This window comes from Pseudobacter ginsenosidimutans (assembly GCF_007970185.1).
Classification (GTDB): domain Bacteria; phylum Bacteroidota; class Bacteroidia; order Chitinophagales; family Chitinophagaceae; genus Pseudobacter; species Pseudobacter ginsenosidimutans.
In genome coordinates, this window is record NZ_CP042431.1 from 7,727,979 (window position 1) to 7,785,649 (window position 57,671).

A 57,671-nucleotide genomic window follows, 5' to 3' on the forward strand; every position below is an offset into this window, starting at 1 on the left:
TGCTTTTCATTGCTATCGCTGGTAATGATAATCTACCACAATACCATCGATGCTTAGTTTATTGCCGTCAACCGTTTGCTTCCTTCCTGATGGAACGCAGATGATCACTGCTGATTGCGTTGCAGGAATTTTTATAGATGCAGAACCTGAAACATTCCGTTTGATAAAGCTGGCCGTTACTGTATTGTACAGATCGAAGCTTTTTCCTTTTTCCAATGGTATCGTTACTGTTTTACTTTCTCCATACGGATTGTAATAGAGATAAGAAGGATAAGCATCGGCCCTGTAGAAATCAGTGGCCAGTAAATTCAATTGCAGTATGCCATCCACATCGGTCTTACGGATGATACTGCCGAAGATGCCCACATGTGCACTGCCATATACGCTGAACTGCGATACATCGGGATTCTTTCCCGGCACCCAGTTGGGGCCATCGCCCTGCGCCACCGGCGCCTTGATGCTGGCATACTGATCAAAAGTGCTGCGTTGCACGATCCCTTCATAACCGATCACGCCTTTGGTGATCTCCCTCCTGTTGTACAAGGTCTGGTGTTCAGCAGGCATATGATCAGGGTAGAAGAGTTTTGCGGCATTGGCGGCATGCAGCATCCATTTGCCGATGGCATTGGCCCGGCTCTGATCATAACGAACCATGGGCACCAGCGGCCAGGCGGCATCGTAGGTGTTCATCAGGAACCCATAACCTCCATGGTCAACCGTACTTCCCATGATGCCTGAAATGTCCATGCCATTCCAGGTACCCACCAGTATGCCCCAGCCTTCACGGCATTTGGGCGTGCCATCGAAACTCCAGCGGATCATTTTTTCCAGATCGAATTGTTCTCCCATCTCTGCATTCATACGTGCCGCCATATAAGCCCCGAAAGGCATCAGCACTTCATAAGTGGGATTGGCAGGTTGTGATTGCAGCGCCTTCAGTGCACTTTTTGCTGCTTTCAGATATTTCTCATCCCCGAATTTTTTCCAGGCGGCATACAGAACGTATGCATGACCTGCCGCCGCATCGGGTTGCGGACAGATATGCGATGTAACGGGTTTCAATTTCGCATAATCGAAAAAAGAATAATTGTAGTTTCCATTGAGTACAGAGTCTGCCTGGTAAAATTTATCGGCAATGCTGCGCGCAAGGGTATCAAAACCCGGCGCATGCGGATATTTTTCGTTGATGGCATAGAACAATACATTCGGGTATACATCATACCACCAGTCGCGGCCATAGCCGCCGCCCAGCATCGCTACTTCCGGACAGGTATTGTTCATCATGATATTCCAGCCGGTTTCCCGGTTGAAATAATTCCTGAGCATGCCCACATAATCCAGATTGTCCTGGTTGGCTTTGTTGATACCAACCAAAGTGCCGCCCAGTACGCCTCCCATGGTGGCGAGCGCTTCATGGAACATGCCTTTGTTATTGTTCCTTCCCTGGCGGGCATCCCCCATGGCAGTATACAATCCAACTACATCCTGTGCAAAATTCTTCCTGCTGCTGTCGATCCATACCAATGGCCAGAACTCGCCCTGGGCATTGAAATCATACACAGTGCTATCAAATTGAAGTGCCAGTTGTTCATAATCGATAATGTTCAGCGGCTGCGGAATGGCGGACATGGAATCCACTCTTGCAATATTTTTCTGTTCCACCGGTTTGCCGCCATTATCCGAGCAACCGCTTATGTATAAACCTGCCAATAAGAACCAAAGAGAATGTTTCATACTTACCAGAAATTGTACGGATTAAATTTATAAAGTATGCACCGGATCCAATACAGGTGCGGTGATTTTGTCTTCTTCATGTCCATCGTTCAGTGCCTTGCTTTCTTTGATGATGCGTTTGGACACCCAGATGGAACTCAATTGCAGCACGGCAATGATGATGATGGCGTAACGCAGCGCCACTTCCGTTGAATACCCATAAGCCAGCAGCAGGAAAGTGCCTGCTCCCAGGAACCGGCCAACATACAGTCCTGCTTCATGATTGAGGATATACGCAAACTCGCTTCTCTTCTCGATCCTCGACAAAACATCTATCACATTGAACTGGATGGGGAAATAAGCAAGGTCCATCAACGGCTTCGCCAGCAACAGGAACATCATGAAGATGATCACGCCGGTGGCATTGAAAAGTATGCCATTGGCCAGAGCAGCCAGAGCAAAGAATATCAATCCTGCTGCAAAAATCTTCACGCGATGCTGCGGCCCCGTCATTCTGCCGATCACGTACATCATCACTGCAGCAATAACAGCGCCGATGGATTGCGCGGTGCCCAGTGCCCCCTCCTTACCGAGCAGTCGCATGATCAGCATGGCAGGAGCTGTTACCAGAAAACCCTGTGCCAGTCCTTTCAGCAAAGCCAGGAAAAGCAGTCTGTACCAGAGCGGATGGAATTTGAAATAGATGAATTTCTTCTGCACGGGATTGGTGAAGTTTCCCCGGAAGCAGACGATGGACGCGATCACCGTGATCACAAATACGAATCCGGTAATGATCAGGTATGCGCGTTGCACTTTTTCGGCCGCGCCCTGTGATTCAATGAACCAGCCAATGGCTACGGGAATGATCACCGCAATGATGGTATAGAAAAAAGTCTCCACACCATAATAATAGTTGCGGTTACCGTCGTTGGTGATGGCCAGTGCCAGGTAATCACGATTGGCCCAGTAGAATCCGAAACTCATGCCCATAATGATTCCCGCCACGCCGATGCCGGTGAGATCGAGCTCTTTGAGGCTCATCATCACCACCATGCTCACGGCACTCAACATCATTCCGATGGAATAGAGTTTACGGATATTGAAATATTTCAGCAGGTAACCATTCAGTAAGAAAGTGAGCGGAATACCTGTGTAGATGGTCAACTGGTAGATCACCACTTTGGTGGGATCATTGGAATTGCGCATCACATAAGCCGCTACAAAGATATCGATCACGGGCAGCACGATCGCATACACCAGGTTGGTAAGGATCAGTATCCTGAAATTGTGCGGCTGACTATTGAAATGCGCTATTTCGTTTTTCAGTTTATTGAGCATGCACTTACTTTAATAGTGATACAATCTCATGTATTGAAAAGTCGGCCGCACAAACGAATTCGTCTGCTGCGCCGTAGTAGACCGTAATGGTATCGCCATCATCCTTCACCAGATGGCCGTTGGTGAATACAACATGACCGAAGAATCCGCTTAACTCATAAGAAGCAGTGGGAACCATAATTGGTTCTTCTGTACGCGCGATCACACGCGTGGGATCTTCAAGGTCCAGTAAGAATGCGCCCAAACAATACTGATGCTTTTCATTGGCGCCATGATAGATCTCCAGCCAGCCCTTTTCTGTTTTGATGGGAGCCGCTCCTGCCCCCACTCTTGCGCTGTCCCACATACCTGGCCGCGCTTTCACGATACAGCGGTGATCGCCCCAGTGAAGGCCATCGGGAGAAGAAGCGATCCAGATATAATTGCCGCCAATATCCACGCTGCTCGGACGATGCAGCATGTAGAACTTACCGTTGATCCGCTCTTCAAAAATGGCAACGTCTTTGTTATGCGGTGGCAGGATCATGCCATGCGATTTGAAATGCTTCCAGTCGGTAGTGGTGCGGAGACCAACTCCAACCCCGTTCTCACTCACAGCAGTAAACGTCAGGTAGTATCTTCCATCGAGCATGGTTACCCGGCAATCTTCGATCCCGAATGCCTGTAAGATGCCTTCACCGATCAGTTTGGGGTAATGCTCAGGCTCGTAAAAATTGATACCATCTTCACTGCACACCAGTCTCAGGTGACTGAGTGTAGTAAGATAATCGGTCCCTTTGTAGTTGATCACGCGGGCATCGGAAGCATCCAGCTCAGGATCATTTTTAGGAATTTCCATAATGCGAATGCCCGTTTCCGTTAGAATAGGAAAAGAGATGATCCCTTCCTGCTGCTGCGGCCTTTCTGCCACGCGCACGATCAGCCAGGTTTTGTTATTGTATTTGAACACGCCCGGATTCAGCAGGCAGGCCACTTCCAGGCCAGGATGACTGGGCGGGATATCGCCGGGTACCAATAATGGATTCTGAGGGAAACGTTTTGCCAGATCTTTCATACACTTGGGTTGTTCCGGCAGTTGCGGGAAGCAACTGCCGGACATTGGTTACTGATCGACTGATTAATAATCATTTTGGGTGATGGTGCCGCCTGCCCTGTCTATCTCACTCTGCGGAATGGGATACAGATAATGTTTGTCCTGAAAATTCCTGCCCATTGCGTTGAGTACATCTTTGGCAATTTTCCATCTTTTCAGATCATTGAAACGCTGGTTCTCAAATCCAAGCTCCACGCGTCTTTCATGACGCAACCAGGTATTGATCTGTGCTTTATCCGTAACAGCTTCGCTGCGTGCAGGCAATGTTCCTGCGGGAATAACAGAACCATCAGCGGTAACAGTGGTTCTTGCGCGTTCGCGTATCCTGTTGATGATCTTGATCGCTTCGAGCGGATTAGTGCTCTCGTTATAAGCTTCCGCTTTCCATAGCAATACATCTGCAAACCTGATATATAACTTGTTATTAGGCGCATCTTCATTGCCCTTATTGGTATTATCCAAAGTGCCTAATAATTTGTAGGGAGCTTGTTGGGCTACATTCACTGTGTATAGTTTGCGGGGATCGTTCGCTTCAAATTCATTCAGGAAATTGGTAGTTGGAGCAATGAATCCCCATCCGATAAGTGCTGTAAAGCCATTACCATTCCTGGGTAATTGTCCTGTTTTGTGATCGAATGCAAAGATCACTTCCTTATCTGCATACTCTTTGGTTTGATCGAAACTGTCGAAATAATTATCGTTCAGATCATAGAAACCAAGTGTTTCCAGGTCATTCACCAGTGTAATTACATCGCTCCATTTTTGATTGTACAGCGCTACTTTAGCCTGCAGAGCAATTACTGCACCTTTGGATACGCGCCATTTATCATTATTGTCGGAGAATTTGGTTGCAGGCAAATAGTCTCTTGCTTCTGTAAGGTCTGTACTGATTTGCTTCCACACTTCTTCTACCGGCGCTCTCTTAGCCAGTTCATAGGCTTGTTCAAAATTCTCCAGGGGTTGGGTAAGGAGAGGCACAGCTCCATAATTATTCACCAGGTCAAAATAATAAAAGGCGCGCAGGAAGAGCACTTCAGCCAGCCAGCGTTTGCGTGTAACTTCGTCCAGTCCTACTTTTCCGGGAATCTCGGGATCTTTGAGATAGGCAATGGCCTGGTTGACGCGTGCAATGCCTTCATAGTTGATCAGCCATTGACCGATAAAGGCCGGCCCCTCAGGCGTAAAACTAAAATTGGCCACTTCATCCATCCAGGCCTGGTCTCCATCCAGGTTGTATTTCCGCTGCATATCGCCGGCAGCAATATCCTGTAATATGAAATCGTTGCGCACTACCAGTCCCCTGTTCCAGGCCCAGTTACCGATCACGTTCAATCGAGTGCTGAGCAGCTGGTAACTGAAATTCACCGCAGAGCTGAGTGTACCGATCTTTGGATCGAAATCAACCTGCTCTGGCGTGATCCTTCCCACAGGATCTTCATACAAATATTTCTTACAACCGATACTGCCGGTGAGTAACAAAGAAGCAGCGATAATATGAATAGGTTTCATGATGTTCGATTTTAGCACTGATTAGAAATTGATGTTTACACCAAAGAGAATGGCCCTTGAAAGCGGATAGGTTCCCATGTCCAGCATATCTGTGGATTCAGGATCGAGGCCGGTGTAATCGGTGATGGTAAATACATTCTGAGCAGAAACATACACTCTCAGGTTCTGGATCCCGGGCGCCATTCTTTTCAAAACATTTTTGAATGAATAGCCCAGTTCGATGTTCTTGAGACGCAGGTAGGAGGCATCTTCCACGAAAATGCTGCTGACCCTGCTGCTGCCATTGTCCTTTGTGGTAGCAATAGGAATGGAATTGCTGGTTCCCTCTCCATGCCATGAACCCAGTGTGCGGGTACTATGGTTGAATGGACGTGTATCGTAATCAGTGATCTTCTTAAGGTCATTGTATTTATCTACATCCTGAACGCCCTGGAAGAGAATGTTCAGATCGAAGCCTTTGTAGCTACCGGTAAGGGTCAGGCCATAAGTATATTTCGGATTCGGATTGCCGATGAAAGTTCGGTCGGAGCTATTGATCACGCCATCATTGTTCCTGTCCTCAAATTTGATATAACCCGGAAGCGGTTTGATATTACCAGGTGTATTGGGAAGATGTTTATCGATCTCCGCCTGGTTCTGATAGATACCGATCATATTGTAACCGTAGAAAGCACCAAGAGGCTGGCCGACGGTAGTTCTGTAAACATCACCCGCAATGATCGGCATGTTGGCATGCAGATGGTCTACATTGTTTTTGATGGTGGCAAAGTTGGCATTGATGCCGTATTTGAATTCGCCGGTAGTGTTCCTGTAACCGAGCGCAATTTCAAAACCTTTATTGCTTACATCGCCTGCATTCACACTGGTAGCTTCCAATGTACCATAGATCTCCGGCAGGGAAAGCGGCAGCAGGATATCGGAAGTTTTCTTCACGAAATAGTCTATACTCAATGTCAGCTTGTTCCTCAGTAAAGCGAGGTCTGCACCGATATTGGTTTGCGTGGTGGTTTCCCATTTAAGATCGGGATTACCCATCCTGATCAGCCTGTACCGGCCTTCCTGTAATGTGAACAAGGTCTTATACACATAGTAAGGAAGTTCCTGATTACCCAATGATCCAACGCTGGCGCGTAAGCGCAGATCATCCAGCCAGCTGATATCACGCATGAAATTCTCTTCGCTGATGCGCCAACCAACCGACATGGAAGGGAAATATCCCCATCTTTTGTTTTCACCAAAATTGGAGGAAGCATCTGCCCTGAAATTGGCCGTCAGCATATATTTGGAGTCGTAGGTATACGTGGCCGTTCCGAAGAAAGAGAAGAGGCCGAGATCACTTCCGGAACCGCCGTTCCAAACATCAGTTTGTGCATTTCCGTAATCCAGGTACTGGAAATTAGGCGTTTCATAATCGAACCTGTTCCTGGAACCACCGGTATTGGCCGTTTTCCAGGTGATATACTCAGTACCAGCAAGTGCACTGATCTGGTGCTTGTTGATCCGTTTTGAATAATTGAGAGTATTGGTCCAGGTGAAATTCATTTCCTCCCCCCTGTCGTCAGTCAGGGCATTAGGGCGATTCTTCCTACCCATACCCGGGAAGTTTGCATTGTTCTCATCATCGCCAAAATTCGGATAGAAGGCTTTGTTATGGGTATAGTTAATGTCAACACCCAGGTTGGTGCGGAACTTCAATTCTTTTTCACGGAGGAAAGCGTACTCTCCATAAATATTTCCGAAGGTCTTGAACCGGGTCCTTACATCATTGGTAAAATAAGCGAGGGCAACAGGGTTGCTGGTCCACTCATACTTATTGGCCTGAAAATCTGTTGGGCTTTTGTAGAAGGGAAGATCAGTGAATGGATCTTCTTTAGACCAGGTTGGATCGGAAGGATCTTTGTAAACCGGGATCACTGGCGGACGCAGCATTGCATGGCGGATGATGCCCGGAGCATCTCCTTTTGAAGAGAGCTTATCCTGGGTGGAATGCATCAGTTGCAGGTTGGTGCCTACCGCCAGCCTGTCGGTAACATTCACATTGAGATTGGAGCGTACGCTGATCCTTTTGTACTGATCACGATCATACACTACAATACCATCCTGTTTGTAATAAGCGCCACTTAGAAGGTACTGTACTTTATCTGTACCTCCGCTCAATGTCAACTGAAGATTCTGGGATTTCCCGGTTTCGAAAGTTTCTTTCAGCCAGTCAGTGTTAGCGAGGTCCGTCCTGTTCTTATCAGCAGTATAGGGATTGTTTCCGCCTGCATTATCAGGATTATTGTTCCAGGTTTCTTCCAGCTTATCCATGTACTGCTGTGTATTCAGCATTTTGGGAAGATTGGCAGCCTGCTGTATGCCGGTGAAATAATTAACATCCACCACTGTTTTTCCTTTTCTTCCGCTCTTGGTGGTGATGAGCACCACGCCGGCAGATCCGCGCGAACCATACATGGCCGCTGCAGACGCATCTTTCAGCACTGTCATGCTCTGAATGTCGGCCGGATTGAGGAAAGTGATATCACGGGAAGGAACGCCATCCACTACAAAAAGCGGGTTATTGTTACCGATAGTTCCTTCTCCGCGGATGCGGATACTGATCTCATCACCAGGAGCGCCCGTACTCTGGGTCACCTGCACACCGGCTACTTGTCCCTGCAGCACCTGTGCTACATCGGGTACACGTCTGGCTTCAGCATCGGCCATATTCACAGTGGCCACGGCGCCGGTTACTGTTTTCCTGCGTTGTGTATTATAGCCAACAACAATCACTTCTCCCAGGCCATCTTCAGATGATTGCAGGGAAATGAGCAATACAGTTTGTCCGTTGATGGCCATTTCCTGTTTTTTGTAACCAACATAAGTGATCTCCAATATTCCATTGGATGGGGCGGTAATAGAAAAACTCCCCAGAGAATCTGTGCTGGTGGAAGCTGTTCCACCTTTTACGCTCACCGTGGCGCCCTCCAGGGGAACACCAGCGGCGGATTGCACTTTTCCGGAAATTCTGGTAGGAGTCTGAGCCATGCCTGTAAGAACACAGGCCATGAGAAAGAGAAGTGTAAAAAGCGATTTCATTCCTTTATTAATAAGGTGAAACCGGGAACTGCCTGTTCGCATTAGATTTTTTTTCATATAGCAGTGGGTTACTGTTTGCAAAAACAAATCGTTAGCATTTGTGATGCTAAAAGTAGTTCAGCCATCCCGCAAACCTGTGTACTATAGTCTCAAATCCCTGTACTATAGTAACAATTCACAGGCGATAATGCAGTACCAGCCTGCATTATGGTTGTGCAGACTGCTGAAGCCTGTATTCATTGGGCGCACATTGGTAACGCTTCCTGAACTCCCTGTAGAAATAGGATTGATTGTTGAAACCGGTCCGGTAAAAGATTTCGGACACGGTAAGTTGGGTGGAAACCAGCATATGGGCAGCATGTTTCAGCCGGATATGTTTGATGAACTCCGCCGGCGTCATATTGGTCATGGTCTTCAATTTCCGGTAGAGCTGCATTTTACTCATGGCAAGTTCTTTTTCCAGCACGGAGGCATTGAGCTCTACATCGTCCAGGTGATTCTCGATGATGCCCACCAGCGAACTGATGAATTCCTTATCGGCATCCGGCAGATCGGATTTGCTCAGATCGATCTGGCTATTGCTGTTGAAAATCTCGTTGAGTTTCTCGCGGTACTCCAGGAGTTTCCGGATGCGCACCTGCAGGTATTTTACATGAAAAGGTTTTGCAATGTATTCATCGGCCCCGGACTCATATCCTTCAATACTATGATCGATGCTGCCGCGGGCAGACAACATCACGAAAGGGATCTGGCAGGTGGCAGGCGCATTCTTCACCCGGTTGCAGAGCTCCAGCCCGTCCATATCAGGCATCATCACATCACTGATGATACAATCGGGAGTCACCTGCTGCATCAGGTCAAGCGCTTCACGGCCATTGCCGGCTTCATAGATAACATACTGGTCTTTTAAGATATCATTCAGGAGGTAGCGGATGCCGGGCTCATCTTCCACTACTAATATGGAGTATCTTTTTTCATCTTTGATCTCTTCGATGATCGCGCGCTTGTTGATCTCTTCGGTATTCACCTGGTTGATGTCTTCATTCCATTTGGTAACGGAACGATAGAGATAGGATGGCTTTTCGGAAGTACTGCGCTCCTGGTCGCCTGCAGGCTCCGTCATCAGCAATGGCAACTGCACATGGAAGATGATACGGTCTCCATCCAGGCGGGCATCGATGCTGCCATTCAGCATGGTCACCAGTTGTTTGGTGAAGGCCAGCCCGATGCCGGTGCCGAATTTTTCCACGCGCGATCCACCGGGCGCCACATAGAACTGGTTGAAGAGCTTATCCAGCTGGTCAGCTTCGATCACACAGCCGGTATTGGACACTTCGATATTCAGCAGGTCTGTATGGGTTTCCCGCGATGCGCGTACCAGGATGGTAGTACCGCGTGCCGAATGTTTGAATGCATTGGAGAGAAGATTGAAGATGATCTTCTCGAGTTTGTCTTTATCAACCCATGCCGTGATCCCATCTTCAATCTCGCGAACATACTGTTTGCCCTCCTGTTCACTGAGCGGAAGAAAAGGATCGGTGAGATACATGAGCAGTTCCCGGAGGTCCAGGAAGCTGAACTGGTTATTGCTGAAACCGGCTTCCGCCTTGCGGAAATCCAGCAACTGTTGCACCAGGTAGGTGAGCCGCGAAGCCTGTTGGTGGATCAGCGGTGTATAATGTGGATTGTTTTCCTGTTGTATCCTTTCGGCCGATCCCATGATGAGTGTGAGCGGGGTCTGCAATTCATGTGCGATATTGGTGAAGAAACCAAGTTGCTGCTGGTGCAGTTCTTCTTCCTTCACACGCATCAGGTGCTCCACTGCCAGCTGGTTGCGGATCTCCTGCCGGTTCCTTCGATAGCGGTAGATCATGTATCCGATGAACGAAAGCAAAATGGCATAGGCCAGCAAGGCAGGCCAGCGCAGCCAGAAATATTGCTGAACGGTGAGCTGGAACAATAAGGTCTCTGTAGTCCAGGTCCCTTCCCCGTTCGACCATTTTATTTTCAATGTATAATCGCCAGGCAGGATATTGCTGTACACGATCTTGCCATTAGTGCCGGAAGTATGCCAGGCTTTATCGTATCCTTCCAGGAACCAGGCGTATTCGCATTTTTCGGCGTTGAGAAAACTGAGCGCCTTCACATTGAACTCAAAAAAACCATCCTTCCTTTCCAGCGTATAGGCCGTTGCGTTAGTCTCGCCGGGTTTCAGCACGCGGAAAGCGCCTGCTGCAATATTATCGCCGCCCATGATCCTGCCGGAAAGCAGGAGCTCCGGCAACCAATCCGTATTGCGGATGCGCGAAGGCAGGAAATAATTGAACCCATAAATGCCGCCCATGAAAATATAGCCGGCAGGATCTTTCCAGATGGCGCCATCACTGAATTCATTGCTCTGTAATCCATCCATCTGCTGATAATAGGAAACAGAAGAAGTGGCAGCATCTACCCGCGCAAGGCCCTTGTTGGTGCTCACCCAGATCTGTCCGCCTGCATCTTCACCGATGGCATGGATGGTATTATTCGGCAATCCGTTCGCAGTGGTGAATTTATGGAAAACAGGATTCTCGTTTTTCACGTCTGAAGCATTCATCCAGTTGAGTCCATAGCTGGTGCCCACCCAGATGCGATCCTTACTATCATAGTACACGGCAATCACATCGTTATTGGATAAGCTTCCATCATAGGTGAATGCTTTGAAGGTTTTGAACTTACCGGTATGTTTATCCAGTACACTCAGTCCACCATACCTGCAGGCGATCCAGATATACTGATCATTGCCGGCGGCTAGTGAATAGATGATATCGTTCGCCGGACCTGCATTGCTGTTGGTGAAAATGAATTTCTCCAGGAAGCTCAGTTGCAGCCTGCCTTCAGGGCTTTGCTGAATTTTACAATGCACGATGCCATAGCTGCTGGTGCCCAGCCAGAGTGAACTGTCTTTGTCCGGAAGGATCGCATATACGGACCCGAATTCAGGGTAACGGTCGTGTCCTTCGATCTCCTGCCAGTGATAGAATTTTTTCCTGACGGGGTCATATACGCCGATGCCTTTTCCGTCTGTTCCGATATACACCAGGTGATCAGGGCCGCGCCTGATCGCAAACACGGCATTGTTATCGAGCTGGGCCGGGGCACTGAAATAAGTTCTTTGTTCATTGGCGCCATTCGATAACCAGAAATTATCGAAAGAGATGATACCACTTCCCTTTGTGCCCACCCAGAGATCACCATTCACTTCGGAGAATGCACGCACGGGCCTGTTGCTGGCCATGCGCTCATTGGAAGTGGCGATGTTTCCAAAGGGTTTTGTTTGCGGAAAGATCTTCATGATACCATTGCCATCGGTACCTGCCCATAGGATCTCTTCTGTGCCGGGCTTCCAGGCTGTTACCCGCAACTGCTGCAAGCGGCTGACCTGGTCCGTCAGGAAATCTGAAGGACGGAAACCTTGATCATAAACACCCACACCCCTGGAGGTCCAGGCAACGAGATAGTGTTGCTGATAAAATGTGATGGCCGCAATACCTGCCGGCAGATCGGCAACAGGACTGGCTTTGCCGTTGTTAGTATCGAGCTCGCGCAGCAGGTTCAGCGTATTGGTGAAGAAGAAACGATTGCCGCTGATGAAAAAGTTATTGATTGCCGTTATATCCTGTATCGTCTGCTGGTGCACGAAAGCACTTTCTTTTTTTATGTACACTTCCAGCGACCCTGTATTATTAAGGATACAAAGACGGTTATGAGGATCGAAAGCGATCTTCTGCACGCGCGATGGGTGACGCGGCACGGGACAAACGAAAAAACTGTCTGCTGCTGCATCGTATCGGGTAAGGCCGGATTTCTGCGTCAAACAATAAACATTACCCGCCGTATCCACAGCAAGTTCAAACTCCTGCTCGCTGATCCGGCTTCGGTGGTTCTGCCCGTAAAAATAATTGGTGAACCTGCCGGAATTCTTATCGTACCTGGACACACCTTCGATGGTACTGATCCAGATATTCTTCTCCCTGTCTTCCGCAATATGCTTTATCACATTGTTGCCAATGCTTCGCGGATCATTTTCCTTACTATAATTGAACACATGGAAGGCGCTGCCATCGTACATGTTCAAACCATCCCAGGTAGCGATCCAGAGCAGGTTATCGCTGTCTTTGAATACATCATTGATGGCGCTGTTGGAAAGACCGCTGCGATTGTCGAGATACTGCAGGAAGAATTGCCCGGGTGCCTGTGCTGAAACGGTCTGTACAAAACATAGCAGTCCTGTCAAGAACAATGCCTGGGCTTTGAATGAGGATCTTATGGCGCGCAATACATTCAGCATAGCAGGGCTGGATGGGGTGAAGAATCCGGATTGCTACAGCGAATGTAATTTTTTTAACCCAAAGGCGCCTTATGCACCCAGGAATTTACCGGTAAGAGAATGCTCTGCATGCACAATATCCTTCGGTCTTCCTTCAAACACCACTTCACCTCCCCTTCTTCCTCCTTCCGGCCCCAAATCGATGATCCAGTCTGCATTCCGGATCACATCCACATTGTGTTCGATCACAATCACCGTATTGCCGCCATCCACCAGGCTATCGATGATGCGGAGCAAATGCCCCACATCAGACATATGCAATCCGGTGGTTGGCTCATCCAGCACATACACACTGCCCTGCTTATGCAACTCACCAGCCAGTTTGATACGTTGACATTCACCACCCGACAGCGTACTCAAGGGCTGACCCAGGGTAAGATAATCAAGCCCCACATCATGAATGGCCTTTAGTCTTTTCTTCAATTCCTTTTTTTCAAAAAAATGGAGAGCCTGGTAAACGGTCATTTCCAGCACATCGGTAATGGAGCTGCCGTTGAGTTTGTAGTTCAGTACTTCTGTACTGAAACGTTTGCCGCTACAGGTTTCGCAGGGAGAACGTATTGCTTCCATGAATGCGAGGTCTGTATAGATGAATCCAAGACCGCTGCAATCCGGACAGGCGCCTTTGGAATTGTAGCTGAACAAAGATGGACTTACATTATTCGCTTTGGCAAACAATCTCCTGATCTCATCCATGATCCCTGTGTAAGTTGCGGGGTTCGACCTGATATTGGTGCTCACGGCAGACTGATCAATGCTGATGGCTTCCGGCAACCTCTCCAGCAATTCACCATTGATGAGCGAGCTCTTACCCGAGCCCGCCACACCGGTGATCACAGTGAAAATGCCTGTTGGAATTTGTACAGTTATATTCTTCAGATTATGACGATTGGCATTCTGCAGGGTAATATGCCCATTCGCTTCGCGATACTTCATTTTCAGTGGCAGGTTACGGTTCATGTATTTGGCGGTGAGTGTACCGGATTGAAGCAACCCTTCAAAATTTCCTTCGTATACTATTTCACCGCCGCGTGTTCCTGCATGCGGGCCCACGTCTATGATATGATCAGCAGTTCTGATCACTTCAGGATCATGCTCCACTACAATCAGGGTATTGCCTTTATCGCAGAGCTTGCGCAGCATTTCATTCAAACGGTGTACATCGCGCGGATGCAGACCAATACTGGGCTCATCGAAAATGTAAATGGTTTCAGTAAGACTGCTTCCCAGATGACGCACCATCTTGATCCGCTGCGATTCTCCTCCGCTCAGCGAGGAAGTTTCGCGGTTGAGGCTGAGGTATTCCAATCCTATATCGATCATATGCTGTAACCTGTCTGCAATGGCAGGGACCAGCGTTGCAGCCGTGGGATCATCGATGGCCCGGATATTTTCAATAAGCTCACTGATCTCCATCGCTGCCAGCTCTGCAATGTTCCTTCCATTGATGCGGCAGTTCAATGCCGCCTGGTTCAAACGCGTACCATTACAGGCATCGCAGTGCGCATAGTTCATGTATTGTTCGAGGCTGGAGATGGTGGACTCTGCCAGGGAACTGGTATCTCTCTTTATGTACAATCGATTGAACTTCTCAATCACACCTTCAGGTTCCTTTCCGAATAATAGCAGCTCCCATTCTTTCTCTGTATAGTTTTCCAGTTTTTTATCCAGATCGAATAAACCCGATTGCGCCCAGGATTTCCAGTACCAGCTGTCCACCGCAAATGCAGGGAATGTAATGCCGCCTTCATTCAACGATAAAGATCTGTTGAACAGTTTCTCCCTGTTGGCTTCCACTTTTCTTCCCAGTCCATTGCAGACCGGGCACATGCCTGCCGGATCGTTGAAGGAAAACGCATTTGAATAACCTGCATGTGGCTTACCAACCCTTGAATACAGCAAGCGGATCAATGAATAGATATCGGTGATGGTGCCTACGGTAGAACGTGAATTCCCTCCCAGCCTTTGCTGATTGATGATGATAGCTGTTGAGATATTCTCGATGGCATCGGCTTCCGGTTTTTTTGCACGCGGAAGGAAATTCTGTACAAATGTGGTGAAGGTTTCATTCAACTGCCTTTGGGCTTCTGCGCCAATGGTCTCGAAGGCAATACTTGATTTGCCGGAGCCTGATACACCTGTAAGAACGGTAATACAATTTCGCGGGATGCGCAGGGAAACGTTTTTAAGATTGTTTTCCCTTGCACCCCGGATCTCGATGAACGGGTATTGCATAAGTATATTTTTTATGAAAGGACGGAGCAGGCAAATTGCTGCTCATGGAAAATGGCAATCACTTTTTCTGATACATCCGCTGTTGATACAATGCGAAAGATCCTGTCGCAGTCATCCAGGTCGAAATTGAGAACGCAGTCGGGGAAAGCCGCGCGCAGCAACAGTTCCATCTTTCTTGCATCTGTATGATGCATCACGTTTGTTTTGAATACTTCCACCATGTTCAGGATTTTTACAAATTTGCGCCCATCACAAAAAATCGAAGCTTCAACATCGGATTTTTGACCCGCAGAAAAGGATTTTTAACGATTGCTTTGATACCGTCCGCGTATTTTGTGGTACCTTGTTCGCCCATTTCCCGATAACAGTTATGAGCAACAGCAATCTGAACACATGGTTGTTTCCACCGAACAATCAGGAATGTTTCTTTGTGGATGAACACGGCCATTCCAGCCGTGTAATGTTGTATGAAGAAGCCCTTCCCGGATCCACCATCTTCTTTGCCCAGGCTGAACAGAAAGCGCCTGTACGAATGAAAGAGTTGCAGGAGAAACCACAACTCAGCATCTACTTCTCACTGGAAGGCGACACCGGCGCAGAATCTGCCAATGATCTGTTTATGTTGAAAGGACAACAACACCTGATCGGCTACAAACCACATTTTGATGGTTACTATTTATTGAACAGCCCGGTGGTAAAGAATTTCGGCGTGATCATGGAAGAATCTTTTTTCGACCGGCTTTACATCGATGACCTGGATGTATTGAAAAGATTCTGGGAAAAAGTGCATGCAGGACAGGATGCGGAGATCATGCCATCGGGAATGCCGCTTACGCCAAGGCAATTGTCGTTGATCCATGAAATAGCGAATTGTCCGTTTACCGGTCAGATGCGGCAGGTATACCTGGAGTCCAAGATCATCGAGCTGTTTCTCTTCCAGGCATCGCAGGCAGAAAGCCTGAGGGGTAATAAGACAGAAGGATTTTCGAAACAGGATATCGACAAACTGCATGCCGCCAAAGCATTCATCCGGCAACATATGTTTGAACCGCTGAGCATGCAACAGATCTCGCGGGTAAGCGGGTTGAATGAATTCAAATTGAAGAAAGGATTCAGGGAATTATTCGGCACCACCACTTTCGGTTACCTGAACGAATTGAAAATGACCTATGCCCGCCAACTGATCCTCAACAGTCAGTGCAGTATCCTGGAAGCCGCTTACAGTGTGGGTTATGGTGAACCCTATAGTTTCACCAGGGCCTTTCGCAAATATTTCGGTTACCTGCCCAGCGAACTGAAGAAATAATATTATCCATTCGTTAAATTCCTGCCGCTGTTCATTTAATTGAAGCAGGCTGTTATCTTTAGTTTCAATTATCAATCGAAACAATATGGATACCAGGAGGGAATTTCTGAAGAATGCCGGACTGATTGCAGGCGGCACCGGCTTATTGCAATTCATGCCAGCTTCCATTGCCCGCGCACTCGCCATCGACCCCGCACCCGGCAGCACTTACCTCGATGCAGAACATATCGTATTCCTGATGCAGGAGAATCGTTCCTTCGATCATGCATACGGTACACTGCAGGGTGTACGCGGATTCAATGATCCCCGCGCCATTCAATTGCCCAACCAAAACCTGGTTTGGTTGCAGACAGATAAAAATGGAAAAACATACTGTCCGTTTCACCTCGATATAAAAGATACCAAAGCCACCTGGATGAGCGCACTGCCACATTCCTGGTCAAACCAGGTGGATGTGCGCAATGATGGCATGTATGATAGATGGCTTCACGCCAAACCCAGTGGCAGAAGGGAATACAGGGATATGCCCCTCACACTCGGCTATCATACACGCGAAGATCTTCCCTTCTATTACGCCATGGCAGATGCATTCACCGTCTGCGATCATAATTTCTGTTCATCGCTTACCGGCACTACCCCCAACCGCCTCTATTTCTGGAGCGGCACCATCCGGGAAAAAGCAGATCCCAATGTGATCGCAAGGGTTTGGAATGGCGATGCGGATTATGGGAACGAAGTAAGCTGGAAAACATTTCCTGAGCGGCTGGAAGAAAACGATATCAGCTGGAGAGTTTACCAGAATGAGCTCAGCGTCTATGTTGGCCTCCAGGGAGAAGAAGAATCATGGCTCGCTAATTTCACAGATAACTCACTTGAATTTTTCACGCAGTACAATGTATGGTATCATCCACCTTATATCGATAGCCTGCCAGAAGCCATCAAAAGAACAGCCGACAGTATTCAACAACTGGAGCAGAAGATCGCTGCCATGCCTGCTAACAGTGAAGATACCACGAAAACAAAAAGAACACTTGCCAGGCAGCAGCGGTACCTCCAACAATGCGAAGAACACAGGGGAAAATATATAAAAGCCGGATTCGACAAACTAACACCATTCGAAAAAAACATACACTTCAAGGCATTCACCACCAATAGCGGGGATCCCGACTATCACTCACTTTCCGATCTTACTTATCAGGACGGAGATACAACACGCACGATGAAAGCGCCCAAGGGCGACGTTCTGCACCAGTTCAGAAAAGATGTGGAAGATGGTAAGCTGCCAACCGTTTCCTGGTTAGTGGCGCCTGAAAATTTTTCCGATCACCCCGGCGCCGCCTGGTTCGGTGTTTGGTATATCAGCGAAGTGCTGGACATACTCACCAAAAATCCTGAAGTGTGGAAGAAGACCATCTTTGTACTTACCTACGATGAGAACGATGGCTATTTCGATCACCTGCCACCGTTCGTAGCGCCGCATCCTGCCAAAAAAGATTCAGGCAAAGTTTCTGAGGGTATCGATACTGCTGTGGAATATGTTGCCAATAAAGAACAGCAATCCTCAGATGCTGATGATATGCGCGAAAGCCCTATCGGCCTTGGTTACAGGGTTCCGATGGTGATTGCTTCACCCTGGAGCCGCGGCGGTTACGTGAATTCTGAAGTATTCGACCATACATCATCGTTACAATTCCTTGAACATTTCCTCAGTCATAAAACGAAAAAGGAGATCAGGGAAACCAATATCACCGAATGGAGAAGAGTGGTTTGCGGAAATCTTACCTCTGCCTTCAGACCCTGGAAAGGAGAAAAAATTGAATTGCCAAAATTCATTGAACGCGATCCCTTCATCGAAGGCATCCACAAGGCACAGTTCAAAAAACTTCCCGATAATTTCAAAGCGCTGACAGAAGAAGAGATCAATGCTATCAATAGGGATCCCTTCAAAGCCGCATATATGGCAAGACAGGAGCCTGGTACCCGTTCTGCCTGCAGCCTGCCTTACTTTATGACCACCACTGCCATTTCGGATAAGGATAGCAATACGCTTCTCCTGATGCTGCACACCGCACACCTGGGATCACGCCCCTATGGCGGCACTCCTTTTACCGTGTATGCCTGGAACCTGAAGAACAGGGAAGTGAAATGCCGCTCCTATGCAGTGAAAGCAGGCGAGGCAATCAAAGATACCTGGAACCTGGATGAATTTGAAAACGGACAATACCATCTCCGTGTGTATGGCCCGAATGGTTTCTACCGCGAACACAAGGGCAGTGCAAAAGATCCTTCATTACAGATCGATATGGGTTATGAAAGATCGGGAAAAAAACATACACCCACCGGGAATATCAATCTGACATTCGAGAATTTCGCTACGGAAAAAATGGAATTGCTGATCACAGACAATGTTTACAGGTCAGCGCCACAAACCATCATCCTCAAACCCGGAAAGCATATCGTAACGATCGATACACAAAAGAATTTCCATTGGTACGATCTCTCCATAACAGTAATAAATGCACCGGATTTTTCGCTTAGACTTGCTGGTCATGCCGAGTCGGAAAAGCCTACCAAAACCGATCCTTTCATGGGGCAGGTTGTATAAAACTTACTTAGAGGGTGGTCAGCAACTGACCACCCTACGATAATCGTCATCATAATCCTTCCCTTATCGCCATCTCTACAGGCGAATATTCATATCCGTTATCTTCAGCTTCCAGCACCAATCCCTTTCGCAACAACAAAGGCGGTTGCGCCATAAACCTCGGCACAGTGCCATGATGCGGCTGCGCGGCATGTACCAAAAACGGATGGCACAAATACACCGTACCCGTCATCCCTGTAGCCAGGGCCTCTTTCCGCTGCGGCAGCTGCGGGATCTTAGCGGCCAGTTCCATAAAAGACAATCCAGCTTCTCCATAAGGTTGTAACACCCCAGCAACATCCTTATGAGAACCCACTCGGATACGTGTAGGCGCATCCTGCTCACCCACATCCGAAAAAAGAAATAACATCAGCAATCCTCTTCCCTTCGAAAACATATTGATCCGCCAGCTCAGAATATTATTGGGATCTCCCTCGCCAGCAAAGCTGGCATCCACATGCCATCCCGTATCATTTGGCATTTCACGGGAAGGAAACCGCAACACCATCGATCCCATATTCCTGCACGGAATCCAGTTGCCGGCGCCCAACAACTGATCGAATGCTTTCAACAACAAAGGGGTATTGGCCGCCTCTACAAAAGGCTCCAGCGTATAATAGCCCAGCCGCACCACAGGCTGTTTCCAACTTGTGGGATCATCGGGATCCATTCCTGTTTCCTTCCAGAGAATATCCCGCACATCAGTGGCAAGCGAAGCGGGAAATGCGTTATCGATACAAATGAAACCTTCTTTGATAAAATCATTTATCTGTTCAGGAGATAATTGCTGCTCCATAAAAAAAGTATTTGGTAAGAAAATGAGAATACATGCGCTTGCAGATCAGGCGCTCAATCAGTGGAGTAAACGAAGATTATAACATGGGAGTCATTCTCATTACACGAATATAAGCACAAAAGATGGAAATCCGGCTGGCAACGAAATTGCAATCATTCAGGAAAAAATAGACTATGAAAAAATATACATACCTCGCGGTACTGTTCTTACTGGCTATATCTTTTTCCTCCTGCGAAGTGATCGGTGGTATTTTCAAAGCCGGTGTATGGACAGGCATTATCGCCGTTGTACTGGTAGTTGCATTGATCATCTGGCTGATCAGCAGGGCCACCAAAAAATAAGAACAAAAGAGGCTTTCACACCGGGAAAGCCTCTTTTGTGCAAACATTGCCGCAAATCATATCTTGAAAAAGATCTTCTTCTTATACAACCACCAGCAAAGCCACCAGTATCCAAAGAGCGTTACCAGCGCTGTAAGCAACTGCGCCCACTGTTCTGGTAATACCAAACCAAACAAAGGCATCGTAAATACGGCTACGGCCTTATTGATCCAGGTATAACCCATGATCTCGAAAAGTATATAAATGAACAATGAATTCATGCCCACTACCACTGCAATCCAGGCGTACTTATTCCATCCCCCGATATCGGTGATACGATAACAAACAGCCGTCATCAGTATCACCAGACCGCCCGATGCCAGTACAAAGGAAGAAGTACAGATCCTTTTGATGATGGGAGAAATACCGGTCAGGTCCAGCCCGAATCCGATAGCCGTAGCAAGCGCTCCCGCCAGCAGCAGCCATTTCATTTTTTCATTTTCCGTTTTATTGCTGATCAGCAGTTTGCCGGTGCAGCAACCCCAGATGGTATGCGCCGCTGTTGGAATGAAATTGATGGCTACCCACCCATCGGAATTGGTCTTTCCCATCAATACCAGGTCCATCCAGGTGCCAAAGTTCCGGTGTTCGGTGAAAGGCTGATCATATCCGGGGATATTACTGTACCTGTAAGCAAGTTCAGTAATTATAAGCAGTATAACGGATACCAGTACCTGAAATTTAGCTGAACGCTGAATGATCAGGTAGGCGATCAGTGTGGTGACGGATAATTGCGCCAGCACATTCCAGAGTTCCCATACAGGTTTCTCCGACAGTACGGAATAGATGGCCAGGGCCCAGAACAGCAGCCAGACACAACGTTTGAGGATATGCGGCCATTGCTGTTTCCAGCTTTGCCCTTTTTCTTTTTTCCTTGAAAATGCAATGTACATCGCCGCTCCGGCCATGAACATGAAGGCAGGCTGCACCAGATCCCAGAACCGGAGGCCGTGCCAGGGATGATGGAAAAACTGTTGGGTGATGGCATCCATTGCGGAGCCATCGGTGATCGTATGTAAGCTGGTGTATACCGCGGCGCTTTCCGCGGCCAGCAATATCATGATGATGCCGCGCATCACATCCAGGCTAAGCAATCTTCCGTTCAAAGTATTCAGGGCTTTTGGTTATTCAGACATATCCAGGAAAAATGAAGGGGAACCGGTATCAGGCATTGTACCTACAGGTCCGCTCCAGTCGCTCTTGGTGAGCACCGCGCCGATCTTTACTCCTTTATTCATGAGTCCTTTGATCTTGGAACGGACAAGCCTTCCTTCCACTTTCAGCAGCCCGCCACTTTCCTGCACAAATCCCACTTTGTAAAATTCAGTAATGGACTGTTGATCGAAAGTGAATGAGTTCTGTGCGCCCTTGTGATAAAATACATCGAACCAGTCGATCATCGGAATTCCTTCTATCAAAACATCATTTCCTGCTCCGGCAAATAGCCAGGTGATGAGACCGGTGCCGGAATTATTATCGGAATCAAGATAAAAGTCCCAGATATCACCGGCAGCGATAGTGGTGGCCATTTCAAAATAGAAATAGATATAGTTGCCATCGTAATCGTATTTACCTTTCCTGAATACACCTCCAGCGGGACCGGAGGTGATGGAATTCACAGCAACAGTATCCCAGTCGCTGAACGAATTATCATCCAGTTTCACCGCAGAGCTTTTTGAAATACGCAATACAGTGGATGCTTCATAAGTACCGCCATTCTGCATGGTCACATACAAAGTAGGAACATATTTGCCTTTGCCTGCGTAAGTATGAGTGGGATTCTCTTCTGTGGAGCTGGCGCCATCGCCGAATTCCCACTTGAAACTTTTAACTCCTTCGGTTTTATTGGTGAACTCCACGGTGTAAGCATCTATGTTGATCTCGAACACCACATCAGGTGCAGGATCGCTGTCCTTGCTGCAGGCGCCCAGCCCTAACAGGAGCGTTGCTGCCAGCAGGAAATTTTTTATATCGAATTTAGCATTGTTCATGACTGATGATTTGGGATGATTGAATGAATCGCATATCCGTCAACCTTAAGGGTTCTGTTCACAAAGTTTGTTGCTCTGGATCTCATCGATAGGAATATAGTAAATGATCCTGTTGCTGTTCCAGTTTGTGACCAGGTTATTGTAACCTGCCGGTTGTGTGGCCAGGTTGATATCGGTTTCTTTCAACCCGCGCAGGTGGTAGCCCCAGTAAGTGCGGTTGAGGTTCCGCTTGTTGCGGTACACATCATATACACGATGTCCCTCAAATGCCAGTTCGATCCTTCGTTCTTTTAACACTACATCCAATGCAGTTCTGCCGGCGGGCAGCGTTCTGTTGTAGAGCGAAGCCTGCAGGCCACGGTTCTTGCGGATCTCATCCACATCATCCAGCGCATCGTTGTTGAGGTTCTTTTTGGCCTTCGCTTCTGCGCGGTTCAGGTACACTTCAGACAATCTGAACATGATAGGCGAACTAAGGGTTGGGCTTCCACCCTGTCCGCTGAACTTGCTGATATAGTAGGTCTCGATACCATTCTTCAGAGCAACACCTCCACTGCCATTGTCGAGTTTCACGATGTATTTCCAGCGTACATCTTCAGGATGTTCAGACATGGTATCGCGCAGCGCTTTTGAAGCAAACTCTTCGCCCCAGCCGGAGTTGCCATCGGAAAAGATCATACTGGCGATCGATCCGAATTTCAATTTATCGTCCACCTGTGTATGTGCGATGCAGAAAATGGTTTCAGAACCACCCATTGCATTGGCGAACAGGGTTTGAAAAGTAGTGGCATTGGTGAGCGTGAATCGGGGAGAATTGATCACCATATCGGCATATTCGATGGTCTTATCTTCATCATCCATATACAGGTAAGCCCTGGAGAGCAGCGCCCATGCTGCTTCGCGGGAAGCGTACTGTACGCCGCGCGATTGCCCCATCAGATCAGCCGCTTTCTTTGCATCATCTATGATACTCGCATATACTTCTGCAACAGTGGCTCTTGCTTTCTGAGCCGGGTCTCCAACCGAAGTACGGAGAATGATGCCCGGAGCGGAAGGATCATGTGAAAAAGGTTTTGCATACAATCGCACGAGGTTGAAATGGCAAAATGCACGCAGAAAATAACATTCGCCGATCAATTGCTGTGTAGCGGCATCAGGACTGGCCATTTTCGATGCAGCTTCGATCACCGTATTGGAATTGTTGATGATCTTATAATTGATATACCAGAAATAGCGCGTATTGGTCTGCGTGGGTGTATGATCACCGGTAAAACTGAGCAGCAGCGGATCGGTGGTTACCTGTCCGCATACGATATCATCGCTGGCAAAATCGGAGAGATGATAGAACTGGCGGAGGTACATCAGTCCATCATCCGGCACTCCATTGAATTCCACATTGTCCTTGAACAATGAATAAGCTCCGTTCACGGCGTTCAGCACGCCATCGGGATTATCGGTGAGGTTTCCGGTAGTGATGGCATCCCCGGGCGTTACTTCTTTCAGGCAGCCCGTGAAAGCGATCAGGGAAACCGATACTATTATGTTGAGTAATGCTTTCATGTGATGATGATTTAGAACCTGAAATTGATGTTGAACAGGAATTGCCTGTTATTGGGATACTTGAAATCCGATACACCAGGCGTTGCAAAGGAAGCAGGCGTGATGGTGGTTTGCGGATCCTGACCCACAAAATCCGTGAACGTATGCAGGTTATCCGCACTCAGCGAAACGGTGATGCCTTCCATCTTCAGTTTGCGCACATAGCTGTCCGGTATACTATAGGAAAGCGTTACGTTGCGGATCTGAAGAAAACTGCCATCCATCAGGAAGCGGCTGCTCGTTTCAGTAGAATTGGCCGAATTCTGCGGACTTGGGTTCGTGGCCTTATCGCCGGGCTTCGTCCAGACGCTGTATCCTGAAGGCAGCACTATCTGATTCAGGTAAGGTTCGGAACCATCATTCATCACAAAGCGAAGATTATTGCTGAACACTTTGTTGCCGTAGAGATAGTAAGCGTTCACACTAAGTGAAAGATTTTTGTAGCGGAAAGTATTGGTGATACCGCCCTGGAACTTCGGCAGCGCGGAGCCCACTTCCTGGAATGAAGCCAGCGCATAATCAGAAGTCAGTTCTTTTCCGGTAACATTGCCATCAGCGTCTTTGATCACGCGCTCCCATTGCGGTGCACCGGTCTGTTCATTCACACCCATCCATTTGGGCATGTAGAACTCATAGAGGTTACCGCCATTGCGATAGATCTGGGAGATGGCCCAGGAGCCGGTCTTGATGATCTCGGCAGGCAGTGCTCTCAGTTTATTGCTGTTGAAGTTGATATTGAAATCAGTATTCCATTCGAAGTTCCTCGTTTTGATATTGGTGCTGTTGATGCCGATCTCGATTCCCTTGTTCACGATCTCGCCCACATTCTCCCATCGCTGCTCAAAGCCCACTGAAAGTGGCTGCGACACCTGCAGCAACAGATCTTTGGTAACGTTATGATAAGCGTCTACCGTGAGGTTCACCCTGTTGAAGAGACTGATATCCGCACCTACATTGATCTGGTGCTTGCTTTCCCAGGTGAGGTTCGGGCTGGGCAGTTGCAGCGGAACTGCGCCCACAGCTGAATTATACTGTGCACTCAGAGAATACAAACCGAGGTAACGGGCAGCACCGATATCCTGTGTGCCGGTAACGCCATAGCTTGCACGAAGTTTCAGGTAATTCACCACATTTTTGATGTTGAAGAAATCTTCATTGCTGGCGATCCATGCGGCAGACACGGAAGGGAAATTCGCGTATTGGTTGCCGGGAGGAAAATTGGAAGATCCATCCACCCTGAAAGATCCAGTCAGGAAATATTTACCGAGATAATTGTAGTTCACCTGTGAGAGGAACGACTGGATATAAGCTTCATTTGTGTACCCCTGAACAAGTTGGCTGTTACTCACTACATTCAATACTTTCAAACCGAGCGGCAATCCCTTGCCTGAGCCACCCAGCACTTCAAATTTGCTGCCTTCATAAGCCACGCCGGCCAGACCACTGATGCCGTGATCACCATATTTGAGATTGAACTTTAAGAGGTTGTTGCTGATGACGCCGTAATTCAGTGTGCTCAGCTCATCCAGGAAGCCATTGCCATGATAAGTACCGGCAGTGGAAGGTGAAAAGAAATTGGAGCTCTTGTTGTAACCCGCTGCCAGCCTGTTGGAGCTGGAGAAAGAGAGCCAGGGAGTGATATCCGCATTCAGTGCAAAATCATAGTTCACATCGAAACCTTTGTAAGGGTGATCTGAGTTGTTGATGGTATGCACGGGGTTGATCTTATCGCGGCTCCACCATTTGAAAGTGGAATTGCCATCTACGTAACGGGGCCTGCCAACGCTGTCGTATGGATTATCCCAGGGCAGGTTGAGGTATGCATAGTAGATATCCATATAATCGTAACTGTTGCCGGAGGATGCGCTGATATTGATATTGTTGGTAACGCTGATCCATTTGGCAAAGTTGTGGGTAACGTTGGCGCGCAGGTTAATGCGCTGGAATCCGGTATTCATGAAGGTTCCCTTTTCATTGTAGTAGGAAACACCGGTATAGTAATTCGATTTCTCTGTGCGGCCTGCAAAGCTCACATAATAGTTTTGCATGAAAGCATTGCTGAAGATCGTGTTCTGCCAGTTGTAGTCCTGGTCGCGGAGACTGAGTGGTCTTTCAGCATAGAATTTCAGCAGGTCGATCTTGTAGGAATTATCTGATTCACCGGGGATATAATCACGATAGAATTCTTTCTGATAATCGTACAGTTGGTTGCCATTCATCATTTCCATATTTCCGAAATCCGCTTTGCGGAAGCCGGTAGTGACTTTGGCTTCGAAGCGGTTCCTGCCGGCTTTGGCTTTCTTGGTGGTAACGATGATAACGCCTGCATTGGCCTGTGAGCCATACATGGCGGTAGCGCCTGCGTCTTTGAGTACTGTAACGCTTTCCACATCATTGGGGTCATAGTTACCGCCGATAACCCCGTCCACCACAAAGAGCGGGCTCTGGGATGCATTTACGGAAGAGATGCCGCGGAGCCTGATCTCAGGCGCAGCACCGGGAACACCCGAAGCAGCCACTACCTGGAGACCTGCCACTTTACCCTGCAGCATATTGCCGATATTGTTGGTGGTTACATCTTTCAATTTTTCAGAGCTCACCACAGTAACGGCGCTGGTAAGCTCGCCTCTTTTTTTGTTGTTGTAACCTACAACGATCACTTCACCCAGCTCTGCATCATTCTTGCTGAGCCTGATAATTACTTCCCTGTTGTTGGGACTTACTTCCACTTCAATGGGAGCATAGCCGATAGAAGTAGCGAGCAGTGTGAATTTTTCGGCGGGCACCCGGAGCGTGAAATTGCCGTTGTCGTCGGACTGGGTGCTTGTTGTGCCGGAGCTTTTAACGGAAACAGTAACGCCGGCGAGGGGTTGTCTGCCGGCTGCATCGATTACCCTGCCTGTAATTGTGCGTTCCTGCGCTGATAACGCAGAACTGCATAACACAAGCAACATAACCAGTAGTGTTTTGCAAGTGGACATAAGCAGTCTAATTTGAGATCGTGATGAAATCAGAAAACCATTGGCTAACTGTAATTTGGTGTTTATTTCGATAGAAAAATCACACAAACGGTTGTGTTAATTTTGGGCTGGTCAGCGGCTTAAACGCCGAAATCCCTGCTCAGGCCAAATACCGGCGTACGCTGCTTCCATTTACCCCGTGTGAAATCCGGGATCAGTACCGGCTTTGATCTTTGCGCGATCGACCGCTCCGACAACGGGCTCAGCACACTCCACATGGCGGCATCATAGATATCCATCAGGAGAGCTTTCTTATGTAACACACAATCAACAAACTCGCGGATGATGAAATAGTCCATCCCTCCATGGCCGGAGGAATTGGCCACTGCATCATACCTGCTCCAGTAAGGATGATCAAATTCCCTGATATAGTTTTCAACGGGCTCGTATTCATGCGGCTTCGGGCTTCGTTGTTGCAGATACACACCCTGCGCTTCGTCCGTCCAGATACCTTCCGTTCCCTGGATACGGAAGCCTAGTGAATAGGGCCTGGGACTGGAAGTATCGAAAGTCATCTTGATCACTTCACCATTGGCGCATTGGATCAGTGAAGTGACCACATCCCCGCATTTGAATTTCACTTTTGCATTCGGATGGCCGGCACCGCCCTTCTGCACAATATAATTATGCAGGCTTGCCGAAGGCGATGCCATTGCCACCATCTGTGTGAACTGATTTCCTCTTGTGATGTTCAGCATATTGGCAACCGGACCGATCCCGTGTGTGGGATAGAGATCGCCATTTCTATCAATATAATGTTGAGTACGCCAGCGTGCCTCATTGATTCCCTTATCACCAAACTCCACTCCACCCCCGATCATGTTCATGCCATCATTGAAGAGCACTTCCCGGAGATCGTGCTGATAGCCGCATTCAGCATAGGTGATCTGTCCGAACAATCCCTGCCGCGCCATATTGAGCATCGCCATCACATCACGGCGATAACAGACATTCTCCAGCATCATATAGGGAGCTCCGGTCTTTTCCTGCACATTCACCAGTTCCCAGATCTCAGCTACAGTAAGTCCCGATAATACTTCGCAACCGGTGTACTTTCCTGCTTTCATACTGGACACAGACATGGGAAGATGCCATTCCCAGGGAGTGGAGATGATCACAGCTTCCACATCATCCCTTTCTACAATTTTTTCGAAATCCTTTTCACCTGTATAGTATTGCGGATCTTTCAATCCGTGATCTTTCATGATCTTTTTTACATTATCGATGGCCTTTGGATCGATGTCTGCAATGGCCACGATATTGCTATTGCCCTGCTTCACCGTTTCCAGCAGCAGTCCTGCACCACGCATGCCCACGCCAATAAAGGCAAGACCAGCTTTCTTATCAGTATGGAACACTGATTTACCCGTTTGAGGAAGCAGGGTAACACCTGCGCTGAGTGCGGCCATACGGGTGAGGAATTTTCTTCTTTGCATACAGTTCAGTTTGGTGGTGATTCAATGATGATCAGGACCAGGCTTTGCGCAGGAAGCGAAGCCAGTTCCTGTAAAAGATATTTTCGATGTCTTCCTGGTTGTAGCCGCGCTGACGCAACATTGGCGCGAGTCCCTGAAGATCTGCGATCGAATCCATCTCGTATGGCGCCTGTTCTTTTCCGAACATGCCGTCCAGGTCGCTGCCGATGGCAATGTGCAGGCTGTTGCCGGCGAGCTGACAGATATGATCGTAATGATCAATGAGCTTGTGCAGGTTTACATTTTCTTGTTTGGGATCGGAAATGCCGCGCTGCCAGTTATTGGTGAGCATCCAGGTATCCAGTACACCGCCGATCACGGCATCACGCTCTATCAGTGCTTTGATCTGATCGTCCGACAATTGCCGTTGGTGCTGCACCAGTTTGCGGGTGTTATGATGACTGGCCCATACAGGCCCTTTGAAGATCTGCAGCGCCTGATCAAAACCCTCATCCGTGAGATGGGTAACGTCCAGGATCATGCGCAGGTTATCCATTTCCCTTACCAGTTCTTTTCCCATTGCAGTGAGCGGGCCTTCCATACCAGTTCCCGGCGCATATCGGCCGGGACCGTAATGTGCAGGCCCCAATGCACGAAGGCCGTAAGCATAAGCTCTTTCGAGATAGCTCAGGTTGATGAGAGAGTCCGCCCCTTCAAGACTGAGGATATACCCGATCTTCTTTGATGAATCAGGTATTTGTTCATCTTCCCAGTATGACAGATGTGCTTCCAGTGCATTCAGGTTGCGGATCTGTATCATCTCATCAGCGGCTTCCATGGCTTTGTACCAGGCAAGCTGTCCCTGGGTTTGAGCCCATGCCTGTTCGGGTGAGTGCCATCCGGGCAGCGTACTGTTTCGATCTACATACCGGGCGATCTGCGTGGCTACTACCAACCCCACCCTTCCCTTGCGCAGTTCAGGTAGGGATACCATTCCTTTAGCGCGATCGAGTTTGTCTGTTTGGCCTTCTTCGCGCTTGCGCAATTCCTTAACCGGCTCACGCAGGTTACGGTTCCATTCAAGGGCATTCATGGCAAGGTCGAGATGCGCGTCAATGATCAAAGGTGATTGCATATCAGATGGAAGCTTGTTGTTTTACGGCCAATTGTTTTTTTACGATGTCAGCAGGATAACGAAGGGCCAGTTCACGAATCTCATAACTGAAACGGATGAACGTTTCTTCCCAGAGCTTTGCCTCTTCGGGTGTGTATTCATAAAATCCTTTGGCATTGGCCACTCCACGGCCTCCTTCTTTCACTACTTTATCTATGAGTTCAGGTACTTCCTGGTTATTACTGAGAGTGGGAAAGAGATCTTTCATAACGGTATGATAAGCAGGCACACCTGTCAGATCCATCCAGCGGAAGATGCCCACTAACGTCATCCAGTAGCCGGCATTGTTGCGGCAGGCGCGGTCCACATCTTCGATGGTGGCATAACCGTTCTCCACCAGGTGGAAGCCTTCCCGATACATCGCATACATGAGACGGTTAGTGATGAAGCCACGGATATCTTTCCTAACCAGTGTGGGCTCCTTGCCCCATTGTTGCGATATTTCGTAGAGCTGTTCTCCCTTGCTCACATCGCTTTGCTCCCCGCAGATCACTTCGAGGAAACGGGTAGTATGCGAGGGTTCAGCCCAATGCAGCCCAAAGAAGCGTTCAGGGTATAGCGTATGCTGTTGCAGGATGCTGATGGGAATAGCGGAGGTATTACTGCACAGTAAAGCTTCCGGAGCAATCACTGATTCTATTTTTTTATACACCGATTCTTTGATGGGTAAATTCTCTATCGTGCATTCGATCACCAGTCCGCAATCAGACAACAATCCATAATCTTCCGTAATGGTAAGCTGCTCAAAAAAATGACCCGGCGGAAATGGCGTCAGCTTCTCTTCCCTCGATGTCTGCAAATGTTCATGTATCCTGTTGGACGCATGTTTGAGATCATCTTTCAAAGGCGCTAAGGCAACAACAGAATGACCGGCCATCAGTAGGCAGGTGGTGATGCTGCAACCCATCAAACCCAATCCCACAACGCCAACCAACATTTTCTGCGAATCAAGCATTTGTTCCATAAGTCGACTGTTTAAATGGTTAGTGTTTATCGGGGTTTCCGCGCAATGGCATCGATCTCTACCTTGATATTGTAGCCAAGCCCGGATTGTACTGTAGTGCGTGCAGGTTTCACGCCGCTGAACCATTTGGAATATTCCTGGTTGAAGCCAGCGAATAAATTGATATCAGACAAATGCACATTGCATTTCACGATATCATTCATGGTGCATCCCGCTGCACGGAGAATACTTTCGATATTGTGCATGGTGAGCTTTGTTTCTTCTTCGATGCTTCCCAGCTTGAATTCACTGGTGGTGAAATCGATAGGCCCCTGCCCGCTTACATAAACCCAGCCATCGATTTCCACAGCTGCCGAATAAGCGCCGGTTGTAAAGCCTTTCCCGGCATTCTCCGGGTGAATGATCTCCTGTTTCATAGTAGTGATTTTCTGTTTTCTATTTATTTTTTTGCGATGTTCATTCTGCCATCACATTCTCAGTATATCCCAGTTGTTCGATCTCTGTTCTCACAATATCTCCGGGTATCAGCCAGTTCTTTTCCGGCAATCCCATGATCACGCCTTCGGGCGTACCGGTGAGAATGAGATCTCCCGGACTGAGCGTCATATAGCGGCTCAGCTCTTCGATGATAACGGCCACGGAAAAGATCATATCGCGGGTATTGGAATGCTGACGGATGATGCCATTGCGATAACATTTCAGTTCCAGTTGCTGCGGATCGGGGATCTCATCGGCAGTAACCAGGTATTGCCCAAGCGGCAGGAACTTATCAGGTGTTTTTCCGATCAGCCACTGCGATGTTTTGAATTGCAGATCGCGGCAACTCAGGTCATTGGCTACACAATACCCGAAAACATACTGCAATGCGTTTTCTCTTTTTACATTTTTACATTCCGTACCTATCACCACGCCCAGCTCCACTTCATAATCGAACTGCACACCTGCATTGCCCAGCGGAACTGCTTCACCGAAATCAGTCAGTGTATTGTTGAATTTGGAAAACACAACCGGGGATTCGGGAATGGGCATATTGCTTTCGATGGCATGTTTCCTGTAATTAAGACCAATGCAAATGATCTTTCCCGGATTTGGCACACAGCTCGCAACCTGCAACGAAGAAAGGGGTAACAGGAATTCAGGAAACTCCTTCGCCTTAACCATCAACTCACGGAGTGCAGGCAGGGCCTCATTCCTGAGCGGACTGCCATTGAATGCCGCTTGCCCGTTCCGTTGCCGGTATGCGTCCGCGTCTATAACCCCGGACTCAGTGATGATGCCCGGATGTAACTGTCCTTGTTTTTTGAAGTATGCTATTTTCATTTTGATATTATTAGATCAGTAAGTGGCACGACCTCCGGACAGGTCGAAAGTGAATCCGGTGGTGAAACTGTTCTGCGGAGAAACGATATAAATGGCGATGCCTGCAGCTTCTTCGAGTGTGCCACAACGTTTCATCGGTATCTTGTCGGTCATATACTTCACCTGTTCCTCCGGCATCGCATCTACCAGCGCCGTGCGAATCACGGCAGGCGCCAGTGCATTCACAGTGATACCCGTTTCTGCATATTCCTTTCCCTGCACTTTGGTCATGCCGATCACGGCTGCCTTGGATGCGGAATAAGCCAGCATGCCTGCATTACCTTCCTTTCCTGCAATACTGGCCACATGCAGCACACGACCATAATTATTGCGCAGCATCCAGGGCAGAGCATATTTGGAAGTATGATAACTACCCATGAAATTCACCTCGAATACAGTTCGCAGGTTAGCGGATTCCACCAGGTGACTTTTGGTATTGGTGATACCGGTAATGCCGGCGCTGTTCACCAGTATATCGATGCGGCCATACTGATTGCCGGTAGCATCCATCAGTAATTGAACAGCCTGCTCATCAGTGATATCGATGGCATGTCTGCTGGCATCCAGCTGATCGGTGGCCTGCAACAAAAGCTCCTGGTTCTTATCGATCAATACCAGTTTCACTTTATATTGCGCTAACTGCTGTGCTATTGCTAAACCCAGTCCGGATGCGGCTCCGGTGATCACCGCCACCTGGTTCTCAAAATTCAGGTCCATAGAAGATAATTGTGTTGATGCAAAATACAGGTCTCCCCGATCCAAAATTTTTGCAACCGGTTGTCTGAAATTATTTTACACAACCGGTTGTTTTGATGAAAGGCAAGGTGGGCAAGGCTGTTACCTCATCACTGCAGCCTTATTTTCAGTATATTTAGAGGGAGAAGCTGCAAATATGGAATCCAGGAAAACAACAATAGTAGACATTGCCAAACAACTGAATATCTCCAAGTCCACCGTGTCCCGGGCGCTCAGCAATCATGCCAGCATCGGGCTAAGGACAAAGATGCGGGTGCAGCAACTGGCGGCTGAACTCAACTATGAGCCCGACCTCACCGCCATCAATTTCAAACAACGAAAGAAATTCCTGCTGGGTGTTGTATTGCCATCCATCTCTCATGAGTTCTTCTCTTCCATCGTCAGCGGCATCGAAGATGTTGCGTATAACAAGAATTATACTTTGTTGCTCGGACAATCACGCGATGATGAAGGCCGTGAAAAAAGAATTGTGGAAACGATGAAAGACCACCGTGTAGATGGTATGCTGATCTCCATCTCCAAGAACACCACCAATTATGATCACTTTGAAATGTTGCGGAAGAACAAGATCCCTGTTGTGTTCTTCGACAGGATCCCCAACATGAACAATATCCATTACATCGCCAGTCAGCTGGAATCTGGCATGAGAGAAGCAGTGAACTTCCTGGTAAGAAAAGGACATAAGCATATCGCCCTCATCAATGGTCCAACCAATCTGCCTGCCAGCAAAGAGCGTTTACAGGGTTTCGAAAATGCGTTGAAGAAGAACCGCATCAAACCCAACCCCGATTATGTTGTATATTCTGATCTCACACAGGAAGGGAATATTGCTGCCACGCATTCCCTGCTATCCCTGAAACGAAGGCCTGACGCCATTATCGCATTCAATGATTATGTAGCAATGGATGCCATCCAGCAGGCGAAAAAAGCAAAAGTGAAAATCAATAAAGATATCTGCTTCATCAGTTTTGCCAATGAAGCTATCTGTAATTATATGGACCATCCGCCGATGGCCAGCATCGAACAGTTCCCTTATCAGCAGGGAGAAAAAGCCACGGAGATCTTATTGAACCTGCTGGAAAGTCCTGCGGCCGAAGCCGATGAACAGGAACCTACTTACCACAATATCCTGCTGCCTTCACAGCTGGTGGTTCGTATCAGTAAATAACTAACATACAAACCGTTGATATTCCAACGGTGCTACACAACCGGTTGTGTGAAAAAAAATCACACAACCGGTTGTGTTTTTTGTGAATTGATGTTATTGGCTATTTTGGTATCAGCAGCACTTCTCCTACCCATCAGGTCACTTCACATTCGTTCATCAAACAAAAAATCTATGTTATGAAATTTACGATTTCTGTGATCCTTTGTTTCCTGCTGGCAGGCAGCGTCACGCAGGCAGCTCCAAGAGAGTACTATGTTGATATCAATGCGCCCACCATGGGTGATGGTTCCATCGGCAGCCCCTGGAACGATCTCACCGCCGCCATTTACTGGTGGGGCAATGTAGACAGTACCGATGTAATTGTACATCTCCGCGCAGGCACTTACACACTCGCTGCGGGAACTCCCATCTATATCGGTGCAGACCGCAGCGGTAACAGCGGACATTATTTCATCCTGAAAGCTTACAATAATGAACAAGTGATCATCGACGGTTCATTGCAAACAGCAGCTTTCTCCAGCCTGGTTAGTATCGTGAATGCGAAGTATGTCAGGCTTCAGGGACTTACCTTCGCCAATCTCAATGGCATCACGGGATTTGGCGTTTTCATGAGCGGTAAATGCCAGCACGTTGAATTACAGGATTGCACTTTTTCCAACATGAGCTGGAACACCGATCACTCTGAAGCCAAATATCCAACCGGCGCAGATTATATGGTGCCTGTTCGTATTCATGGAGACAGCTCCACTGCGCTCTCCGATATTGCGATCAACAATACCACCTTCAATACTATCGCACCGGGTGTTGGCGATCTGGTGCTGGTTTCAGGAAATACAAGCAATATCACACAGACCAACAACTCGCTGGTGAATATTATCCGTCAACAACCAAGAACAGAATTCTATGTGAGCAATGCCGGAAGCGATGCTACAGGCAACGGCTCCAAAGCCAATCCCTGGAAAACACTCAGCTTTGCGCTTAATGTTGCAGGTTATGATTTCTCTACCATTCCCGCTACTCTGCTGGATTCCAACCTGACTATCTATCTCCGTGAAGGAACTTATTACCCCGTTACCAATGGTTACTGGATCGGCGACAATCGTGGCGCCAATGGCAAATGGCTTACCATCAAAAATTATGGAACAGAAACTGTGGTAATCGATGGCAGCCAGCTCACCGCCAAATATGCATTCATCTTCGCTATCTCCGGCGCCAAATACATCCGCATAGACGGATTGAATATCGGGAACCTCGAAAATGATTCCACGCTCAGTTCCGGTGGCCTGAAAGATGTTCGCTATGGTATCATCGTAACCGGCGCAGCAGGTTATATAGATATCCGCAATAATGATATCTACAATATGTACTGGAGCAGGGATACCAATAAGATCAAGAATCCCGGTCCCACGGATGTACTCAGCGCTATCAGCGTTCTGGGCACCACCAACATACCCATCACGCATCTCAATATCGAGAACAATACGGTGCATGATATTGTGCCTGGCTATGCAGAAGCCATCGCCATTAACGGCAACGTGGATACTTTCAGCGTGATCGGCAATGAAGTGTATGATATCGCCAATATCGGTATCGTATCTGCCGGCAATTACAAGTGGGTACTGGCTAACAATCCCGGGTTACTGCCGGTCAATAACCAGTCGAGGAATGGCCTGATAAAAGACAATGAAGTTTACAGGTGTTTATCACCGATAGCAATATCAGCAGGGATCTATCTCGATGGCTCTAAGAATATCACTGTAGAAGGAAATGAAAGCTATCTCAATGGTGTAGGTATCTCTGTGGGTAATGAACAGGACAGTAGCGTTGGTACGGGGCATCTCGTGAAAGAGAATACTTTGTATCATAATCTTGGTTCAGGTATTTATATCGGTAGCAATAATTTTTCTTCAAAGGTTACCAACAGTGTGATCAAATGGAATAGTATCCAGAACAACTACCATATTGATTCTACCTTGTATCGCCGTACACAGGGAAGGTATGGTATTCTCAATCCTGCTAACCGCTGGGCGGAGATCGTTGTGAACCGCGCCGAGAATATCACCTTTGAAGAAAATGAGATCACATCATTATCCGATATTATGTCCGCCTTTGTATTCGGACAAACCGGCCTGGTATTCCGGTATAATGAATACTTCACTGCATCCAATGATCCCTGTAATGTTTATTTTGTGAGAGATACCACCAATGATGGCGTTCCCGATGTGTTCTACAATACTTTCCATATGTATGCGAAGAAGATGAATATCGATAAAACATCTACGCTGGGCGGAGTTGCCTACAATTCATCCGGCTGCGGAACAGCGTTGCTGGCGGCGCCTCCGAAAGAAGCAACATTGGAAGTAAGCAGTTTCCCCAACCCTGTGACCGATAAACTGGGCATTCGCATCGTGCAATCCAAAGCCGGTACGGTACAGGCAAGCTTGTTTGATCTGAGTGGCAGACTGGTGATGACGCAAACAAAACAATTGCCTGCTGGCGTTCAATTCCTGGGATGGAATAATCTCAAACAACAACAGCTGATTCCAGGTGTGTACCTTTTGCATGTGAAGTCGAATGATAAGAAAGAAGTATTGAAAGTATTGGTGAGATAAAGGCAGGTTACAATTATTCGGAGGCTGGCAGTTGCTCGCCTCCCGGCGAGTGACTTTTGTTTAGTCGCCTCCGGCGACGCGGTGTTCGCCGGAGGCGAACAATTATAAGTCACTCGCCGGGAGGCGAGCAACTGGGCACACTCCGATCAATATCTTCAGCTATTCCTCACGCTGCGCATGGATCGTTTCCCGAACCTTTCATAACATGCTTTTTCCAGCATTTCCCTGTGATCGGGATGTGCAAGTCCGATCAGCAATTGCGCTCTCTGCTGCATATTCTTTCCAAACAGATCGGCAATCCCATATTCCGTTACCACCCAATGTACATGACCACGGGTAGTTACTACTCCGGCGCCCTCTTTCAAAAAAGGAGTGATGCGCGATATACCTTTACGTGTAGTGGATGGCATGGCTATGATAGGCATGCCGTTCTCGGACATACTTGCGCCCTGCATGAAATCCATTTGTCCGCCAATGCCGGAAAATTGATAGGTACCGATACTGTCTGCGCAGATCTGCCCGGTGAGATCGATCTCGATGGCGCTGTTCACGGCCGCCACAGCAGGATTCTGGCGGATCACACTGGGATCGTTCACATATCCGATATCCATTACTACGATAGAAGGATTATCATCCACAAAATCATACAGTCTCCTGGTGCCGGTGAGAAAAGAAGTGACGGAACGGCCGGGATTCAGTTTCTTTTTGCTATTGTCTATTATTCCTTTTTCTATCAGTGGAACAACCCCATCGGAGAACATTTCAGTATGCAGTCCAAGATTCTTATGACCACGAAGATTCTTCAGCACCTGGTCAGGAATGCTGCCGATACCCAGTTGCAGTGTAGCTCCGTCCGGGATCAGCGAAGCCACATGCTCACCAATCTTTGCACCTGCTTCGTCTGATTTGGTGGAGTAGTTCACTTCTGGCAATTCCTGAGCCTGATCCACCAGTACATCGATCTTATTCACATGTACGATACCGTTGCCATGCGTACGCGGCATCAGCGGGTTTACCTGCGCAATCACATAGCCAGCGGTATCCACTGCTGACCTGGCAATATCCACCGATGTTCCCAAAGTACAGAAGCCATGCTTATCGGGTGGCGATACCTGGATCAGCGCTACATCGATGGGCAGGATCTTCTTCCTGAACAACTGCGGGATCTGTCCCAGAAACACGGGCACATAATCGCCTCTCCCTTCATTCACCACTTCGCGCATATTCGCAGACACAAAGAGGGAGTTCATGAAAAAACTGCTCCGGTATTCTTCCCGCATCAGGTTGAGCTCACCAAGTGTAGTGATGCTCACCAGTTCCACATCTTCCAGCGAAGCATGCCTGTTCAGCAAAGCTCTCACCAGGTGCAATGGCGTTGCCGCACTACCGTGTACAAATACACGATTTCCTGATTTGATCACCTGAACAGCTTCTGCTGCAGTTCTGTATTTATGTTGATACATCATAATAAACCGTTTACTATAAATTTACCGAAACTCAAACAGAGTTCAGCTTAAATTGCTTTACTAAAAACATTGCTGCCGCTTTGGGAAGCGTGAAGCCTGGCATCGAGCGCTGCACAAATATTCCTGACAAATGATTTACCGGCATCCGTGACGGTGATCTTTTCCTGATCCAATACTACCAGTCCATCTTCCACCAGCGGTTGAAGGCGCTCCTTCACATTAGGGAGCCAGGTGGGATCTGAGCAGGGATGGTTCAGCAATACTTCGTGCCGGCACATCAGGTCAAGGATATATCGACGGATCACCAGGTCATCATCCGTCAGCAGGTGACCATTAACGATAGGTAGCTTGCCTTCCTGCACCATTGCTTCATACGCTTCTATTGTTTTCTCGTTCTGTGCGAATGCGCCCCAGCCATCACTGATAGCCGATGCGCCCAGCCCGATAATGAGTTTGGAGTTGGTGGTGGTATAGCCCATAAAATTCCGGTTAAGTGTTTTCTGTTCAGCAGCTACCAGCAGCGGATCGCCGGGGAGCGCAAAATGGTCCATACCAATAGCAATATAACCTGCTGCCACCAGCATCTCCTTACCCAGCTGGTACATGGCCAGTTTCTCTGCGGCTGCGGGCAGGTCAGCATCTGTATACCTGCGTTGCACTTTGCTTTTCCAGGGAACATGCGCGTAAGAATAATAAGCGATCCGGTCTGGCATCAGTTGCAAAATCTTTCCCATCGTGTTTGCTACCGATTGTGTTGTCTGATGGGGAAGGCCATATACCAGGTCTACATTCACACTGGAATATCCCAGTTTCCGAGCCTTATCGATCACCTCTTTAGTTCTTTCAAAACTTTGTATACGATTGATAGCTTGCTGCACTACGGGATCGAAGTCCTGCACACCAACGCTGATGCGGTTGAAACCTGCACCTGACAAGGCTTGCAAATGTTGTTCCGTGGTATTCCCCGGATGAGCTTCAAAGCTGAATGCATGATCAGTGGCAATGATGGCAGAACTGGTTACCTGGTGGATCAGTTGCCAGAGATTGGATGGACTAAAAAAAGTGGGCGTTCCCCCCCCAGATGTATTTCCCGGATTACAGGTTTGTCTGGAAACATTTTTATATAAAGTTCCCACTCCTTCAATAAGGTTTGGATATAGGGTTCTTCCACGCCGTGGTTCTTTGTAATGCGTTTATTGCAGGCGCAAAAAGTGCAAAGACTCTCACAGAAAGGAAGATGCATGTAGAGACTGATCTCGCTTTGCTCTTTTCTGAAAGTTTCAGCAACCTGCTTTGTCCAGGATGATCCATGCAGAGTGGAATGATCCCAGTAGGGAACTGTTGGATAGCTGGTGTATCGTGGCGCAGGCACGTCGTATTTCTGAAGAAGGGAAGGGAAATCTGGACTGATCATAACAGCACAAAATTATCTGGCGGGCCTTACGGAGAATATGATCAGGGAAAGCGGAAGATATGATTTTGATCAGCTCAAAAAAAACGACCCGGAAAGAATTCCGGGCCGGTAGATATGCACTGTATAAAAGTTTTTAGAATTTCACTGTAACGTTCGCGATCACTGCCCTGGGCATTTGCGCAGCAAGAACACCCTGACCCGCAAAATATAGTTCGTCTGTAATATTGTCCAGTTTTACACCGAGCCTGAAACCTTTTGTTTCATAGAAAACCGTTGCATTCAGGAGTGTGTAGGAAGGCAGTGTGAACACGCCGGTAATAGCAGAATTGGATGTCATGAAATCTCCGATATAGTTACCACCAAAACCTGCTCCCAATCCTCTGAGCTTTCCGGTAGGAATTCCGTAACTGATCCAGAGATTGGCAAGATCAGCAGGGCCAGCGCCGGCAGGCCTTCTTCCGAGTACGTTCTTGTCCTGAACTTTCACAAATTTGCTGTCGTTATGAGAATAACCTGCCACCAGGTTGAGGCCGCTGACAGGATTGGCGATCAGTTCAATTTCATACCCTTTGCTGTATTGAGTTCCATCCTGTACCTTGATATTATAGGTGGTGCCATTCAGGGTAACCTGGTCATCACGAACCAATTTGTCCACTTTTATATCATAGTAGCTGGCAGTCAGGTTCAGTCTTCCATTGAAGAGGTCCACTTTCACACCTGCTTCCCATTGGTTGGCCTGCTGGGGTTTCAGCACGCCGGAAACTTCAGGGGCGGGAGAAGAAAACGGCGCCGTATAAGCGAAACCATTCATATAGTTACCGAATACTGATACACGGTCTTTGATCAGCTGGTATACCAATCCTAATTTAGGAGAGAAGGCAGTTTGACCATAACGGGAATTCGCTACCAGGGTGTCGGTTGCAAAATCGTAAGTTCCTCTTCCTTCAAAGCGGTCTACACGAAGGCTCAGCATGGCCGAGAGATTATCCGTAATGTTCAGCACATTGGAAGCGTAGGCGCTGTAAATATTCGCGCTGTTGGTATTTCGAACGCCCTTGGCAGTACTGGCCGCGATCTTTGTATCTACTGCGATCCTGTTGATCTTCGCATAATTGGGATCGTTAGGATTCAGTGCATCCACAAAATCAAAGACGATATAAGGTGAGTTATCATTCTTGAGTTTCTGATTTACATAATCCAGACCAACAAGCAGCCTGTTGCGGAGTTTACCGATCTTGAAATCGCCCACAAAATTCTGCTGCACGTTGAATGTAGCGTTCATGGTATTCTGGTAAGAGATATTCCTTTCAAGGGTATCATCGGTTGCTTTGCGCACGAACTGGTATTGATAATATCCTTTGGACTCACGGGTATTGTTGGAAACGATGGTCTGTGAAGTCCATTCCTCCGACAACTTATATTGGAACTGCGCTCTCAGATTGGCGGTAGGGTTCTTCATCGTGATGTCGTTATTGGTATAGGAGCGCTTGAAGTTGAAACCGAGCTCTTCGGGTTTGTGTGCCTGGAATGGACGGCTCCTGTTGAGGAAGATAGCAGAAGGTGTAGTGAATTCAGAAGAATAGATTTCAGCATTCAGGTTGATAGTGAGCTTTTCGCTGGCGTGGTATTCCAGTGCCGGCGCCACGAAGAAAGATTTCCTGAATCCTGCATCCTGCCAGGAACCCTGATTTTGATAGGCCATGTTCACGCGGCCAAGAAGGGTTTTATCTTTATTGATGGGGCCATACACATCAGCTGTAAGCCTGTTGAGGTTGAAACTGCCGGTTGTGTATGCCACTTCTCCACCGAAATTCTTTTGTGGTTTGCGGGTGATCAGGTTGAACACTCCTCCGAAGGAAGTGACTGCACCACCGTACAAAGTGCCGGAAGGTCCGCGTAACATTTCAACTTTCTCTACATTCACCGGATCGATCTCGCCATTGGTCTGGGTGGGCATTCCATCCACCATGCTCACTTCTGTTCTGAAACCACGAAGGCTGTAATAGGTAGCGCCATCTGTATTGATCCCACGGTTGGCGCTTACCTTGTATACGCCGGTAGCGTTCTTCACCAGGTTACTGAAATCAGTAGTGATCTGTTCCTTGATCAGCTCTTTGGAAACACTGCTGTACACCTGTGGATTTTCAAGATTTGCCAAAGGCATCTTGGCCACTGTGGAGCTTTTCTTTACCAGGAATTTATTGGTGCCCGCCGTAACAATCACCGTCTGCAACTGGCTATTGCTGTATTGCAGGGTGAATACGGGTTTGGAGATCTTATCGTTTTCCACTTTTACATTTTGCTCCAGGGTCTCATACCCTACCAGAGACACTACCAGGGTGTATTCACCGGCTTTCAGCCTGGCAAAAACGAAGTTTCCATCATTATCGGTTGCAGTACCCAGTTTGGTGTTTTTGATCACAACGCTTACGTTGGAAGCAGGAAAATTGTCTGATGATATTACTGATCCCTGGATGCTGCCTGGTTTATCCTGGGCAAAACCGGGGATGAAGCTGAAGATGCAGATAGTTGCTATAAGCAGCCGGAGAGTCTGGCTATACATATTCTCGGAAAATTTGCGCAAAAGTAGAAGCATTGGAAATCTGGTGGTTACGAGATCGGGAAATTGGAATGCCGCTTTGGAAGTAATTTGTCAATACCCTGATCAATATTGCAACACAAAGCCTCCGGCTAACCCGGAGGCTGGAACGTAACACAACAAAAAAGAATGGACAAATCCTCACAGAGCATTCACCAGCTTCAAGGCGCCGGGGAAGAGGATATTATTTTCAAGATGGATATGTACATGCAGGTCTGCTTCAAAAGCAGCGAGTGTCTGGTAAAACACTTTCCAGGTAATACAGGCATACTCCGGAGCTGTAAAATCATTGGTAAGTTCCCGGATCTTTTGCAATAAGGCCCCTGCCTGCTCATGTTCCATTATCATTCTGCTGACGGGATGCTCAAGCCCCATTCCCATCCTGGGTACAGAGCCATTACTCAGCTTTGCCTTACTCAATTGATTGATCATCGGGAAAAGTACATTTTCCTCTTTTTGTAAATGTGCACCCAGTTCCAGTGCAATTTCTGTAATGAGCGATTTGATCTCCACCAACTCAGGGTTCTTGCCGGCATGTTTGGATTCTACCCTGGTAGCATAAGCAGTAAGTTCGGGCAGTTTTTCCCTTGTATAATTGTGGTGTACATTCACAATATACTCCGCCAGGAAATCGAGTGGCCATTGATGATAGGGCAGGTTGGCTGTATGCAGCAGTTGCCCCGACTGGCTGAGATCATGCATTACTTTGTTATAATCGAGCTGCTTTTCATAGCAAACCTGTCTGAGTGTTTTCTTTCCGCCGCAACAAAAATCGATGCCATACTTTGTGAACACTGCTGCTTTGCTGATGTCTTTCGCTACCATCTCTCCTACAGTTTCACCGGGTGTACAGCTGCTAACAGAACATTGCTCACCTTGTTGAAGCGGCTGGTTCCCGCTGTTTGTTTGAAGATATTCCATATTTGAAAAAATTATTGTTCAGTTGAGAAATATACAATAGCGAAATGCCGCACAACATCAACAATGCAGCAAACAGCAGGAACCAGACAGCCATTGAAAAATGAGTGCCGCCAATAGATGCCAGCGCCTGTACAAACAAAAAGAATTCGTTCAGCACCACGCCTGTAACAAAACAGCCAATACCTATAACAGGTCTGGATGAAATGCTGCTGATATATTGCTGCAGCAACAGGAAACCTAAAAGGAATAGTGTAATAAAGCCCAACAGTATCAGGTGCAGATAACCGATTACCACCGGCCTGTAGCCGAATGCGAGATAACTCAGATCAGGAAAAACTGACAAGCTCTGCATAATGGTCTTCATACAAAATGCCAGCAGTGCAAATCCCCAAAGCAATAAAGGAATGGGATCAAAAGAAAACAGTATTCTCTTTTTACATTTTATTATTCCTGCCAACAAAACTGCTAGCGCTATCAGCTGAGCAATGGCTGCCAATACCGCCATCCAATACAGGACCGGAGGCAACTTCATCCAGAGCGCAGATAGAAAAAATGCAGGCACACATGCAATACATTGTAACCAGAAAGCAATCCTGGCAGCCTTTGCTGAAAATGAAATACCTCGTCTGTGCAACAGGGCCAGGAACAATCCTATCACTGCAAACGCAAACCAGCCATTGTATTGAAAATGCAGGAAAAAATATACTGAACCGATATACCATTGCTGATGCAAATTCTCCGATGCCATTAACCAGGCCAGAAAAAATGGACCGGCCGCCGAGATCACATAAAAAACCAGTGCTGACCTGAACCAATTGATCACTGTTATCGGAAGATCAGCTGTAGAAAGATCCTTCCAGTTTATCCAGGCAAAATACCAACCGGCGAAAATGGAAGAAGTGGAAAAGAAGATGGAAACGATATTGTATCCTCCGAATGGAAAACTCAACAACATACCAAAGGCAGACAATAACAGGAACCAGAATGCCTGCTGATAAACGCGTAATCTTTGTTCCGGTAATTGCATTACACCTGCAATAGCAACGGAAAGCGCCAGCGAAACCCATCCGCTGAAAGCGAAATGGGAATGGGCATGCATGAGATTTTTGTAATCAAGTACGGGTATCTCCCAGATAATCTTACACCTAAGCAATGTGCCTGCCAAAGCTACGATCAGCAGGTTCAGCAATGCTCTCCGGGTCCATGTGTTGAAAAAATTTTGCATACAGAAGGAATACTGTACTGCAAAGGAACGCCGGTAAGAATCGGCATTTTATGATCGTGATCATTTTGAACAATATACTTTTCCTTTTTCTATCAGCAACTGTCCGGTTGAATGCAAATGACGCATCGCACGGATCACGGTTTCCACTCGCAGTCCGGTCATGTCTGCAATCTGCTGACGGGTGAGGTTAACACGACTGCAATCCGGACATGTATGTTTATTATTCTCTTTGAAATAATGAAGCAATGCTATAATAGTATGTTCAGGAGAACGGATAGCCATTTCTTTGATCAGCAAAAATTTTAAACGCAGCCTGCGTGATAACAATTTCGAAAACGAAAAATGCACTTCAGGATTCTCTTTCAGCAATTGAAGAAAATGACTTTTATGTAGTCTTATCAGTGTTGAATCCTCATCGGCAATAGCAGTGGCAGCATAGGGTTCATCATCCATCATCGGCAACTCACCAAAGGATTCACCTTCCTCCGCCATCAATTGAATGAATTCCCTTCCTTCATCATTCACATTCACCCATCTTACCCTTCCACTCACCACCTGGTAATAAAAACTGGCTTGCATGCCTTCCATGAATATGATCTCATTGCGCTGCACTTCTTTGAAGCTCGCGCCCATATTGAGCAGCAGGTTTGTGTTAATCATCATGTTATCCGATTGTGTTCCAAAGCTAATCAGCCGTTTGAGCAGGGCGACTGATTTTGAACGGCAAAACACATGATTTTGGTCATATGCGGATCAGGGATGATAAAGACTTTAAACCTGCAACCCTTATGGGAATTGCATTTCAGATCATTCAACCCATACCCTGTCAACTGATCAGCGTCATTCTTTTTACAACACCTGATAACATCGGTCAATCCCGCTTCCTATTATGATCCTGATCATAAAGCTCCGTTTTTATTCCCTGTACTCTTGCTGTGTATTTATCACTTAAATAACACGGAAATGAAAAAGCTAACCATTGTTGCCGGTCTTGCTTTACTGATCTACGCCTGCGCTGAAAGTACCAGCAAAAACAGTGCGCCATCAGAAAGTCCGGCAAAAGAAACTGCTGCTCCCGCCTACGATACAGCCAAAGGTGCAGGCAGGTTCACCAAAGTAGACATACCCGCCAGCCTCGACGCAAAAATGGCCGAGGCCGGGAAAAAAGTGTACGATCTGAAATGCGCCGCCTGCCACAAACTCAGTGATGAAAAACTCGTAGGCCCCGGCTGGAAAGGCGTTACCGCACGCCACACCCCTGAATGGATCATGAACTTCAGCACCAACCCGGATGAAATGCTGCAGAAAGATCCCAAGGCACAGGCCATGCTGGAAATCTGTCTTGTTAAGATGCCCAACCAGAATCTTACCGATGATGAAGCCAGACAGATCTATGAATTCATGAGAAAGAACGACGGAATAAAATAACACACAATCAAAATCATATGAGATCAGATCATTTTACCAGCAGGTTACTCCAGGTGTCCATGGCCGCCGTTCTGCTGTATGCCTGCAAACCCAACAATGCCGGCAATGCCGTAAGCGGCAATGCTGCTGAAAAAACCTATGTAGCGCCAGGCAAATACGATGAATTTTACAATTTCGTTTCCGGTGGATTCAGCGGACAACTTTCCGTATATGGATTACCGTCAGGCCGCCTGCTTCGCGTGATCCCGGTTTTCTCCGTAGATCCGGAAAAAGGATATGGCTACAGTGAAGAATCCAAACCCATGCTCAATACTTCCCATGGATTTGTTCCATGGGACGATCTTCACCATACAGAGCTTTCACAAACCAATGGTGAGATCGATGGGCGCTGGATCTTCGTGAACGGCAACAATACACCACGCGTTGCAAGGGTTGACCTCAAAACCTTCCGCACCGCAGAGATCATCGAACTGCCCAACAGCGCCGGTAATCACTCCTCCCCCTTCATCACAGAGAACACTGAATATGTAGTAGCCGGCACCCGTTTCAGCGTTCCTGTTGGCGACAATACCGATGTGCCCATCAGCAGCTACAAAGAGAATTTCAAAGGCACTATCAGCTTTATCAGTGTAGACAAAAACACTGGTGGACTATCGCTCGCCTTCCAGCTGGAAACACCCGGCGTTAACTTCGACCTCAGCCATGCAGGCAAAGGCCCCAGCCACGGATGGTTCTTCTTCAGCTGCTACAATTCAGAACAGGCCAATACGTTGCTGGAAGTGAACGCTTCTCAGCGCGACAAAGATTTCATCCTTGCCGTGAACTGGAAAAAAGCAGAAGAATATTTGAAAGCAGGAAAAGGAACAAAGAAGGCAGTCCGTTACGCACATAATACCTACGACGAAACATCCCATACTTCAAAATCAGAGATCCTCAATGAAGTGATCTCCCTCGATCCCAAAGTACTGAAAGATATCTGCTACCTCATCCCCTGCCCTAAATCACCACATGGTTGCGACGTTGATCCTTCCGGTGAATACATCGTTGGCAGCGGCAAACTGGCAGCTCTTATTCCTGTTTTCTCCTTTACCAAACTGCAACAGGCAATCGCCAACAAAACTTTCGAAGGTGAATATGATGGTATCCCTGTTGTGAAATATGAATCTGCTCTCTACGGAGAAGTAGAAAAACCAGGTCTCGGACCATTACATACCGAGTTCGATGGAAAAGGGAATGCTTACACTTCCTTTTTCGTGAGCTCTGAAATAGTAAAATGGAATATCAAAGACCTCAAAGTGCTGGACCGTGCCCCTACTTACTACTCCATCGGTCACCTTTGCATTCCTGGAGGCGATACAAAAAAACCGAATGCAAAATATGTGATCGCTTACAACAAGATCACCAAGGACCGTTACCTGCCCACAGGTCCTGAACTGGCGCAAAGTGCCCAACTCTTTGATATCAGCGGCGATAAAATGCAGCTGATCCTCGATTTCCCTACCATCGGCGAGCCACACTATGCACAGGCAGTTTCAGCAGACCTCGTTGCAAAGAATTCCACCAAATTCTTCAAGCTGGATGAGAACACCAATCCTTATGTGACCAAGGGTGAATCCAATGCCAAAGTAGTACGGGAGGGCAACAAAGTGCATGTGTACGCAACCTGCATCCGCTCTCACTTTGCACCGGACAATATCGAAGGTGTAAAACTCGGAGACGAAGTGTATTTCCATATTACCAATTTGGAACAGGACTGGGACATTCCGCATGGCTTTGCCGTGAAAGGCGCCAACAACGCGGAATTGCTGATCATGCCCGGAGAAACACAAACACTGAAATGGGTACCTGAAAAAACCGGCGTTGTTCCTTTCTATTGTACCGATTTCTGTAGTGCTCTTCACCAGGAAATGTCAGGATATATCCGTGTATCCCCTGCCGGCAGTAACATCCCGCTAACATTCAGCCTCGGAAAAACCAATACACCGGAAACCACTAACAGCAAATAAGACCGGTGCATACAAGAAAGAAAAACTTTTGAAATGAAGAACAGGATGTCAGTAACCACAAAGTGCATAACAGCTCTTGCAGCGCTTTCACTGGTAGCAGTACTTTTCTTTCCCATGTGGAAAATAGAGTTATCTGCTCCGCAATACCCTGAAGGATTGGAACTAAGCATTTACCCGCATAAGTTGGGTGGTGATATCGAAATCGTAAATGGTCTCAATCACTATATCGGCATGCGCACACTACACACCAGGGACTTTGTGGAATTTATTGTACTGCCCTGGATATTCGGCATCCTTTCGTTTTTCGGCCTGCTCACTATCATAATTAACCGAAGATGGTTCTTCCTGCTGTGGGCAGGCTTTTTCTTTCTTTTTGCCGTTGTAGCGATGATAGATTTTTACCGGTGGGAATATAATTATGGACATAACCTGGATCCCGCCGCACCCATCCAGGTGCCGGGTATGAGCTACCAGCCGCCATTGATCGGATTCAAGCAGCTGCTCAATTTCGGTGCCTACTCCATTCCCGATACAGGCGGTTGGATCTTCATCGCAGCCGGACTGCTCATCGCCTTCAGTGTTTACCACGAAATTCAAACAATGAGAAAACTGTCTAAAAAATCAGCACTTATTATCAGCTGCGCCGGATTGTTAACCTTAGGTTCCTGCTCCGCTGGCCCTCAACCCATCAAACTCAACGTGGATGTTTGTGATCACTGCAAAATGACAATCACCGATCCTAAATTCGGCGGTGAACTGCTTACAAAAAAAGGAAAAATTTACAGGTTCGATGATGCAAAATGCCTTTCCGGATTTATCAATGCCGGAACTGTGAAGAAAGAGGATGTGAAAAACATTTACCTGCTCGATTATGTGAATCAGGGGCAATTACTGGATGCCTCCACCTGCATCCTGCTCAAAAGCAGCGAGCTGAAAAGTCCGATGGGTGGAGATCTTGCAGCCTTCGCCTCAAAAGATGCTGCTGAACAATTCCAAAAACAATTCAACGCCACTTTAACAAGCTGGAATGAAATTGAAAAATAAACAGTTGGTTTTGACGCTGGTACTGCTGCCGGTGCTGGCCTCGCTGCCAGCCCTGGCCGGTATCATACACGTGAATCCGGCTGGCCCTGTGAAAAAAATTCAACAGGCCATCGATCATGCAAAGCCCAATGATACTATACTCGTGGAAAAGGGAGTTTATAAAGAAGGGAATATTGAAGTGAACAAACCTTTGTATCTGAAAGGCATCAACTATCCCATTATCGATGGAGAAAAGAAATACGAGATCATCACCATCAAATCAAATAATGTAATACTGGAAGGATTTTCCGTTCAGCATTCCGGTTCTTCCAGCTACAATGATATAGCCGCCATCCGCATCGCCAATGTCCGCAACGTTACTATCCGCAACAATAAACTGGACGATACGTTTTTCGGCATCTACAGCCATCATGCCGGCTCCTGCCTCATCACAGGCAACAGGGTCCGCTCTTATGCCAAAACCGAACTGGGCTCCGCCAATGGTATCCACTGCTGGAAAAGCGACAGTATGCAGATCACCAATAATGAGATCAGCGGTCATCGCGATGGCATCTACTTCGAATTTGTAACTGCTTCTTCCATCCGGAGCAATTACAGTCATGATAACCTGCGGTACGGACTGCATTTCATGTTTTCCAACAATGACCTGTACGAAAAGAATACTTTCGAAAGAAATGGGGCCGGCGTAGCTGTTATGTTCTCTAAATCTGTAACAATGCTGCACAACCGCTTTCTCTCCAACTGGGGCGCCAGCTCCTATGGTATCCTTCTCAAAGAAATTTCCGACAGCCGCATAGAGAACAATCAATTTACCCGGAACACCACGGGCATCTACCTGGAAGGCACCACCAGGATCATGATCTCCAAAAATATATTCAGCGGCAATGGCTATGCCCTCCGGATCCAGGCCAGTTGCAGCGAGAATAATGTCCAGCAAAATAATTTCACCGGTAATACTTTCGATGTGGCCACCAATGGCAGCCTGGTGCTGAACTCATTCAATAAGAACTACTGGGACAAATATGAAGGCTATGATCTCAACCGCGATGGCATAGGAGATGTACCCTTTCGCCCGGTAAGTATGTATTCCATGGTAGTGGAAAGAAATCCTACCGCCATGATGCTGTTCAGAAGTTTCCTGGTAAATCTTTTCGATAAAACAGAAAAAGTATTGCCAGGACTCACGCCTGAAGGCCTGAAAGACGATCAACCACTGATGAAATCACTGAAGTTTTAATAGACGATATGATCATCGCAACCAATGTTACCAAAAGATTCGGCAAATTGACGGCACTGGACAATGTGAGCGTCAATTGCAATAAAGGACAATGCATTTCCCTCACCGGACCTAATGGTTCCGGTAAAACAACGCTGATCAAGTGTTTGCTTGGAATGGTGGTGCCGGATAGCGGCTTCATCACTTTCAATCAGCAGAATATCCTGCACCACTGGCAATACAGATCACGGATCGGTTACATGCCCCAGATAGGCAGGTACCCGGAGAACATGACCATTGCACAAGTGCTGGACATGATGAAGGATATCCGGAAAAACAATAAATCAGTACTGGACGAAGAACTGATCCAAACATTCGATCTCCAGCATATCGCTAACAAGAAAATGCGCACCCTCTCCGGCGGTACCCGCCAGAAAGTAAGTGCAGCACTCGCTTTCCTCTTCAATCCCGATGTACTGATACTGGACGAACCAACAGCAGGCCTCGATCCCCTCTCAACTGAATTGCTGAAAGACAAGATCAGGAAAGAAAAACAAAAAGGGAAACTCATACTCATCACCTCTCATATTCTCAGTGACCTGGACGACCTGGTAACTGAAGTGATCTACATGCAGGATGGACAGCTCCGTTTCCACAAATCACTGGAACAGTTGAAACAAGACACCGGGCAATCACAATTATCACGCGCTATTGCGCAGGTGATGAAAACAAACTGAAGCTTATGAAGAAGATCATCAAATATGTAATACTGGACATCCTGAAGAACAAGATCATGATCGCATATATGATCTTCCTTCTGGCTATTTCACTCAGTGTGTTCAACCTGGAAGACAATACAGCAAAAGGATTGCTCAGTCTTCTCAACCTGGTACTGATCCTGGTGCCACTGGTGAGTATCGTTTTTTCCACTATTTACGTGTACAATGCCACAGAATTTATCGAGCTGCTGGTATCGCAGCCATTGAAGCGAGTGAATATCTGGCTGAGTATTTTTACAGGATTGAGCGTTTCCTGCAGCCTCGCCTTTCTCATCGGCTGTGGGTTACCGGTACTCTTGTATTCGCCGGGCGAATCAGGAGGCATACTGATCCTGATGGGATTACTAATCACGAATATCTTCATCGCTATTGCCCTTTTTGCATCCGTGCTCACACGAGATAAAGCCAAAGGGATCGGACTGGCATTGCTGCTCTGGTTCTACTTTACGCTGATTTTCGACGGGCTGATCCTCTTTCTGCTTTTCCAGTTTATGGATTACCCCATGGAAACAGCCATGATAATTTTCAGCAGCCTTAACCCGATAGACCTGGCGCGGATACTCATTCTCCTGAAGATGGATATTTCTGCACTGATGGGCGCAACCAGTGCCGTGTTCAAGGATTTCTTCGGAACCGGATGGGGCATGACGCTTTCTCTTTTGATCTTATTGATCTGGGTCTTTGCGCCCCTTTGGTGGTCTGTTAGGAAATTCAGGAATAAGGATCTGTAACAAAAAGCCCCTGCAGAAGCAGGGGCTGTGTTGAGAATGCTCAATTAAAAGCCGGATAGATCCATGTACTGTTTATTGTTGATAACCCTCGTTCTGTTTGAATTCATCTTTATTGGTCACTGCATCCAGCTGGCTTTGCGGGATCGGACGTAGCGTGTGAAAGTTTTGAATATTACCTGCCGCCTGCGGGTTATGGGCTTTCACTCTTTCCACCAGTTTTCCAGTTCGCTTCAGATCGATCCAGCGCCATTGTTCACCGGCGAGCTCACGCGCACGCTCATCAAGAATAAAATCAATAGTCACATCTGCATCCGTGATCTCCATTTCGTCCTGCTTGCCGGGAAGCGCCGCCCTTCTTCTCACATCATTGATCAGATCAGCAGCTACACCATTCTCTCCCAGCCTGTGCTTGGCTTCTGCAGCAGTCAGGTAAATATCTGCGAGCCGAAAAATAAATGCATCACGCGCGCTTTGTTGTTCTGCAACAGAAGGCCGCGTAGGATCCAGGAATTTCTTCAACGATAGGAAATTGGAATTATTCCTGGGCGTGCCGTTGGCATTGTACATATTGTTTCGATCGAACACTTCGTATTTCCGGCCATCGCGCCATTCATTGGTAACAACAGCTTTGGTGATGAAATGCGCGGTATCGCCGGGATTGATCGTGAACGTTTGTTCCACCCCGGTAGTAAGGGTTCGCTTATAGCTGGTAGCGGCAGCTTTATTGCTGATCCAGAGATCCTGGAAGCTGGCCGCATAGCGGCTATCGATCGTTTCATCAAAAAGATCTGCCAGGAACAGCGATGGCATCCAGCGGCTGAACGGTCTTCCATAAGCGATCGTTCTCTCCATGCCTGGTCTCACATCATATTTCTGCAGGAACATCAGGTGTCCGTTATTCGCACCACGGGCATGACCGTTGGGGTACACGATTGCGCCAGCAGGTCCGGTGAAATCATTCATCGTAAGGTTGGTGGTATAGTTCACAGCCCAGATCACTTCCTTTCCGGTCTGGTTATTCATATTGAAGATATCGGCATAATTAGGTTGTAACGTAAATGAATAACCGTTGATCACTTTGTCGGCATACTTATAACAGCTATCATATTGTCCCTGGATGAGGAACACTTTAGAAAGGAATGCTTCAGCCGCAGGCCTGGTGGCCCTTCCATTGTCTGATGTGGTGGGTGGCAAAGCCACGATGGCCGAACGCAGGTCTGTCAGGATCTGTTCATAGAATTTCTCTTCAGGCGTTCTGTTGGCGGTTGTAATGATACCTTGTGTTTCATCAAGGGTGAAATGCACACCGCCCCAGGTTTCTACAATGAAGAAATAATACCAGGCGCGGAGCATGCGCAACTCGCCTTCACGTATGGTTTGTGTGGCCGGTGGCAGTCCGGATTTATCCAGTCTTCCCAGCAAAGCATTGCAGAGATTCACGGCAGAATACATCCTGCTCCAGATCCCGGCCAGGATGGGATTGGCGGGGTTCATGCCGGAAGTGTATTGTGTGAGCTCAGTATTGGGATCGTCCACACCGCTGAGCCAGAGATCACTGCCGGCTTCCAGCAGGTGATAACCAGCCTCTTTTCCCCATAACCAACGGTTATAGGTATACGCAGCACTCAAGCCAGCCTCAAAACCAGCGGGCGTATTGAATACCGCATCGGCAGTAACGCCACCGGGATTGTATTCAGTCAGTTGTTTCTTGCAGGATGAAACGCCGGCCAACGCCATCAGCAGCAAGCATACATAAAAAGATGTTTTCATTGTGCAGCAATTTGTTGATTAAAGATTGATGCTTACACCCCATACCACCAGTTTGGTCATCGGGTTGATGAGACTTCCTCCGCGTTCCACATCATAATCGTCCACTTTTGAGAAAGTGAAAAGGTTTCTGCCACTGGCATAGAGCCTGAGCCCCGAAACTCCAAACCTGGAAGTAAAGGTCTTGGGTAAAGTGTATCCTACTGTAATGGCCCTGATCTTGAGGAAGGAACCGTCTACATATTGCAGTGTGGAAGAATATAGCAATGCCGCAAAAGAGCTGGTGGTGCGGGGTCTGGGGAAATCATTGCTGGGATTCTCGAGCGTCCAGTAATTCACTACTGCGCCATTTTCGCGACCCGGCAGGTGAACCCGACCATTATACGCATATTCGATGGTTTGCCCATAGCGCGCAAACAGGAATACGTTCATGTCCCATTGCTTGTACCTGAAATCAAGGTTCAGGCTCGCATTCCATTTCGGGACAAGTTGACCGAGTACTTCACGGTCGCTGCTGGAAATGCCTTTACCATCTTTATCATGCACACGGATATCGCCCGGCAATTGTTTGTTGGCGATCGCCTGCGTGGAATCTGCCAGTTGCCAGATACCTATCTTTCTGTAATCATAGGAAACCCGCACCGGATGGCCGATGAACCATTCATTGGCCACGTCATCCACACCATTAAGCAGGTCCGTGATCCTTTCCCGGTTAGTATAGAAGGTCAGACCGGCATTGAAGCTCATGTCTGTTTTTTTGATCACGGCCACATTCACACCGATATCCAGACCGGTATTGACGGTTGCACCGATATTCTGGAATGTGCGGCTCACCCCGGAAGTTGGTGGCAACAGGCGATCGATCAACAGATCGGTTGTTCTTGTACGATAGAAATCAATGGTAGCCGTTACACGATTGTTCCAGAGGGCGATGTCAACACCTGCGTTGAAGGCCCTGGTCTTCTCCCACCTGAGTGCAGCATTGCCGATGGTATCACTAAAGGTGTAACCGGGAAAAGGCGTTTCACCAAAAGCATTGGGAATGCGGGTAAGGGAAGACTGTGTACGGTAAGGGCTGATGGCATCGCTTCCCGTTATGCCGTAGCTTATTCGCAGTTTGAGGTCGCTGACCGTATTGGAGGTCTTGAGAAAATCTTCATCGCTGATGCGCCAGGCCAGGGCAGCAGCAGGGAAAACGCTCCATTTATTTCCTTCGCCGAGTTTGGAGCTTCCATCTGTACGGATGCTGAAGGATGCAAGGTATTTACCCGCAAAGGAATAGTTCAGTCGACCGGCAAAAGAGACGAGGTTCTCTTTGCTGTAAGAAGAACGGATGCTGATACCTTCAGTGGCATTGGCAAGACCATAATACAATTGCGAAGGGAAGATCTGTTTGTTACCCTGTGCTGTAGCGTCTTCGTAATTGTTTTGGAGGAAGGTGGTTACTCCAGTGAGTGTGAAATTATGTTCTTTGAGCTGCTTATTGTAGGTGATGATATTCTCCCAGTTGGTATTGCGGGCTTTGCCTGAAGTGTAGCTGCCGAGCGAATTAGTGCCGCGTTGAAGCAATGAGTTCTTATCGAAAAATGCGCCATTGGCAAGGCTGGTGAACACCATGCCGAGATTGGTGCGCAGTGAGAGACCTTTGATCGGATTGATCTCCACATAGGCCACACCGAAAGTACGTTGCGTTACAGAATTATTGTACGCAATGCCCGGTTCTTCATCTATCAGCGGATTCCAGCGGGCGGCTTCATTGTTGGGGCTCAGCACCACGGTACCGGCACTGTCGCGGGGCAGGGAGAATGGCGAGATCTTGCTGGCTTCATCCATTGGGCTGGTGCGCTGGTCCACATCATAATAAGTGAACTGCAATTGCATGCCTGCTTTCGCGAATTTGCCCAATTGCTGGTCAAGTCCAAGACGGGCCGTATATCTTTTCAATTCATCTCCTTTGATGATACCATTCTCATTGTAATACCCCAGCGACAGGTATCCCTTCGTTTGTTCATTGCCGGCAGATACGCCCACATGATGTTCCTGCTGATTGCCCTGTTTGAGGAAAAGATCTGTGTAATCCGTGTTTACTTTGTTATTGATATTGGCGAGCTCGATATTATTGAAAAGCAGGTTATCATTGGCATCGCTGGTCCAGTTACCATTGGGATTGATGCCTGCCAGTGTGATCTTCCTGTTGGCTTCCCTGCGCCATGCCACGTATTCATCGGTATTCATGAAACGAGGATAGCCCGCCACTTCGGAGATGCCGTAGTATGAGCTGGCGCTGATCTTTGGCTTTCCGGATGCGCCACGCTTGGTAGTGATGATCACTACACCGTTGGCGCCGCGTGAACCATAGATGGCAGTGGAACTGGCATCTTTCAATACTTCGAGGGATTGTATATCGTTGGAGCTGATATCCTGGATGGAATTGTATTGCACTCCATCCACTATGATCAGTGGCCCGTTATCTGCCCGAAGGGATCGGTTACCCCTTATAGTTATGGACACGCCCGAAGAGGCAGAGCCGCTGTTGCGTACGATATCTGCACCAGGGAGTTTTCCCTGCAAAGCTTCCAGGGCGTTCACAGCCGGTGTTTTGCGGATGTCTTCGCTTTTTACAGAAAGTACCGATCCGGTGAGGTCGCGTTTGCGGACCTGTCCGTAACCGATCACCACTATATTCTCCAGGCTTTTGGCTACGGAGATCAGGGTGATATTGATGGTAGCTCTGCTACCCACCGTCGCTTCCTGGGGCTCATATCCAACATAAGTGAAGCTGAGCACATGTGCATCTTCTGCATTGATGGAATATTCCCCTTTTTCATTTGTAGCGGTGCCACGATTACTGCCTTTGATATTCACAGACACGCCACTGAGCGGTGCGCCGTTTTCGTCTGTCACTTTTCCTGTGATATCGCGTGCGGGAGGTTTGACCCTGTCTTCTTTTACTACGATCAGTTTATTTTCCATAAACTGGTAAGTGAGCAGGGTTCCAGCAAAAATATGGTCGAGGGCCTGCCGGATGCTGGCTTCTCTGAGCTCCAGCGATATCTTTTTTCGGATACTGTTGAGCTGATCATTGTACAGGAACCGGAAATTGCTCTGTTTTTCAATGGCCTGCAACACACTCGCGATCTCCGCCTTCCGGAAATGAAGGCTCAGTTTTTCCTGTCCGAGCCCTCCGGCTGATACATGTAAACCGGCAATCAGCAGAAGTAAGGTTAATTTCATTATAAGCAGCGCTTTGAACGGCAACGGCTTTTCAGCAACCGTTAGAAAACTTTTCATACATTAGTATTCTTATGGGTTAAATAATAATCGCTCCCCGCCCTTTAGCGGGGACGCCAACACAACTGTTTAACCTGTATTCAACGGGGAAAGGGTCCAGCTTTCTCCGTTTTTTATTGCCCCTGGTTACTTAGGGCGAAGCTGGTGTACGTGATCTAATAAATAGTTCATTGCCTTTTATCGTAAATGAAAAGGGAACAGCCACCTGCAATGCACGGAATGCCTGTTCAACAGTTTCGTTTTCCAGCGAACCGTTGAAAGTGAGCGATTGCACGGCTTCGTCCTCAAAATGGATTTTGATATTGTACCAGCGCTCCAGTTTTTTAGCCAGCTCGGGGAATCCATCTCCGCGGAATTGCAGGCGGTTATAGATCCAGGCCGTTTCCGGAAGCTCATCATCACGTAATGTGGTATCCAGTTGCAGTACAGACTGCACGGGTAGCAGCAGAGCATTCTCTTTTTTCTGATTTACAATATTCCCTTTTATCTCTTTTTCCAATACCAGTTTCTGATGCGGCTTCAGCAGGATAGGTTTTGCATCGGGCTTGTCTTTCCTGGAGAGTTGCACCAGTCCGCGCAGCAATGTTGTTTCCACCGTGTGTTCATCGGCGTAAGACTTCACATTGAATGCTGTGCCAAGCACCTTGATATCGATATTTCCTGCATGCACAATGAAAGGTTTGCCGGCCTGCGGCGCAATATCGAAGAAGGCTTCCCCATTGAGCACGATCTCCCGCTGCGGCCCATCGAATGCAGGATCATAGCTGAGCGTGGAACCGGCATTGAGCCAAACGATCGAGCCGTCGGGCAGCAGGGTTCTGGTCCTGCTGCCCTTATGTGCTACGATCTCGTTGGTGGATTTAGGGTTGGGTTTATGATCAGGCTGGAGTATTGCCCAGAGGGATACGATAATGCCTGCAATAGCGGCTGTCATCATCCATTTCCTGAAACGGAATTTCTTCTGGTGGGGTGATACTGTTTCCATTTCTGTCGCCGGCTGTTCCAGCAATTCTTCCACAGCGGCCAGTTGCAATATCTTTTTGATCTTTTCATTCTGCACATCCATTGCATTTCCCGGCTCATCCGCTACCCATAATTGTTGAAGCAGATCGAACTGCTGCATCAGATTGGGGTCCTGCTGTAAAGCCTTCATCAGGCTGGCGCGCTCCTCCTCTGTGGCGTCTCCGCTGAGGTATCTCGATATCAAAAAGTAGATTGGCTCCGGTGTTTCCATTCTGTTGGATTGCTATTCAGAATAGGAGGAC

General features: G+C 47.7%; 39 protein-coding genes. 11 read left to right on the plus strand and 28 right to left on the minus strand.

Annotated elements, in window-relative coordinates; all coding sequences use genetic code 11:
- Positions 1 to 12: 12 nt before the first annotated feature.
- The 8 genes from FSB84_RS30315 to FSB84_RS30350 form a co-directional block, all read right to left on the minus strand.
- The gene (locus FSB84_RS30315; protein WP_207234328.1) at positions 13 to 1,734 is read right to left on the minus strand and encodes a hypothetical protein; all 1,722 of its coding nucleotides are present in this window, start codon (positions 1,732 to 1,734) and stop codon (positions 13 to 15) included.
- Between the two features lie 27 nt (positions 1,735 to 1,761).
- On the minus strand, positions 1,762 to 3,051 hold the full coding sequence (locus FSB84_RS30320) for an MFS transporter (protein ID WP_130543623.1): 1,290 nt from the start codon (positions 3,049 to 3,051) through the stop codon (positions 1,762 to 1,764).
- 4 nt (positions 3,052 to 3,055) lie between these two features.
- Positions 3,056 to 4,105 (minus strand): glycoside hydrolase family 130 protein, encoded by a 1,050-nt coding sequence (locus FSB84_RS30325; protein WP_130543622.1) that lies wholly within the window; start codon positions 4,103 to 4,105, stop codon positions 3,056 to 3,058.
- Positions 4,106 to 4,168: 63 nt separating this feature from the next.
- On the minus strand, positions 4,169 to 5,653 hold the full coding sequence (locus tag FSB84_RS30330; protein ID WP_130543621.1) for a RagB/SusD family nutrient uptake outer membrane protein: 1,485 nt from the start codon (positions 5,651 to 5,653) through the stop codon (positions 4,169 to 4,171).
- A gap of 21 nt (positions 5,654 to 5,674) precedes the next feature.
- Positions 5,675 to 8,788, minus strand: a complete 3,114-nt coding sequence (locus FSB84_RS30335) for a SusC/RagA family TonB-linked outer membrane protein (RefSeq protein WP_207234327.1) — start codon at positions 8,786 to 8,788, stop codon at positions 5,675 to 5,677.
- A 148-nt stretch (positions 8,789 to 8,936) separates the two neighbouring features.
- Positions 8,937 to 13,061 (minus strand): hybrid sensor histidine kinase/response regulator transcription factor, encoded by a 4,125-nt coding sequence (locus FSB84_RS30340; protein ID WP_130543620.1) that lies wholly within the window; start codon positions 13,059 to 13,061, stop codon positions 8,937 to 8,939.
- Positions 13,062 to 13,130: 69 nt separating this feature from the next.
- Entirely contained in the window at positions 13,131 to 15,335 is a 2,205-nt protein-coding gene (locus FSB84_RS30345) for an ATP-binding cassette domain-containing protein (RefSeq protein ID WP_130543619.1), read from the minus strand.
- An 11-nt stretch (positions 15,336 to 15,346) separates the two neighbouring features.
- On the minus strand, positions 15,347 to 15,556 hold the full coding sequence (locus tag FSB84_RS30350; protein WP_130543618.1) for a hypothetical protein: 210 nt from the start codon (positions 15,554 to 15,556) through the stop codon (positions 15,347 to 15,349).
- Between the two features lie 149 nt (positions 15,557 to 15,705).
- Between FSB84_RS30350 and FSB84_RS30355 the strand changes: the two genes are divergently transcribed.
- Together FSB84_RS30355 and FSB84_RS30360 are read left to right on the plus strand one after the other, a co-directional pair.
- A complete protein-coding gene (locus FSB84_RS30355) occupies positions 15,706 to 16,641 on the plus strand; it encodes a helix-turn-helix transcriptional regulator (RefSeq protein WP_130543617.1) in 936 nt (311 codons plus the stop codon).
- 85 nt (positions 16,642 to 16,726) lie between these two features.
- Positions 16,727 to 19,246: a phosphocholine-specific phospholipase C gene (locus tag FSB84_RS30360; protein ID WP_130543616.1), complete on the plus strand. Its 2,520-nt coding sequence runs from the start codon at positions 16,727 to 16,729 to the stop codon at positions 19,244 to 19,246.
- Between the two features lie 49 nt (positions 19,247 to 19,295).
- Here FSB84_RS30360 and FSB84_RS30365 read toward each other — a convergent pair whose 3' ends face one another.
- Positions 19,296 to 20,081, minus strand: a complete 786-nt coding sequence (locus FSB84_RS30365) for a phytanoyl-CoA dioxygenase family protein (protein ID WP_130543615.1) — start codon at positions 20,079 to 20,081, stop codon at positions 19,296 to 19,298.
- A 173-nt stretch (positions 20,082 to 20,254) separates the two neighbouring features.
- Between FSB84_RS30365 and FSB84_RS30370 the strand changes: the two genes are divergently transcribed.
- A complete protein-coding gene (locus FSB84_RS30370) occupies positions 20,255 to 20,422 on the plus strand; it encodes a phosphatidate cytidylyltransferase (RefSeq protein WP_130543614.1) in 168 nt (55 codons plus the stop codon).
- 56 nt (positions 20,423 to 20,478) lie between these two features.
- On the opposite strand, the gene FSB84_RS30375 is transcribed toward FSB84_RS30370, so the two are convergent.
- From FSB84_RS30375 to FSB84_RS30420, 10 genes are all read right to left on the minus strand, one after another.
- A complete protein-coding gene (locus FSB84_RS30375; protein ID WP_225979932.1) occupies positions 20,479 to 21,567 on the minus strand; it encodes an acyltransferase family protein in 1,089 nt (362 codons plus the stop codon).
- A gap of 18 nt (positions 21,568 to 21,585) precedes the next feature.
- A complete protein-coding gene (locus tag FSB84_RS30380; RefSeq protein WP_130543612.1) occupies positions 21,586 to 22,452 on the minus strand; it encodes a PKD domain-containing protein in 867 nt (288 codons plus the stop codon).
- A gap of 45 nt (positions 22,453 to 22,497) precedes the next feature.
- Complete coding sequence (locus FSB84_RS30385) at positions 22,498 to 24,012, minus strand: RagB/SusD family nutrient uptake outer membrane protein (protein ID WP_130543611.1); 1,515 nt, start codon at positions 24,010 to 24,012, stop codon at positions 22,498 to 22,500.
- 11 nt (positions 24,013 to 24,023) lie between these two features.
- Complete coding sequence (locus tag FSB84_RS30390) at positions 24,024 to 27,005, minus strand: SusC/RagA family TonB-linked outer membrane protein (RefSeq protein WP_225979933.1); 2,982 nt, start codon at positions 27,003 to 27,005, stop codon at positions 24,024 to 24,026.
- 146 nt (positions 27,006 to 27,151) lie between these two features.
- Positions 27,152 to 28,507 carry a Gfo/Idh/MocA family protein gene (locus FSB84_RS30395; RefSeq protein ID WP_130543609.1) on the minus strand — a complete coding sequence of 452 codons (1,356 nt, stop codon included), beginning with the start codon at positions 28,505 to 28,507 and terminating at the stop codon, positions 27,152 to 27,154.
- Positions 28,508 to 28,538: 31 nt separating this feature from the next.
- Positions 28,539 to 29,621: a dipeptidase gene (locus FSB84_RS30400; RefSeq protein WP_130543608.1), complete on the minus strand. Its 1,083-nt coding sequence runs from the start codon at positions 29,619 to 29,621 to the stop codon at positions 28,539 to 28,541.
- A 1-nt stretch (position 29,622) separates the two neighbouring features.
- Positions 29,623 to 30,624 carry a 3-hydroxyacyl-CoA dehydrogenase family protein gene (locus tag FSB84_RS30405; protein ID WP_225979934.1) on the minus strand — a complete coding sequence of 334 codons (1,002 nt, stop codon included), beginning with the start codon at positions 30,622 to 30,624 and terminating at the stop codon, positions 29,623 to 29,625.
- Positions 30,625 to 30,650: 26 nt separating this feature from the next.
- On the minus strand, positions 30,651 to 31,040 hold the full coding sequence (locus tag FSB84_RS30410) for a RidA family protein (RefSeq protein WP_130543607.1): 390 nt from the start codon (positions 31,038 to 31,040) through the stop codon (positions 30,651 to 30,653).
- Between the two features lie 40 nt (positions 31,041 to 31,080).
- Complete coding sequence (locus FSB84_RS30415) at positions 31,081 to 31,944, minus strand: fumarylacetoacetate hydrolase family protein (protein ID WP_130543606.1); 864 nt, start codon at positions 31,942 to 31,944, stop codon at positions 31,081 to 31,083.
- 15 nt (positions 31,945 to 31,959) lie between these two features.
- Positions 31,960 to 32,700 carry an SDR family NAD(P)-dependent oxidoreductase gene (locus FSB84_RS30420; RefSeq protein ID WP_130543605.1) on the minus strand — a complete coding sequence of 247 codons (741 nt, stop codon included), beginning with the start codon at positions 32,698 to 32,700 and terminating at the stop codon, positions 31,960 to 31,962.
- A gap of 175 nt (positions 32,701 to 32,875) precedes the next feature.
- On the opposite strand from FSB84_RS30420, the gene FSB84_RS30425 reads away from it, so the two are divergent.
- Together FSB84_RS30425 and FSB84_RS30430 are read left to right on the plus strand one after the other, a co-directional pair.
- The gene (locus FSB84_RS30425; protein WP_130543604.1) at positions 32,876 to 33,907 is read left to right on the plus strand and encodes a LacI family DNA-binding transcriptional regulator; all 1,032 of its coding nucleotides are present in this window, start codon (positions 32,876 to 32,878) and stop codon (positions 33,905 to 33,907) included.
- 176 nt (positions 33,908 to 34,083) lie between these two features.
- Positions 34,084 to 36,519 carry a T9SS type A sorting domain-containing protein gene (locus FSB84_RS30430; protein ID WP_130543603.1) on the plus strand — a complete coding sequence of 812 codons (2,436 nt, stop codon included), beginning with the start codon at positions 34,084 to 34,086 and terminating at the stop codon, positions 36,517 to 36,519.
- 155 nt (positions 36,520 to 36,674) lie between these two features.
- Here the strand turns inward: FSB84_RS30430 and FSB84_RS30435 are convergent, their stop codons facing one another.
- The 6 genes from FSB84_RS30435 to FSB84_RS30460 form a co-directional block, all read right to left on the minus strand.
- On the minus strand, positions 36,675 to 37,985 hold the full coding sequence (locus FSB84_RS30435; protein WP_225979935.1) for an acetyl-CoA hydrolase/transferase family protein: 1,311 nt from the start codon (positions 37,983 to 37,985) through the stop codon (positions 36,675 to 36,677).
- Between the two features lie 47 nt (positions 37,986 to 38,032).
- Positions 38,033 to 39,121, minus strand: a complete 1,089-nt coding sequence (locus FSB84_RS30440; protein ID WP_225979936.1) for a radical SAM protein — start codon at positions 39,119 to 39,121, stop codon at positions 38,033 to 38,035.
- Positions 39,122 to 39,532: 411 nt separating this feature from the next.
- On the minus strand, positions 39,533 to 41,962 hold the full coding sequence (locus FSB84_RS30445) for a TonB-dependent receptor (RefSeq protein WP_158644190.1): 2,430 nt from the start codon (positions 41,960 to 41,962) through the stop codon (positions 39,533 to 39,535).
- A gap of 177 nt (positions 41,963 to 42,139) precedes the next feature.
- Positions 42,140 to 42,919, minus strand: a complete 780-nt coding sequence (gene ric / locus FSB84_RS30450) for an iron-sulfur cluster repair di-iron protein (RefSeq protein WP_130543600.1) — start codon at positions 42,917 to 42,919, stop codon at positions 42,140 to 42,142.
- Entirely contained in the window at positions 42,870 to 44,144 is a 1,275-nt protein-coding gene (locus FSB84_RS30455; RefSeq protein WP_130543599.1) for a hypothetical protein, read from the minus strand. Before FSB84_RS30455 ends, ric begins: the two co-directional genes overlap by 50 nt.
- Before the next feature lie 60 nt (positions 44,145 to 44,204).
- The gene (locus FSB84_RS30460) at positions 44,205 to 44,807 is read right to left on the minus strand and encodes a Crp/Fnr family transcriptional regulator (RefSeq protein ID WP_225979937.1); all 603 of its coding nucleotides are present in this window, start codon (positions 44,805 to 44,807) and stop codon (positions 44,205 to 44,207) included.
- Positions 44,808 to 45,107: 300 nt separating this feature from the next.
- Between FSB84_RS30460 and FSB84_RS30465 the strand changes: the two genes are divergently transcribed.
- Genes FSB84_RS30465 through FSB84_RS30490 form a run of 6 tightly spaced genes read left to right on the plus strand, consistent with a single transcriptional unit; the run spans position 45,108 to position 51,348 of the window.
- Positions 45,108 to 45,572 (plus strand): c-type cytochrome, encoded by a 465-nt coding sequence (locus FSB84_RS30465; RefSeq protein WP_130543598.1) that lies wholly within the window; start codon positions 45,108 to 45,110, stop codon positions 45,570 to 45,572.
- Positions 45,573 to 45,589: 17 nt separating this feature from the next.
- Positions 45,590 to 47,578 (plus strand): Sec-dependent nitrous-oxide reductase, encoded by a 1,989-nt coding sequence (nosZ, locus tag FSB84_RS30470; RefSeq protein WP_130543597.1) that lies wholly within the window; start codon positions 45,590 to 45,592, stop codon positions 47,576 to 47,578.
- 33 nt (positions 47,579 to 47,611) lie between these two features.
- Positions 47,612 to 48,622: a nitrous oxide reductase accessory protein NosL gene (locus tag FSB84_RS30475; protein WP_130543596.1), complete on the plus strand. Its 1,011-nt coding sequence runs from the start codon at positions 47,612 to 47,614 to the stop codon at positions 48,620 to 48,622.
- Positions 48,606 to 49,859 (plus strand): nitrous oxide reductase family maturation protein NosD, encoded by a 1,254-nt coding sequence (locus tag FSB84_RS30480; RefSeq protein ID WP_165434947.1) that lies wholly within the window; start codon positions 48,606 to 48,608, stop codon positions 49,857 to 49,859. Before FSB84_RS30475 ends, FSB84_RS30480 begins: the two co-directional genes overlap by 17 nt.
- An 8-nt stretch (positions 49,860 to 49,867) precedes the next feature.
- On the plus strand, positions 49,868 to 50,575 hold the full coding sequence (locus FSB84_RS30485; RefSeq protein WP_130543595.1) for an ABC transporter ATP-binding protein: 708 nt from the start codon (positions 49,868 to 49,870) through the stop codon (positions 50,573 to 50,575).
- 5 nt (positions 50,576 to 50,580) lie between these two features.
- The gene (locus FSB84_RS30490) at positions 50,581 to 51,348 is read left to right on the plus strand and encodes an ABC transporter permease (RefSeq protein WP_130543594.1); all 768 of its coding nucleotides are present in this window, start codon (positions 50,581 to 50,583) and stop codon (positions 51,346 to 51,348) included.
- A gap of 72 nt (positions 51,349 to 51,420) precedes the next feature.
- Here the strand turns inward: FSB84_RS30490 and FSB84_RS30495 are convergent, their stop codons facing one another.
- From FSB84_RS30495 to FSB84_RS30505, 3 genes are all read right to left on the minus strand, one after another.
- On the minus strand, positions 51,421 to 53,118 hold the full coding sequence (locus FSB84_RS30495; protein ID WP_130543593.1) for a RagB/SusD family nutrient uptake outer membrane protein: 1,698 nt from the start codon (positions 53,116 to 53,118) through the stop codon (positions 51,421 to 51,423).
- 18 nt (positions 53,119 to 53,136) lie between these two features.
- Positions 53,137 to 56,349 carry a TonB-dependent receptor gene (locus tag FSB84_RS30500; RefSeq protein ID WP_158644191.1) on the minus strand — a complete coding sequence of 1,071 codons (3,213 nt, stop codon included), beginning with the start codon at positions 56,347 to 56,349 and terminating at the stop codon, positions 53,137 to 53,139.
- A 187-nt stretch (positions 56,350 to 56,536) separates the two neighbouring features.
- Positions 56,537 to 57,613 carry a FecR family protein gene (locus tag FSB84_RS30505; RefSeq protein WP_158644192.1) on the minus strand — a complete coding sequence of 359 codons (1,077 nt, stop codon included), beginning with the start codon at positions 57,611 to 57,613 and terminating at the stop codon, positions 56,537 to 56,539.
- Positions 57,614 to 57,671 lie beyond the last annotated feature (58 nt).

What these genes read in the sequence shown, in the direction of transcription:
- FSB84_RS30335 (WP_207234327.1), bottom strand. Translation starts at nt 8,788, where the DNA reads ATGAAAAAAAATCTAATGCGAACAGGCAGTTCCCGGTTTCACCTTATT.
- FSB84_RS30420 (WP_130543605.1), bottom strand. Translation starts at nt 32,700, where the DNA reads ATGGACCTGAATTTTGAGAACCAGGTGGCGGTGATCACCGGAGCCGCA.
- FSB84_RS30480 (WP_165434947.1), top strand. Translation starts at nt 48,606, where the DNA reads ATGAAATTGAAAAATAAACAGTTGGTTTTGACGCTGGTACTGCTGCCG.
- nosZ (WP_130543597.1), top strand. Translation starts at nt 45,590, where the DNA reads ATGAGATCAGATCATTTTACCAGCAGGTTACTCCAGGTGTCCATGGCC.
- FSB84_RS30455 (WP_130543599.1), bottom strand. Translation starts at nt 44,144, where the DNA reads ATGCAAAATTTTTTCAACACATGGACCCGGAGAGCATTGCTGAACCTG.
- FSB84_RS30370 (WP_130543614.1), top strand. Translation starts at nt 20,255, where the DNA reads ATGAAAAAATATACATACCTCGCGGTACTGTTCTTACTGGCTATATCT.
- FSB84_RS30490 (WP_130543594.1), top strand. Translation starts at nt 50,581, where the DNA reads ATGAAGAAGATCATCAAATATGTAATACTGGACATCCTGAAGAACAAG.
- FSB84_RS30475 (WP_130543596.1), top strand. Translation starts at nt 47,612, where the DNA reads ATGAAGAACAGGATGTCAGTAACCACAAAGTGCATAACAGCTCTTGCA.
- FSB84_RS30430 (WP_130543603.1), top strand. Translation starts at nt 34,084, where the DNA reads ATGAAATTTACGATTTCTGTGATCCTTTGTTTCCTGCTGGCAGGCAGC.
- FSB84_RS30390 (WP_225979933.1), bottom strand. Translation starts at nt 27,005, where the DNA reads ATGTTGCTTGTGTTATGCAGTTCTGCGTTATCAGCGCAGGAACGCACA.
- FSB84_RS30315 (WP_207234328.1), bottom strand. Translation starts at nt 1,734, where the DNA reads ATGAAACATTCTCTTTGGTTCTTATTGGCAGGTTTATACATAAGCGGT.
- FSB84_RS30340 (WP_130543620.1), bottom strand. Translation starts at nt 13,061, where the DNA reads ATGCTGAATGTATTGCGCGCCATAAGATCCTCATTCAAAGCCCAGGCA.
- FSB84_RS30355 (WP_130543617.1), top strand. Translation starts at nt 15,706, where the DNA reads ATGAGCAACAGCAATCTGAACACATGGTTGTTTCCACCGAACAATCAG.
- ric (WP_130543600.1), bottom strand. Translation starts at nt 42,919, where the DNA reads ATGGAATATCTTCAAACAAACAGCGGGAACCAGCCGCTTCAACAAGGT.
- FSB84_RS30410 (WP_130543607.1), bottom strand. Translation starts at nt 31,040, where the DNA reads ATGAAACAGGAGATCATTCACCCGGAGAATGCCGGGAAAGGCTTTACA.
- FSB84_RS30330 (WP_130543621.1), bottom strand. Translation starts at nt 5,653, where the DNA reads ATGAAACCTATTCATATTATCGCTGCTTCTTTGTTACTCACCGGCAGT.
- FSB84_RS30495 (WP_130543593.1), bottom strand. Translation starts at nt 53,118, where the DNA reads ATGAAAACATCTTTTTATGTATGCTTGCTGCTGATGGCGTTGGCCGGC.
- FSB84_RS30360 (WP_130543616.1), top strand. Translation starts at nt 16,727, where the DNA reads ATGGATACCAGGAGGGAATTTCTGAAGAATGCCGGACTGATTGCAGGC.
- FSB84_RS30345 (WP_130543619.1), bottom strand. Translation starts at nt 15,335, where the DNA reads ATGCAATACCCGTTCATCGAGATCCGGGGTGCAAGGGAAAACAATCTT.
- FSB84_RS30425 (WP_130543604.1), top strand. Translation starts at nt 32,876, where the DNA reads ATGGAATCCAGGAAAACAACAATAGTAGACATTGCCAAACAACTGAAT.
- FSB84_RS30465 (WP_130543598.1), top strand. Translation starts at nt 45,108, where the DNA reads ATGAAAAAGCTAACCATTGTTGCCGGTCTTGCTTTACTGATCTACGCC.
- FSB84_RS30400 (WP_130543608.1), bottom strand. Translation starts at nt 29,621, where the DNA reads ATGCAATCACCTTTGATCATTGACGCGCATCTCGACCTTGCCATGAAT.
- FSB84_RS30325 (WP_130543622.1), bottom strand. Translation starts at nt 4,105, where the DNA reads ATGAAAGATCTGGCAAAACGTTTCCCTCAGAATCCATTATTGGTACCC.
- FSB84_RS30405 (WP_225979934.1), bottom strand. Translation starts at nt 30,624, where the DNA reads ATGGAACAAATGCTTGATTCGCAGAAAATGTTGGTTGGCGTTGTGGGA.
- FSB84_RS30380 (WP_130543612.1), bottom strand. Translation starts at nt 22,452, where the DNA reads ATGAACAATGCTAAATTCGATATAAAAAATTTCCTGCTGGCAGCAACG.
- FSB84_RS30320 (WP_130543623.1), bottom strand. Translation starts at nt 3,051, where the DNA reads ATGCTCAATAAACTGAAAAACGAAATAGCGCATTTCAATAGTCAGCCG.
- FSB84_RS30395 (WP_130543609.1), bottom strand. Translation starts at nt 28,507, where the DNA reads ATGCAAAGAAGAAAATTCCTCACCCGTATGGCCGCACTCAGCGCAGGT.
- FSB84_RS30445 (WP_158644190.1), bottom strand. Translation starts at nt 41,962, where the DNA reads ATGTATAGCCAGACTCTCCGGCTGCTTATAGCAACTATCTGCATCTTC.
- FSB84_RS30385 (WP_130543611.1), bottom strand. Translation starts at nt 24,012, where the DNA reads ATGAAAGCATTACTCAACATAATAGTATCGGTTTCCCTGATCGCTTTC.
- FSB84_RS30415 (WP_130543606.1), bottom strand. Translation starts at nt 31,944, where the DNA reads ATGAAAATAGCATACTTCAAAAAACAAGGACAGTTACATCCGGGCATC.
- FSB84_RS30485 (WP_130543595.1), top strand. Translation starts at nt 49,868, where the DNA reads ATGATCATCGCAACCAATGTTACCAAAAGATTCGGCAAATTGACGGCA.
- FSB84_RS30365 (WP_130543615.1), bottom strand. Translation starts at nt 20,081, where the DNA reads ATGGAGCAGCAATTATCTCCTGAACAGATAAATGATTTTATCAAAGAA.
- FSB84_RS30460 (WP_225979937.1), bottom strand. Translation starts at nt 44,807, where the DNA reads ATGATGATTAACACAAACCTGCTGCTCAATATGGGCGCGAGCTTCAAA.
- FSB84_RS30435 (WP_225979935.1), bottom strand. Translation starts at nt 37,985, where the DNA reads ATGATGTATCAACATAAATACAGAACTGCAGCAGAAGCTGTTCAGGTG.
- FSB84_RS30500 (WP_158644191.1), bottom strand. Translation starts at nt 56,349, where the DNA reads ATGAAATTAACCTTACTTCTGCTGATTGCCGGTTTACATGTATCAGCC.
- FSB84_RS30350 (WP_130543618.1), bottom strand. Translation starts at nt 15,556, where the DNA reads ATGGTGGAAGTATTCAAAACAAACGTGATGCATCATACAGATGCAAGA.